The 55,854-nt window shown below is 39.7% G+C and carries 44 protein-coding genes (1 of these 44 only partly in view); 14 read left to right on the forward strand and 30 right to left on the reverse strand.

The window, feature by feature from the left end:
- A protein-coding gene (locus tag H5183_RS06285) for a pectinesterase family protein (protein ID WP_182731226.1) crosses the window boundary here: on the forward strand, positions 1–3,677 show its 3' portion. It extends 2,494 nt beyond the left edge of the window; the window shows 3,677 of its 6,171 coding nt (coding positions 2,495–6,171); its start codon lies off the left edge, out of view; it ends in the stop codon at positions 3,675–3,677.
- A gap of 610 nt (positions 3,678–4,287) precedes the next feature.
- Here the strand turns inward: H5183_RS06285 and H5183_RS06290 are convergent.
- The 6 genes from H5183_RS06290 to H5183_RS06315 form a co-directional block, all read right to left on the reverse strand.
- Positions 4,288–5,307 carry a LacI family DNA-binding transcriptional regulator gene (locus tag H5183_RS06290; RefSeq protein ID WP_145239108.1) on the reverse strand — a complete coding sequence of 340 codons (1,020 nt, stop codon included), beginning with the start codon at positions 5,305–5,307 and terminating at the stop codon, positions 4,288–4,290.
- A 190-nt stretch (positions 5,308–5,497) separates the two neighbouring features.
- Positions 5,498–6,799, reverse strand: a complete 1,302-nt coding sequence (locus tag H5183_RS06295) for a TRAP transporter large permease (protein ID WP_145239111.1) — start codon at positions 6,797–6,799, stop codon at positions 5,498–5,500.
- Positions 6,799–7,287 carry a TRAP transporter small permease gene (locus H5183_RS06300; protein ID WP_145239113.1) on the reverse strand — a complete coding sequence of 163 codons (489 nt, stop codon included), beginning with the start codon at positions 7,285–7,287 and terminating at the stop codon, positions 6,799–6,801. Before H5183_RS06300 ends, H5183_RS06295 begins: the two co-directional genes overlap by 1 nt.
- A gap of 9 nt (positions 7,288–7,296) precedes the next feature.
- Positions 7,297–8,274, reverse strand: coding sequence for a TRAP transporter substrate-binding protein (locus H5183_RS06305; protein ID WP_259397119.1), 978 nt, complete (start codon positions 8,272–8,274; stop codon positions 7,297–7,299).
- 41 nt (positions 8,275–8,315) lie between these two features.
- Complete coding sequence (gene kduI / locus H5183_RS06310; RefSeq protein WP_182731227.1) at positions 8,316–9,158, reverse strand: 5-dehydro-4-deoxy-D-glucuronate isomerase; 843 nt, start codon at positions 9,156–9,158, stop codon at positions 8,316–8,318.
- 23 nt (positions 9,159–9,181) lie between these two features.
- Positions 9,182–9,946 carry an SDR family oxidoreductase gene (locus H5183_RS06315; protein ID WP_145239119.1) on the reverse strand — a complete coding sequence of 255 codons (765 nt, stop codon included), beginning with the start codon at positions 9,944–9,946 and terminating at the stop codon, positions 9,182–9,184.
- A gap of 185 nt (positions 9,947–10,131) precedes the next feature.
- Here H5183_RS06315 and H5183_RS06320 point away from each other — a divergent pair, with 185 nt between their 5' ends.
- From H5183_RS06320 to H5183_RS06330, 3 genes are read left to right on the forward strand one after another with little or no spacing between them, the layout of a single operon-like run.
- Positions 10,132–11,589 (forward strand): tagaturonate reductase, encoded by a 1,458-nt coding sequence (locus tag H5183_RS06320; RefSeq protein WP_145239122.1) that lies wholly within the window; start codon positions 10,132–10,134, stop codon positions 11,587–11,589.
- A gap of 1 nt (position 11,590) precedes the next feature.
- Entirely contained in the window at positions 11,591–13,078 is a 1,488-nt protein-coding gene (locus tag H5183_RS06325; RefSeq protein ID WP_145239125.1) for a UxaA family hydrolase, read from the forward strand.
- On the forward strand, positions 13,079–14,035 hold the full coding sequence (locus H5183_RS06330; protein ID WP_182731228.1) for a sugar kinase: 957 nt from the start codon (positions 13,079–13,081) through the stop codon (positions 14,033–14,035).
- A gap of 240 nt (positions 14,036–14,275) precedes the next feature.
- Here H5183_RS06330 and H5183_RS06335 read toward each other — a convergent pair whose 3' ends face one another.
- Positions 14,276–15,028, reverse strand: coding sequence for a siderophore-interacting protein (locus tag H5183_RS06335; protein WP_182731229.1), 753 nt, complete (start codon positions 15,026–15,028; stop codon positions 14,276–14,278).
- Between the two features lie 110 nt (positions 15,029–15,138).
- Here H5183_RS06335 and H5183_RS06340 point away from each other — a divergent pair, with 110 nt between their 5' ends.
- The 3 genes from H5183_RS06340 (at position 15,139) to H5183_RS06350 (ending at position 17,304) form a co-directional block, all read left to right on the forward strand.
- Complete coding sequence (locus tag H5183_RS06340) at positions 15,139–15,558, forward strand: MarR family winged helix-turn-helix transcriptional regulator (RefSeq protein WP_145239134.1); 420 nt, start codon at positions 15,139–15,141, stop codon at positions 15,556–15,558.
- Between the two features lie 82 nt (positions 15,559–15,640).
- A complete protein-coding gene (locus H5183_RS06345) occupies positions 15,641–16,054 on the forward strand; it encodes a LexA family transcriptional regulator (protein ID WP_145239137.1) in 414 nt (137 codons plus the stop codon).
- Positions 16,042–17,304 carry a Y-family DNA polymerase gene (locus H5183_RS06350; RefSeq protein ID WP_182731230.1) on the forward strand — a complete coding sequence of 421 codons (1,263 nt, stop codon included), beginning with the start codon at positions 16,042–16,044 and terminating at the stop codon, positions 17,302–17,304. The genes H5183_RS06345 and H5183_RS06350 overlap by 13 nt, the downstream gene beginning before the upstream one ends.
- Before the next feature lie 22 nt (positions 17,305–17,326).
- On the opposite strand, the gene H5183_RS06355 is transcribed toward H5183_RS06350, so the two are convergent.
- From H5183_RS06355 to H5183_RS06375, 5 genes are all read right to left on the reverse strand, one after another.
- Positions 17,327–17,791 carry a hypothetical protein gene (locus H5183_RS06355; protein ID WP_182731231.1) on the reverse strand — a complete coding sequence of 155 codons (465 nt, stop codon included), beginning with the start codon at positions 17,789–17,791 and terminating at the stop codon, positions 17,327–17,329.
- A gap of 106 nt (positions 17,792–17,897) precedes the next feature.
- Positions 17,898–18,416, reverse strand: coding sequence for a DUF4240 domain-containing protein (locus H5183_RS06360; RefSeq protein ID WP_145239146.1), 519 nt, complete (start codon positions 18,414–18,416; stop codon positions 17,898–17,900).
- A complete protein-coding gene (locus H5183_RS06365) occupies positions 18,413–18,607 on the reverse strand; it encodes a YwbE family protein (RefSeq protein WP_145239148.1) in 195 nt (64 codons plus the stop codon). Before H5183_RS06365 ends, H5183_RS06360 begins: the two co-directional genes overlap by 4 nt.
- Before the next feature lie 180 nt (positions 18,608–18,787).
- Positions 18,788–19,069, reverse strand: a complete 282-nt coding sequence (locus H5183_RS06370) for a hypothetical protein (RefSeq protein ID WP_145239153.1) — start codon at positions 19,067–19,069, stop codon at positions 18,788–18,790.
- Positions 19,062–19,307 (reverse strand): hypothetical protein, encoded by a 246-nt coding sequence (locus H5183_RS06375; protein WP_145239155.1) that lies wholly within the window; start codon positions 19,305–19,307, stop codon positions 19,062–19,064. The genes H5183_RS06370 and H5183_RS06375 overlap by 8 nt, the downstream gene beginning before the upstream one ends.
- A gap of 102 nt (positions 19,308–19,409) precedes the next feature.
- On the opposite strand from H5183_RS06375, the gene H5183_RS06380 reads away from it, so the two are divergent.
- Both H5183_RS06380 and H5183_RS06385 read left to right on the forward strand, forming a co-directional pair.
- A complete protein-coding gene (locus H5183_RS06380; RefSeq protein WP_182731243.1) occupies positions 19,410–20,216 on the forward strand; it encodes an ion transporter in 807 nt (268 codons plus the stop codon).
- 194 nt (positions 20,217–20,410) lie between these two features.
- On the forward strand, positions 20,411–22,675 hold the full coding sequence (locus H5183_RS06385; RefSeq protein ID WP_182731232.1) for a GGDEF domain-containing phosphodiesterase: 2,265 nt from the start codon (positions 20,411–20,413) through the stop codon (positions 22,673–22,675).
- Positions 22,676–22,800: 125 nt separating this feature from the next.
- On the opposite strand, the gene H5183_RS06390 is transcribed toward H5183_RS06385, so the two are convergent.
- Positions 22,801–24,759 (reverse strand): methyl-accepting chemotaxis protein, encoded by a 1,959-nt coding sequence (locus H5183_RS06390; RefSeq protein ID WP_182731233.1) that lies wholly within the window; start codon positions 24,757–24,759, stop codon positions 22,801–22,803.
- A 571-nt stretch (positions 24,760–25,330) separates the two neighbouring features.
- Between H5183_RS06390 and H5183_RS06395 the strand changes: the two genes are divergently transcribed.
- Positions 25,331–27,076 (forward strand): PAS domain S-box protein, encoded by a 1,746-nt coding sequence (locus H5183_RS06395; protein ID WP_182731234.1) that lies wholly within the window; start codon positions 25,331–25,333, stop codon positions 27,074–27,076.
- Positions 27,077–27,191: 115 nt separating this feature from the next.
- On the opposite strand, the gene asd is transcribed toward H5183_RS06395, so the two are convergent.
- From asd to H5183_RS06460, 13 genes are all read right to left on the reverse strand, one after another.
- Positions 27,192–28,334 (reverse strand): aspartate-semialdehyde dehydrogenase, encoded by a 1,143-nt coding sequence (gene asd / locus H5183_RS06400; protein ID WP_182731235.1) that lies wholly within the window; start codon positions 28,332–28,334, stop codon positions 27,192–27,194.
- 992 nt (positions 28,335–29,326) lie between these two features.
- Positions 29,327–32,050: a TonB-dependent receptor plug domain-containing protein gene (locus H5183_RS06405; RefSeq protein ID WP_145235564.1), complete on the reverse strand. Its 2,724-nt coding sequence runs from the start codon at positions 32,048–32,050 to the stop codon at positions 29,327–29,329.
- 72 nt (positions 32,051–32,122) lie between these two features.
- Positions 32,123–33,742: a hypothetical protein gene (locus H5183_RS06410; RefSeq protein WP_145235567.1), complete on the reverse strand. Its 1,620-nt coding sequence runs from the start codon at positions 33,740–33,742 to the stop codon at positions 32,123–32,125.
- Between the two features lie 311 nt (positions 33,743–34,053).
- Complete coding sequence (locus tag H5183_RS06415) at positions 34,054–35,361, reverse strand: tetratricopeptide repeat protein (RefSeq protein ID WP_145235570.1); 1,308 nt, start codon at positions 35,359–35,361, stop codon at positions 34,054–34,056.
- Positions 35,362–35,394: 33 nt separating this feature from the next.
- Positions 35,395–36,000, reverse strand: coding sequence for an energy transducer TonB (locus H5183_RS06420; protein ID WP_149980248.1), 606 nt, complete (start codon positions 35,998–36,000; stop codon positions 35,395–35,397).
- A gap of 10 nt (positions 36,001–36,010) precedes the next feature.
- On the reverse strand, positions 36,011–36,421 hold the full coding sequence (locus H5183_RS06425; protein ID WP_145235576.1) for a biopolymer transporter ExbD: 411 nt from the start codon (positions 36,419–36,421) through the stop codon (positions 36,011–36,013).
- A 50-nt stretch (positions 36,422–36,471) separates the two neighbouring features.
- A complete protein-coding gene (locus H5183_RS06430; RefSeq protein WP_145235579.1) occupies positions 36,472–36,999 on the reverse strand; it encodes a MotA/TolQ/ExbB proton channel family protein in 528 nt (175 codons plus the stop codon).
- A gap of 3 nt (positions 37,000–37,002) precedes the next feature.
- Positions 37,003–38,370, reverse strand: a complete 1,368-nt coding sequence (locus H5183_RS06435; protein ID WP_145235582.1) for a MotA/TolQ/ExbB proton channel family protein — start codon at positions 38,368–38,370, stop codon at positions 37,003–37,005.
- A 9-nt stretch (positions 38,371–38,379) separates the two neighbouring features.
- A complete protein-coding gene (locus tag H5183_RS06440; RefSeq protein WP_149980246.1) occupies positions 38,380–39,132 on the reverse strand; it encodes a DUF3450 domain-containing protein in 753 nt (250 codons plus the stop codon).
- Positions 39,133–39,347: 215 nt separating this feature from the next.
- On the reverse strand, positions 39,348–39,965 hold the full coding sequence (locus H5183_RS06445) for a DsbA family protein (protein WP_182731236.1): 618 nt from the start codon (positions 39,963–39,965) through the stop codon (positions 39,348–39,350).
- Positions 39,955–41,067: a diguanylate cyclase gene (locus H5183_RS06450; RefSeq protein ID WP_182731237.1), complete on the reverse strand. Its 1,113-nt coding sequence runs from the start codon at positions 41,065–41,067 to the stop codon at positions 39,955–39,957. The genes H5183_RS06445 and H5183_RS06450 overlap by 11 nt, the downstream gene beginning before the upstream one ends.
- A 33-nt stretch (positions 41,068–41,100) precedes the next feature.
- The gene (locus tag H5183_RS06455) at positions 41,101–42,990 is read right to left on the reverse strand and encodes a methyl-accepting chemotaxis protein (protein WP_182731238.1); all 1,890 of its coding nucleotides are present in this window, start codon (positions 42,988–42,990) and stop codon (positions 41,101–41,103) included.
- Between the two features lie 421 nt (positions 42,991–43,411).
- Positions 43,412–44,683, reverse strand: coding sequence for a sugar MFS transporter (locus H5183_RS06460; protein ID WP_145235602.1), 1,272 nt, complete (start codon positions 44,681–44,683; stop codon positions 43,412–43,414).
- A gap of 513 nt (positions 44,684–45,196) precedes the next feature.
- On the opposite strand from H5183_RS06460, the gene H5183_RS06465 reads away from it, so the two are divergent.
- Complete coding sequence (locus H5183_RS06465) at positions 45,197–46,927, forward strand: hypothetical protein (protein WP_182731239.1); 1,731 nt, start codon at positions 45,197–45,199, stop codon at positions 46,925–46,927.
- A gap of 71 nt (positions 46,928–46,998) precedes the next feature.
- Here H5183_RS06465 and H5183_RS06470 read toward each other — a convergent pair whose 3' ends face one another.
- The 3 genes from H5183_RS06470 to H5183_RS06480 form a co-directional block, all read right to left on the reverse strand.
- A complete protein-coding gene (locus H5183_RS06470) occupies positions 46,999–47,499 on the reverse strand; it encodes an RNA methyltransferase (RefSeq protein ID WP_145235608.1) in 501 nt (166 codons plus the stop codon).
- Positions 47,499–47,996, reverse strand: a complete 498-nt coding sequence (locus H5183_RS06475) for a YcgN family cysteine cluster protein (RefSeq protein ID WP_149980241.1) — start codon at positions 47,994–47,996, stop codon at positions 47,499–47,501. The genes H5183_RS06470 and H5183_RS06475 overlap by 1 nt, the downstream gene beginning before the upstream one ends.
- Positions 47,997–48,091: 95 nt before the next feature.
- Positions 48,092–49,912, reverse strand: coding sequence for a DUF885 family protein (locus H5183_RS06480; protein ID WP_145235614.1), 1,821 nt, complete (start codon positions 49,910–49,912; stop codon positions 48,092–48,094).
- Between the two features lie 146 nt (positions 49,913–50,058).
- Here H5183_RS06480 and H5183_RS06485 point away from each other — a divergent pair, with 146 nt between their 5' ends.
- Together H5183_RS06485 and H5183_RS06490 are read left to right on the forward strand one after the other, a co-directional pair.
- Positions 50,059–51,327 carry an amidohydrolase family protein gene (locus tag H5183_RS06485; RefSeq protein ID WP_182731240.1) on the forward strand — a complete coding sequence of 423 codons (1,269 nt, stop codon included), beginning with the start codon at positions 50,059–50,061 and terminating at the stop codon, positions 51,325–51,327.
- Between the two features lie 208 nt (positions 51,328–51,535).
- On the forward strand, positions 51,536–53,947 hold the full coding sequence (locus tag H5183_RS06490; protein WP_145235621.1) for a TonB-dependent siderophore receptor: 2,412 nt from the start codon (positions 51,536–51,538) through the stop codon (positions 53,945–53,947).
- Between the two features lie 47 nt (positions 53,948–53,994).
- Here H5183_RS06490 and adhP read toward each other — a convergent pair whose 3' ends face one another.
- Complete coding sequence (gene adhP / locus H5183_RS06495) at positions 53,995–55,005, reverse strand: alcohol dehydrogenase AdhP (RefSeq protein WP_145235625.1); 1,011 nt, start codon at positions 55,003–55,005, stop codon at positions 53,995–53,997.
- A gap of 261 nt (positions 55,006–55,266) precedes the next feature.
- On the opposite strand from adhP, the gene H5183_RS06500 reads away from it, so the two are divergent.
- Positions 55,267–55,809: a GbsR/MarR family transcriptional regulator gene (locus tag H5183_RS06500; protein WP_145235628.1), complete on the forward strand. Its 543-nt coding sequence runs from the start codon at positions 55,267–55,269 to the stop codon at positions 55,807–55,809.
- The last annotated feature ends 45 nt before the right edge of the window (positions 55,810–55,854 follow it).

Raw genomic sequence — 55,854 nt, forward strand, 5'->3', positions numbered from 1 at the left:
CACGCTATTTAAATGCCGGTAATTGGTACGCCGGTGGCTTAAATGTGCAAAACTCATCAAGCAGTACGCAAGTGGAAGTTGCCGTTAGTAGCGAAGGATCAATTTCGCGTCCAGTGCAAACAAAATCACCAATCTTACTCGGTGAAAAAGGCGCTACAGAAGATGGCGTTTGGTACACCACTCGCTTTGAGATGATTGATGATCAACTTACCGTATACTTAGATGGTGAGAAAATGGGCTCTGCGACTGATAGCAGCTATACAGCGCGTGGCTTAATTGGTGTGTTTACGAATAATCGTTCGTTTGAAATTGATGATGTAAAAGTGGGCGACCCTAGCATCAAGCCAATTCAGTTAACCCTTGATTACAAAGAGCCTAATTGGGACACAAGTACCAGTATGGATCCATTGTTGATCAACGTTACAGCGATTAAAAACGACGGTATCACAGCCGACACCTACACGGTCACTTCAAGCAATGAAGCAGTGGTGAGCGTTGCAATCGATGCAAATGCGATCACCCTTACACCGATTGCTGCAGGCGATGCAACGGTCACATTTGTATCGGATTCAGACCCAAGTATTACCCGTACTATTAAAGTCTCTGTTGCAGAAGGCTTTGTTATGCCAACTGCTGACTATGGTGATTTAACAGCTAAAGTAATGCCAGCGATTGCTAGCGATAACCAATTTGTTGATACCCAATTATCGCTTACTTTTGATAACGCCCCTACCTTTGGTAGTTTAGGTGAAGTTCGTATTTATAAGCAAAACGACAACACCCTAGTTGATACCCTCAAAGTGGGTAAAAATGTCGATGTGATAGGCTACACCGGCCAGGATAAAGTCCGCTCTGTGTACTACTACCCGCTCACAATTGAAGGCAATACCTTAACCATTAAACCGCATAATAATGTGCTTGAATATGGCCATACTTATCGTGTTGTCATTGGTGATGATGTGGTATTAGGCGCACAACTCAACGGTACTGATTTTATTGGCCTCGGTGATAATAGCCAATGGACGTTCACCACTAAAGTGACAACGCCGGCAAGCAATCAACTATTGGTTGATGATGACGGTGTAGCTGACTTTAGAACCGTGCAAGGTGCACTTAACTTTGCAATGGCAAATCTTGCTAAAGATGAGCAAACCACCATTTCAGTCAAAGATGGTGTATATAATGAACTGCTATTCTTACGTAATAAAAATAACGTAACTATACAAGGGCAAAGCCAAGACAATACTATTATTCAGTACGAAAACTTCGAAACACTCAATGGTGGCTCAGGTGGCAGTGCGCCTGTAGGTTCTGGCACACCGGGTGGCGGTCGTGGTGTATTCTTAGTTGAAGGTGCGGATATGTTAGTGATCAACAACCTAACATTGAAAAACACGCATTTGCGTAACAAGGTTGATTCAAACCAAGCTGAAACAATTTACTTTAATAGTAATGGTCGTTTAGTGGCTAATAATGCCAGCTTTATTAGCGAACAAGATACCCTATTACTGAAAGGTTATAGCTGGTTCTACAACAGCTTAGTTGCTGGTAATGTTGACTTTATTTGGGGCTACCCAGTTACCGCATTATTTGAAAGCAGTGAAATACGCACTATAGGTGACTCTAAAGACAATGACCCAACGAAAGACACCTCTGGAGGCTATGTATTACAAGCACGCGTACCTGTGCAAACAGATCCTGGCTTTATCTTTTTAAACAGTAGTTTTACTCATGGCCCAGGACCAATTGGCAATGATGTGTTAGATAATTCAACCTATATTGCACGCAGTGGTGGCAGTGACACATATTTCGATAACATAACGCTTATCAATAATAAGTTTGATACCCACATTGCAACCTCAGGTTGGGCTGTGCAAGGTGTTAACAGTCAACCTGCACCAAATCCAGAAATTGCAACGGCTACCAGTGGCTGGCGCGAGTATGGCAGCATGGATTTAGCAGGTAATGCCCTTGATTTAAGTGCCCGTGTTGGCGGTTACATTATGCAAGACAGCGACGTGGTTAACTTACTTGAGCGTAATGCTATTTTTGCAAGCTTTAATGATGGCCAAGGTTGGACACCTGAACCACTAGCAATCCCAATCTTGCCAGATGAGCCAATTGCAATTACACCGGTGAATAATAGTCTGGGTTTTGCTGGTTATAATTTTAACCTAACCGGTGGCGAAGGTGGAACAGTCGTGACCGTTGATAATGGCACAGCGCTTAAATCGGCTTTAGCACAAGCAAAATCATCAGGTGTTCCAGTGACTATTTATGTCGACGGTGTCATTACTGATGCAAACAGTGGCGGCGATAATTCTTCTATCGAAATTAAAGATATGGATAATATCTCAATCATTGGTGTGGCAGATCGTGGTGAGCTAAGTGGTATCGGCATTGCTATTCGTCGTGCTAATAACATCATTATCCAAAACTTAAAAATCCATGAAGTACTTACCGGCGGTAAAGATGGTATTTCGATTGAAGGTGATGAAAATAAACCTACCGCGAATATCTGGATTGATCATAACGAACTCTATTCATCGTTAAATGTTGATCAAGATTATTATGATGGTTTAATCGATTCTAAATCGGGTGCTGAAAACATTACCATTTCATATAACTATATTCACGATAGCTGGAAAACGTCACTCCATGGTCACAGTGATGATGACTCGAGCAGCAACAAGAATCGTCATATTACCTTTCACCATAACCGCTTTGAAAACATCATATCGCGTGTTCCGTTGTTTAGATTTGGTCTAGGCCATATATTCAACAACTATTATAACAATATCACCTCTAGCGCGATTAACTCACGAATGGGCGCAGAGCTACATATTGAGAATAACTACTTTGAGCATACTAAAAATCCTGTGGTCTCTTTTTACTCAAAAGTAATTGGTTATTGGAATACCTCTGGTAACTACCTAGGTGAAGGCGTTACTTGGGGTGATGTGGCTGACGGCGATGTGGCAGCAGAGGTTACTGCTACAGGTATGACACCCACCAGCTCATACCAAGCACCTTACGAGTATAAGTTAACTCCAGTAATGGACGTTAAAGCGCATGTTATTGCCCATGCCGGTATTGGTAAAATAGATCAAAGCGATTTAGACATCCCAGACATTGCAGCGCCAAGTGAGCCACCTGTGCAACAGCCGCTTGGTTTACCATTTACTGAAAATTTTGCCGCAGCAAATGCTGACGAATTTTTTAGTAATAGCTACCGCGACCTATCAGGTTTAGCGGGTACGGGGACCCCGCTGTTTCATCGTGTCACTGGCACAATCGATGTATCCGCTGGGCAACTAACCATGACAGGTGCACGTATTAGCATTGCCAATACCACCCCTGCGGTGAATACCACCTCAGCGGATGCAAGCACAACGGGTCTACTTGATTTAAGTAACAACTATCAAGTGAGCTTTAAAGTTGCGGCTGTAGCAGGTAACACCGCAAAAAGCTTCCAAATATATGTAGATAACAATACCTCAGGTAGCGCTAATTCGATCCATGGCGGCTCTTCAAAGTTTTATTCAGTAAAACTTGAAGAGCTCGTCCCTGGTCAAACGTACACCGTCGATGGGTTGGTAGCCACAGCAACCTCATTCATCACTCTCAGAACGGAAAGTGAAGCAACTATCACATTGGATGAGATAACCATTCAGTAGTTGTAATGAGAGCAGCCAAGCGCTGCTTTAAGACAATTTGATAGTTACCAATACCCTTGCCCCGCACAGCAAGGGTATTTTTTTATCCATATCATTCCTTTCTCTTTGCGCAACAAAATCTTCAAGTTAATAATTCACAAAGAGATTAACAGGCGCTGCGGTTAAAGAGCTAGGGCATGAAGTTAACGTTATTAAATTGAGTTAGTAATTTTTCAAGTACGACTGCATAGATGCAGGAGGTAGAGCAATGCAGGAGTAATTGCCAAGAACACCCTATCAAAATTTCTGCCTTGTTATCACTGTATTTATCTGTCGCTATAAATGGTCAGTAACTTAATACAATTGATATCAGCCGGGGCTTACAGCGCTCAAAATGTTCCAGATATTAAAAACGAGCGCTATGCATTTTACCCTTTAAGCAGCATATCGGCCGTTTGGTTTAACAGCGATATTTCATGCTATTTTATCAAAGGTGCTCCTCAAATTTAATTAACTCATTAATTAAATCAAAAAAGTATATTGGATTACGGATAGAAGTAAGCGCCCTACTGTCAGTTAGGCGCTTTATATGTCTGTAACAAAAAGGTTATTATGAGGGGGGTAATCGGTACTATTTAGCGCATCTGTTAGTAGATTCACGCTTCACTAAATAAGGAGTGACTACGTCATCTAATTTAATTTTTTCACTTTGTGTCGATTGGCTTTTATTGATGAGTTTTTGCACCGCTAAACATGCCATATTTTGTACAGGTCTTCGAATAGTCGTTAGCGATGGAATGATCCGTGAAGCCAAAATATTATCATCAAAACCTGCTACTGATAGCTGTTCTGGTACTTTGATGTTTAAATTACTGGCAACCCGTAACACCCCAGCCGCCATTTCGTCGTTGTTAGCAACAATGGCCGTTGGTCTTGGTTCAGTGCTTAACAATGTCATAGCGCACTCAATACCACTTTCGTAACTATTTTTGCCTTCAATAATACGATTTCCAGGCAGTTGCACATTACATTGTTGCAGTTCAGCTAAAAATCCAGCTAAGCGTTCAATTGAAGAACGATAAACCTGCGGTCCAGAAATAAAACCAATGTCTTTATGGCCAAGTTCAACCAAGTAGCTGGCCATTTCTTTCATTGCTGCGCGTTCGTCTGAGACCACAATGTTATCAGCATCATCTAAATCTACCGATGCTAAGCGCACATAAGGACAACCTGCTTCACGAATTGCTGCAGCTAACTCTTTGTTTTCAGATACTGGCGGTAAAATAATCACGCCATCAAGTTTAGAGCGAGAGATAAATGACAGGCAATCGTCAATAAATTCAGCACTTTTAGAGTAACTAGGATGAACAACCAATTCATAGCCAAGTTCAGAGCAGACGCTTAATGCACCTCGTTGCACCTGATCAATATACAATGCATCGGGGTTATCATAAATTAAACCTAATAAGTAAGAACGACTTGATGCCAGCCCCCGAGCTTGTTTGTCAGGAGAAAAACCAACTTCGCTGATAATTTTAAGCACTCGCTCTCGCGTCGCTTCACCCACAGCGGGAGAGCGGTTGATCACACGTGAAACTGTGCGCTTTGAAACACCACACAGCTTAGCTACATCATTAATCGTTACTGACATAAAAGTTCCTATTTAGGATGATTGCAAAGTTTAACACTAACCGTAGATCCATAGAAGTAGTTAGTCAGCTCTTGTTATACATTGACTACTTTGATTTAAAAGAAAAATGGAGCTGTTGAGCTCCATCACAGATTTGTTTGATTAAGTTGGCCTAAACGCTGGCAAATAAATTATCCCAAGTTCAGGTTAGTTACTCGATTAAACCAAATAAACGCGGTAACGTTTCACTGATCGCCGGTACATATGTAACCAACATCAATACCAGAAACATCACAGCATACAGCGGCATCATTGGCTTAATTATTTTATGTAACGATGTTTTCGCCACCGCACAACTGACAAACAGCACACTCCCAACTGGCGGAGACACCAAGCCAATTGATAAGTTTAATACAATCATAATCCCAAATTGAATCGGCGACATACCAAATTGCTCAGCTACCGGTAAAAAGATCGGTGTAAAAATCAATACCGCAGGCGTCATATCAATAAACGCGCCAACCAAAATTAAAATCAGATTGATTAACAACAAGATTAAAATCGGATTATCACTGAGTGTTAAAAAGAACTCACTGACCAGCTGTGGAATATGTGTGTATGACAATAACCACGACATGCCCGAAGACGCGGCAATGATCAGCATTACAATAGCCGTTGTTTCACAAGCTTTTAGTAATATAGCAGGCATTTCAGCTATATTGATTTCTTTGTAGATAAATACCGACAGTATTAAAGCATAAATAACGGCAATAGCGCCGGCTTCAGTTGCGGTAAATACACCGCCAATAATGCCGCCAATAACAATAAAAATAAGCAACAAGCTTGGCAAAGCTGCGAGTATTTTTTTCATCACAATGTTAAATGGCAGTCTTGCTGTTACTGGGTAGTTGTTTTTAATCGAGTAAATAGCGCAAACAATCATCAATGCCAGCCCTACTAAAATACCCGGTAAGTAGCCGGCAATAAATAATGCCGCAATCGACACCCCACCACTGGCGATGGCATAGATAATTAAAATATTACTCGGTGGTATTAACATGCCCGTAGTGGCTGCACTTGCGGTAACCGCCGCAGCAAAACTGGCACTGTAACCATGTTTTTTCATTTCTGGCACCATAAAACTACCAATCGCCGATGTGGCTGCAACGGCAGAGCCTGATATTGCACCAAATAACATGCACGACATTACATTTACGAGTGCCAGGCCGCCGGGTAAAAAGCCTATCATCGCCATAGCACATTCAATCAGCCGTTTAGCAATGCCGCCTTGACCCATTATCAATCCAGACAAGATAAAAAATGGGATTGCCAATAATGCGAAACTATCAATGCCACCGGCCATTTGTTGGGCTATGGTCGTAGTGGCAGGCGTAAAATCAATGTGCATTAATAGCGCTGCTAATGTTGATAGCGCAATACACAAAGAAATAGGTACATTAATAAATAACAATACAAAAAAACAAACGATTAAAACAATTGCTGTTAAGTCCATTACGCTTCCTCCGTGAATTTTTGCTGTGCATAATTGATCAGGTTTTCAATGCAATTAATCACAATCAACACCCCGCTCAGCGGTAAAACGATATACACATAACCCATGTTGATCTCAAGCGCCGCTGACGTTTGCTTTAATTCAAAGCTCAGCATCATCAATTGGCTGCCGCCATACACTAAAATACTTAATGCTGTGATCAGCACGCAGATTTCGATTACAAATGAACACTTATACCTAAGTGACGGGATCATTTTTTGATAAAACAGATCAAGTCCTAAATGTGCTTTAGTACGATACGCATACGAAGCGCCCAAGACACCAATCCAAATCAGGATAAAACGCGCTAACTCTTCGGTGTATGAGCTCGGTGCACGTAAAATAAATCGTGAAAATACTTGCCAACAAACAACGGTTACAATTGCTATCATGGCCAAAATCAGTAATCGCTCTATGATGCGATTTAAGTGTGTGTTGAGTTGTCGCATTGTTTGCTCCTACATGCTTTTTATTTTTTTAATGTGAGCTGCAACCGCTGTATCAGCGAACGAAGCATGAAAATCAGCCACTTTATCTTGAAACGCTTGTTTGTCAGGGTAGGTCACTTGTACGCCTTCTGCGATAACTGCTTTAAGCGCCTCATCAGATGCGTTTTGCCACAATGAACGTTGGTACTCAACAGAGTCGGCCATCGCTTGGGTTAACCACTGTTGTTGTTCGTTGTTAAGTGAGTTCCAAACTTCTAAGCTTGCTAAAATTACATCTGGAACAAAGGTATGTTCGTCCAGCGAATAATATTTAGCGATTTCGTAATGACGAGATAAGTAATAGCTTGGCGGATTGTTCTCTGCGCCATCAACTACACCTTGTTGCAGTGCGGCATATAATTCGCCCCATGCAATCGGTGCTGCAGCGCCGCCTAAAGCCTGCACTGTTGCTACTGCTGTAGGGCTATTTAACACGCGAATTTTTTTACCTATTAAATCATCTGGGGTATTAATCGCGCCATTGGTGGTGTAAAAGCTGCGGCTGCCTGCATCGTAATAGCCCAAACCTTTAAGCCTTGCAGTGCTCACTTTATTAAGTAGATCGGTGCCTAAGTCACTTTTAAGTACACGCCAAAAATGTTCACTATCGCGAAACAAATACGGAATGCCAAACACTTTCATCTCAGGTACAAAGCCTTCCAGCGGGCTTGCCGATACTTTAGTGATTGATAAACTTCCAATTTGTAACAACTCAATGAGTTCACGTTCAGACCCCAACTGACCACCTGGATAGATAACAATTTCCATTGTGCCATTTGAATAAAATGCCAAACGTTCAGCCATATATTCCATTGCTTGATGCACCACATGGCGGGTGTCTAATGTATGTGCCAAAGTTAATCGCACTGTTTTTTTGTCATCAGTGCAACTAGTTAGCAAAAATAACGACAAAACTAGCATTATCTTTATGAGAAGATTTCTATTCATTATTATTTCTTCTTATCGCTATATGATCATAAAAGAGCTGATTATCTCAGCTCGCTCGGTTGATATTTATCCATATCATCATAATCGAGGTTTTCACCAGCCATGCCCCAAATAAAACTGTAGTTTTGTGTGCCAGCACCTGAGTGAATTGACCACGGTGGCGATACCACTGCTTGCTCGTTATGTACCCAAATATGGCGTGTTTCAGTCGGCTCGCCCATAAAGTGACACACCGCTTGCTGCTCTGGCACTTCAAAATAAAAATACACTTCGTTGCGACGATCATGCTGATGAGCTGGCATGGTATTCCAGACGCTGCCTGGTTTTAATTCCGTTAGCCCCATTTGTAGTTGGCATGTTTGTACTACGGTATTGATCAGCATCTGATTAATATTGCGCTCATTGGAGGTTTCAAGCGCACCTAAATGCAATACATTGGCATCATTACGCGTCACTAACTTATTTGGATATTTGTGGTGAGCTGGTGCAGAATTAAGATAAAATTTTGCAGGATTGCCACTGTCATGACTACTAAACAGCACCTCATTGGTATCTTTACCTAAATACAAGGCATCTTTATAGCCAAGCTGAAAATCTTCTCCATCAGCAGTCACCGTGCCGCTGCCGCCAACATTGATCACACCAAGCTCTCTACCTGTTAAAAAGTTTGCTGCTTTTAAGTTGTCTACCGTTTCTAACCTAAGCGGTGCGCTGGTTGGCACCGCACTGCCCACCATAAAACGCTCGTAGTGGGTGTATAACCAATAAATGGTGTTCTCTTGCATGAGTTTGTCGACCAAAAACTCATCTCTTAACTGTTGGGTGTCATAGCCTTTAACTTCATTTGGACCAACGGCATAACGTGACTCTATTTGTGTGCTCATAACATGCTACCTAAAATTAAAAATTATCGTGCTAACCAGCCACCATCAACCGCGAGAATATGGCCATTGACATAGTCACTGGCTGTTGATGATAAAAATATGGCTGAACCAATTAAGTCTTCTGCTTCACCCCAACGCCCCGCAGGGATACGCTTTTCAATTTCACTATTACGAGCGGCATCATCTTGTAATGCTTGGGTGTTATCGGTTCTAAAATAACCTGGCGCAATAGCATTAACCTGAATATTGTGTTGCGCCCATTCGTTTGCCAGCGCTTTAGTAAGACCCGCTACCGCATGTTTGCTCGCGGTATATGCTGGGACTGTCATACCGCCGCTGTATGACAGCATTGAGGCAATATTAATTATTTTGCCAAACCCTTGTTTGATCATGTTTGGCGCAACCGCTTGGGCCAATAAAAAACTGGCATCAAGGTTTACTTTCATCACGTTCTGCCATTGCTCATACGGGTAATCCACCGCAGGGCTGCGAAATATTGTGCCGCCAACATTAACCAAAATATCAATACCGCCATGATTAGCTAAGGCTGTAGCTGCTAAGGCATTCACTGAATCCGTATTACTCAAATCAGCTGCATAATCATACGCCTCACCACCGCGCTCTTTGATCATCTGACACGTTGCTTGGCAGCCGTGCTCTTTACTACTACTGCAAATAACCTTGGCGCCAGCAGCTGCTAAACCCAGTGCAATTTGTTGACCCAGTCCGCGGCTTGCACCGGTGACGAGTGCCGTTTTTGAAGTTAGATCAAACAAAGTGGCTGTCATTTTAAATTCCTGTATAAAGTGTTTATTACGTAATTACTAATTCAATGTAAACTGAATTGACTAAACTTGTTAATACCCATTCTTCGCTACCGGTGGCAATTTGTCAAATATTATTTGCCACCGGTGGCAAATATGGCTAAGATGTAAATATCAATCAGCCCATATAACGTTTATAGGTTCATATTATGCAAGCACTGAATAGAAAAAACTTTAATAAAAACAAATACCCAACAAAAATAATGCAATACGGTGAGGGGAATTTCTTGCGTGCATTTATCGATTGGCAAATTGATAAACTCAATGAAACAAGTGATCTAAACGCCGGCGTTGCGGTGATCCGCCCTATTGATTATGACGCAATTCCTTTACTTAATGTTCAAGATGGTTTGTATACCACTATTATTCGTGGCTTAAACGAGCAAGGTGAAACCGTCGCCGATCACCGTATTATTAGTTCAATCAATGAAGAAATTCCTGTCTATAAAGATTTTCCGCGTTATATGGCATTAGCTGAGAATCCGGATCTGAAAATTATTTTTTCAAATACCACTGAAGCTGGTATTGAATATATTGATACTGATAAACTCGATGACGCTCCCGCTAAAGCATTCCCAGCTAAATTAACGCAGTGGTTGTTCCATCGCTTTAATCACTTTAACGGCTCAGCTGACAGCGGCATGGTGATCATCCCTTGTGAGTTAATTGACTACAACGGCGAGAAACTCAAAGAAATCGTGTTTCAATACTGCCAACTTTGGCAACTACCTGAGGCGTTTTCAAGCTGGTTGAATGAAGCTAACCACTTTTGCTCAAGCTTAGTTGACCGTATTGTCACTGGCTTCCCCCGTGATGAGCATCAACAACTACAAGAATCGTTAGGTTATTTAGATAACTTTATGGTGACCGCTGAGTACTTTCACTTGTTTGTTATTCAAGGACCGCAGCATCTAGCTGAATTATTATGCTTGCAAGACAGTGATCTAAATATAAAAATTGTTGATGATATTTCACCTTACAAACAACAAAAAGTCGGTATTTTAAATGGTGCTCATACGGCTTTAGTGCCACTAGCTTACATGGCGAACATTGATTCTGTGGGCGATGCGCTGGCCGATCCTTTGTTTGAAAAATACCTAACACAATTAATCTTTGCTGAAATTATTCCCACTCTTGATTTACCTGAAGATGAATTAAAGCGCTTTGCCAATGATGTACTGAACCGCTTTAGAAATCCGTATATTTGCCATTTATTACTGGCTATTTCACTCAACAGTATGACTAAATTTAAGACCCGTATTTTGCCGCAGTTGCACACCTATGTGAAAACAAATAACGCCGTACCGAATATGATGGCATTGGCTATTGCAGGGCAAATTTTGATGTATAAAGGCCTACGTAATGAGCAGCAAATTGAATTGAGCGATGCACCACAATGGCTAGAACTATTTAATACCCTGTGGCATGACTTTGATAACAACACCCTATCCTTAAACACGCTTGTTGAACAAGTACTAGGGGCACAATGGCATTGGGAAAGTGATTTAAATGAACTTCCTGAATTAACTGCCACCGTTACAGCTCACCTACGTAATATGCTCACTGAAGGTGTAGCTACTACGCTTACTAACCAGTTAGGCCAATAATATGAAACCATTAATTAAACTACACCCAACTGATGATGTTGCCATTGCAATGCGTAATATCACCGCTGGTGAAATATTGCCCGTTGATGGCGAAGAGATCTTAGTCAATGAGAACATTGATAAAGGCCATAAAGTGGCGCTGCGTGATATTAATAAACAAGAGAATGTTATTAAATACGGTGCCCCCATTGGCTTTGCCCTAGAGAATATTCAAAAAGGCGGTTGGGTGCATACCCATTGCGTTAAAACCACCCTCAATGATGAACTGGATTATCAGTATATTCCTGAGTTTATTGAGCAAAGTGAAGCGACCCCTTCGCCTGAAGTAAATATTTATCGTAGACAAAACGGTGAAATTGGCATTCGTAATGAAATCTGGCTGATCCCTACGGTAGGCTGTGTTAATGGCATGATCAACCAAATGATCAAAGAGTTTAAACTGCGTCATCCACAATTAGAAATTGATGGCATTTATGCGTTTCCTCACCAGTTTGGCTGCTCTCAGCTGGGCGATGATTTAGACACAACACGGATACTGCTACAAAACATGGCACTGCATCCAAATGCTGGTGGCGCTTTAGTCGTTGGCTTAGGCTGTGAAAATAATCAATTACCGGCATTTCGTGATGGCTTAGGGGATTACGATGAAGGCCGAATTAAGTTTTTGATCACCCAACAAGCGGATGACGAAATTGAAGAAGGCGTTGCGCTACTTGAACAAATTTATGCCCAAGTAAAACAAGATAAACGTCAACCGGGTACTTTATCTGAAGTAAAGTTTGGCCTTGAATGTGGTGGCAGCGATGGTTTGTCTGGTATCACGGCGAATCCGATGCTGGGTTATTTTTCAGATTATTTAATTGCTCAAGGTGGCACAACGGTATTAACCGAGGTACCTGAAATGTTTGGTGCTGAAACTTTATTAATGTCGCGCTGTAAAGACGAAGAAACCTTTAACAAGCTCGTTAACATGGTTAATAACTTTAAAGGTTATTACAAAGCTCATAATCAACCGATTTATGAAAATCCGTCGCCAGGTAATAAAAAAGGCGGGATCACTACCTTAGAAGATAAATCGTTAGGGTGTACGCAAAAAGCCGGCACCAGCAAAGTACAAGCGGTTTTGCACTATGGTGAGCGCCTGCAAATACCTGGATTAAATCTATTGGATGCACCAGGTAACGACCCTATTGCCACCAGCGCACTTGGTGCTGCAGGTTGTCATATGGTGTTATTTACCACTGGTCGCGGTACGCCTTATGGTGGATTTGTGCCAACGTTAAAAATTGCTACTAATTCAGAACTTGCCAATAAGAAAAAACGCTGGATAGATTTTGACGCTGGCGTTTTAATTAACGATGTCTCAATGGAGCAAGTCCACGGGGAGTTTGTTGAACTGCTAGTCAACATCGTAAACGGCCAGCCAACTTGCAATGAAATAAACGACATTCGTGAAGTCGCTATTTGGAAAAAAGGAGTGACGTTATAAATGACACCTAAGTCCATCGCAATTATTGGCGAATGTATGGTTGAGCTTAGCGGCCAACCATTTACTGCCATGCAACAAAATTATGGCGGCGATAGCATGAATACCGCCATTTACTTAAAAAAACTCGCAGGCAATGAAGTAAACGTCAATTACGTCAGTGCCATGGGCACTGATCCACTAAGTCGTGCACTGATTGAAAAATGGCAAGCTCACCATATTAATACTGACAATGTGCTGCTCAGTCATAACAAACAACCGGGTTTGTATATGATTCAAAACGATGTGTCAGGGGAGCGTACTTTTCAGTATTGGCGTAGCGACTCAGCCGCTAAATATTTATTGCAACATACTGATTTTAAAAAAGTACTAACCAGCCTTGCCGAAGTTGATGCTATTTATTTATCGGGGATCTCGCTGGCAATTTTAGCAGAGCAAGATTGCCATACTTTACTCAGCCATTTAGCGTTACTAAAACAGCAAGGGATAAAAATTATTTATGATAGCAACTATCGCCCTGCATTATGGTCAAGCAAAATGCACTGCCACCTTGCCAATAATAAAGCATACGCACTAGCCGATTTAGCATTAGTGACCTTTGACGATGAAGCACAATTATGGGGAGATAGTAATGTTGCGCAATGTACCGAGCGTTTGCACCAACAAGGCGCTCACGAGGTCGTTGTAAAACTCGGCGCAGATGGCTGCCAATACAGTAAAAAACACCTTGATAATTCAATTTCAGTCGAGCTGTTTAATACTGTCGCTGTAGAAAAAGTGATCGACACTACCGCCGCAGGTGACTCATTTAACGCCGGCTTTTTAGCCCAGTGGTTAACAGAGCAACCTATAAAACAATGTGCACAAGCGGGTAATTTACTGGCCGCCCAAGTGATCCAAAAGCGTGGAGCAATTGTCGAGATAGACATTGCTACAATCAAACACACAATAAAGGCTTAGCTATTTTTTCTTGCTCTACATCAAAAACTACTAATACAGTGAGCGCTTTATTTAGCCCGCTAGAATGGTTAAATACTTAAATCGATTAGTTAAGACTCTTTAACGTCTCGACACCGAACCTGAGTGCATACCTAAGTTTACTTATTCTAAAGTAAGTGCTGTGAGACGCTTATTTTGTTTAAGTAAACTTCCTCTCATGGGTATGCACTCTAATTCCCTTACTTGCTGCTAATAATGTGATTAAACCGTTAGCTTGCCATCTGCATCAACACCTTGCTTCCAATACGCTGAGCAGACAATCTTCTCACGCGGTATTGCATATTTATCAATCGCTAAATCTTTAATGGTGCGCACAATAGCAGCTTCTAGCGCCATGAAAATCAATGGTTTTTGCGTATATTGATTCAATAGCACTGAAGCCTGATCAACCACATCTATTTGCGGCTGCATTGTAATTAACCAATTTATAGTGTGTTTGCTGTGTGCTTTGATTGTATCGAGCTCGATAACATCCTGCGAGTCAGCAACATGAATGATCACATCAACATCAGCTGTTGCAGGTAGTTGCTGTAAATACCCGTTAATAGCATTAACTGAGGTTAAATCAGCAATCATCAAATACTGCGACTGACTAAAATCATCAAGCTTTTTAGGGCCAGGGCCTGCAATTGCGAGTTTATCACCAGGCTTTGCTTGTTTAGCCCAATCAGTTGCGATACCACGATGCTGATTGACGACAAAATCAAGCGTAATTGTATGGTTAATAGTATCTATAGCTCTGATTGTATATGAGCGCTTAGGTGCAGGTTCAGCTGCTTTGAGGTCAATTTCAACCTCATCTTGTCCAGCATGTGGTAATAGTACTTTTACGTACGCACCTTGTTGATCCGCAGGAAAATCATGAAACTCATCTGAGCCAACAACCAGACGCTTTAAATGCGGGGCTATCGCTGTTGTGCTTATTACGGTTGCACGACGTACTTTTCTACTCATTTTGATCTCCTCAGAAGGTTTATTTACGTGTTTAATTGCACAACGCCCCATTGGTTGATAAAATCAACTATAGCAATTTAATTGACTTTGTCAACCATTATGGATTTATTATGAACTCTTCATTGGCCAATACATTATTTGCTTTAATGCAAAATTATCGCGTTACCATACGAGAAGCTATTAATGCAGGTGAGCTTGGGTTAAACGCAATGCATGTGCGTTGCCTACATATTATTGCAGCGACAACTCACTGCACTGCTAACGATATTGTGAATCAAACCCAGCGCGATAAAGCGCAAATTGCACGCTTAGTTAAAGAACTAATTACATTAAAGCTGATTGACAAAGATGCCAGTGAGCACGATAAGCGTTGCTTTATCTTATCATTTACCTCTGAAGGTCATGCTCTTTATGACAAACTATTAAACGCCGAACAGCATGTTAATGAGCAAATGTGCAAAAACTTAAACTCTCAACAAATCAATGACTTTTTAGATACTGCTCAAAAAATGATTAAAAATATGCAGTGATCGCAACTTCATTACTTGGCATAAGTTAACTAAAACACATATACTGTACACTTATACAGTATATGTGTTTGGTTAATTATTTATGTTTGTTATTCCTATTTATATCGAAGCGGGCGTATGCGGGTTTGAATCACCTGCTGCTCAGTATAAAGAACTTGGTTTATCACTGGATCAGCTATTGATCAAACACCCCGATGCGACGTTTATTGGTGTGGCATCCGGCTGCTCAATGCAAGAGGTCGGTATTTTTGACGGCGATTTATTATTGGTTGATCGCGCCGAAGAAGCTAAAAATGGTGATGTCATTGTAGCTAACTTAAATGGTTTATTTGTTTGTAAATTATTAGATAAAACTAATGCACGGCTACTCTCTGCATCGGACTTATATCCCCCAGTGCAACTGACTGATAGTGATGAATTTCAATTAGAAGGTGTGGTTACTCGTTCGATTCGATTACATCGCTCTAGTGCTGAGCTGCGCCAATGTATTGCTTAGTGGATGCAGTGGCGTTTTACGCCAGCGCTGAAAAAGTATTTGATCCAGCGATCCGCTCAAAACCTGTTGTGGTATTAACCAATAACGATGGCTGCATTTGTGCGATATGTCCTATCGCACGGCGCTTAAATATCCCTAAGTTTCAGCCCTACTTTAAAGTTAAACATTTACTGGCCAAACATAAGGTGGTTATTCGCTCATCTAATTATGAGTTGTACGCGGATCTAAGCGATAAAATGATGAATGTGATCAGCCGTTTTTGCGACACCCAACACGTATATTCGATTGATGAAGCATTTTTGCAGTTTAACGGCTTTACCCCACTCATTAATGACTGGCATCAGTATGGCCAGTTAATTCGTCGCACAGTTTGGCGCGAAACAAAACTCCCTGTTGGAGTTGGCTTTGGCCCTACACCAACATTGGCAAAAGCCGCAAATCATGCTGCTAAAAAGCTCAAAGGTTTTAATGGAATTGCAGTGATTGATAGCGAACAAGCACGACAACATATTTTAGCCGCGATGGATGTAGCTGATGTATGGGGCGTTGGCAGACGTTTAGCTAAAAAACTCAAACTACTTAACATTCACAGCGCGCTTGATTTAGCCAAACAAACACCACAACGTATGAAACGTTTATTTAGCGTCGTGCTTGAGCGTACAGTTAATGAGCTAAATGGCATTGTGTGTTTAAATTGGGATGATGTACGCCAAGATAAGCGTGAAATTTTTTCGACCCGTAGTTTTGGTGAACGTTTAACTGATCCGGTTGCATTAAAAACAGCGTTGATCAATCACAGTATTATTGTCGCTCGCAAACTACGTCAGCAACGCTCCTTAACTAAACGCCTGTTACTATTTGTGGCAAGCTCGCCCCATGAGTCACATTACTATAAAAAATCATTAGTGTATGAGTTACCCGTATCTAGCGCAGATAGCCGTGTATTTGCTAAAGCAATTAGCGAAATATTTACGCAGCTATATCAACACAACGTCCGTTTTTATAAATGTGGTGTGGGTGCACTCGAGCTTAGTTCACAACAGTTTCAACAACCCGACCTATTTGCTCCTAGCCAAGACAACATAAAACTAATGGAGTGTTTAGATTCAATTAATAAGCGATACGGCTACGACACGCTAACTCTCGCAAGTCAACAACAAAGCCAAGCATGGCATATGAAGCGTGCATTTTTATCGCCTCAGTACACAACGCGTTGGCAGCATTTACCGAAAATAAGTTGTGATTTATAAAAAACTCACATTATCGTTAAATTTAAAGTTGTAGTTCAAACTGACAACGAACATTACTTCTCTCTACACTGTACGCAAGCGTTGTAGGCGAAATAAAACGCAGCGTTTGGCTCGTGTCTAAATTATCTGTCTCGTTTTCACAGCGAGTATGGCGTAGTGACATGGTAATGCTTTGCGTGGTGTATTTATACTTAGTAGTGACCAAACAAAAGTTAGCGACTTTATTCGTTTGTGTGCCATGGTGTAAGTTATTAAAAATAATTTCATCACCGAGCTTAAAGCCAAGATCAGGCTCATTTGCATCAAGCCATGCTAACTGTCCACCAGCACACATTTTAGCCTCACCTGATACCAATTGATAACTACCAACCTTAGTATTGAATAAATTAATAAACTGACTTTTATTACTTGGCAGCTCAGTTTTAGCACTGACAACTGTAGTTAAACAAACCGACACTAAACACAGTAATACTTTACGATAGCGCATTAAATACCTGACATTTATTGATTTATATACTCAGCATAGCATAGCTACGGTGATTAAAATAAAAACCAGCCAGTATACTGAGTCATGGTTGGTTTTTAATATTATGTTACTGCCAATATTTAGCAAATAGTTGCGGATATGCCAGCTTTAAAAATTTAGGCTTATCTTTAAAGCGCTTACCTTTAGGTTGATCAAGGCCTGAAGGAGCAAAGGGTAATTCGTCTTCATTACGCTGTTCATATAATAAACCAGCGATCAAATCATACTCATCTAAGTAAGGATAAGGCTGCTCGTTTAAATGATAAACAGGAGTGCAATCAGCCAAAGAATCAGCATTTTCAAGCGCAGCATTAAAAGCTGCTTCACCACGAGAAATTAACCAACAACGAAATTCTGAGAAACCGTATTCATCATTGCAACCGGCCATTACAAACGCAGCACCAAATAACTCCCAAGTATAACTTTGGCGCATACAAATGCTAAATTGTTTATCAAATTCAATGAGCTGTGCATCGCTTAAATCTGTAAGTAAACCTTTTAAACGTTCACTGACTGATTCTGGCTCTGCGGTTCTATCTGCAACGGTAACTAATTGCCAGAATTCGCTTAAAGTAAGTGCACTCATGACAAAATCTCTTTCACTCGCCCTACTTGACCATCCTCTAAGCGCACTTTAATACCATGCGGATGATTGGGTGATTTAGTCAAAAGGCGCTCAACAACACCTTGCGTTAATGTGCCGCTACGCTGATCTTGTTTTAAAACGATATTAACTTCGGTGCCTGGGGTGATTTGTGAACGAGTAGGAACTGCCATAATGGATCTCTTTTACTATTTTGTTGGATTATAGCTGTATGTCATCTTGATACCAAACTAAAGCACCGTAATCGTTGTGTTTTCACGCTCTGATAGTTAACCTGAGCTTTGCTTGTGCAATAAACAATCAGTCTGGATTTTGATTATTGATTACATTAGACACATCGATTTTCCTTAAATTTAATCAGCTAAAAACAGAACCTCTTGAGGGGTTAAGTTAATAACAGCCAGCTCTGTTACTATAATACTTTCGACTAACGCTAGCTGTTGCTTTTGTTTTGCCTGCTCAAGTGCAAGCGCATCAATAAAATAACATCTGACTTTAAGTGATGTAGCTGGTTTTTTTAAATCTATATGATGAGTTAACCAACTAAAGTCTGTTAGATGATCTTTGATCTGCTCGCATGCGCCAGTTAAAGTAGCGCGCAATAATTTATCGAGCTGCTTTTGCGTTTTAGTCATTTTTAGTGGTGTGCTCTTGGCTTAAGTCGTTCTCTGGGACTATATCTTGCTGCTGTTTAAATTCTTTGTAACCGTCTTCTTGGCGCTTTATACATTGATGGTATTCTTTATCTGCCATATGACTACATTCGCCTAAGCGAGCAGCTTGAACTTCGTGATAGCGGGCATCAGTACTACAAGCGGTTAAAAACAGAACCGCGAAGGCACTTACAACCCATTTTAGCCTATTGAAAAGCATTAAAAATTCCTTACATTTTAAACTGGAAAAGTAATTCATCCGTGACGATTTTGCTGTATATTGCAAACGTTTTATATCTATAACCGTTAAGGGCTAATTATGATGTTGTCGCAGTTACAAGAGCTGTTCCAGCGTATCGATAAAAGTAAACTATTTCAATCATTTGTTATCGCCGTTATTGTCGTATCAGCGCTCACTGTTGGTGCACACACTTATTCGTTACACCCCACTGTTGAATTTGCTTTACATTGGATGGACGTTGGCATCACGGTGTTTTTCTTAATAGAACTAATTATCCGCTATGTTGCAAGTAAAGGCTTAAAAGCCTTTTTTAGCAAAGGCTGGAATATTTTTGACTTTATAATCGTCATTGGCAGTTTATACCCAGCTGCAGGTTCGACCATTTTTATAGCCCGTTTATTACGAATATTCCGTGTACTACGTTTAGTCTCTATGGTGCCAGAACTGCGTTTGTTGGTTAATTCATTATTAAAAGCCATACCGCAAATGGGCTACATTGCACTATTAATGTTTGTTATTTTCTATATTTATGCCGCAACTGGTAGCATGTTATTTTCTGATATAAACCCAGTCCTATGGGGAGACGTATCAATTTCAATGTTAACTCTGTTCAGAATAGCAACCTTTGAAGATTGGACCGACGTCATGTACGAAACCATGGCTGTCTATAAGCTAAGTTGGATTTACTACCTTACCTTTATATTCTTAACCGCTTTCGTATTTTTAAACATGATGGTAGGCGCTATTTTAGAAGTTATGTCAGAGGAGCATCGCAATGCCCGCGAAGAGCAAGCCGATGTAGATTCATTGCCCGCAACCCAAGGGCAAATAAATGAGTTAAAAGCGCAAATAGCAGAACTAAAAACACTATTAAAACCCAAAAGCTAAGTATTGATAAACTAGCACCTAAGGATATAAAGGCTTAGGTGCTAACGCCATTATAATTAAGCTGCTCTGTAGTTTCCTCCCCCCCCCTAAACCAAGCATTTATTCTTAGTAAAGGATTTAAAAACTAATAAATTATTGCTTTTAGCTATTTATCAATGGTCTAATAAAAAAATGATAAATCTACACCAACTATAATGCATTACTTAAGTCGCTACTTTTTACTATCAGATCACGTTAATTCAAACGTTCTAGTACCTAACTGGCGTATCAGTGCACTACGCATTATTTTAACCGCTGGTGTAATTTTATGTTTCTCAGTATTTTGCCATACTTTAAACGCCGCAATTGAGTTCAACTTAATATATATTATTGTGCTTGCTGCAAGCTTTTCTGTGACAATGGCCACCTTACTAATTGCTAGCCGTAAATACTTTACTTTATGTGCACATGCCCTGCTATTAAGTATTGTTGCCGCAACAATCTCAATGAATGTATTTTTAACAGACATCAACCTTGCAAAGGTAGGCTCTATGTATATGTATGCATGCCCTATTATTGCATTGATGCTGTTAGGTGTGAGGACCGCGCTAGGTTATGCAATTTTAAATATCGTGCCTTTTTACTTTATAATAAACAACGTTGATATTTCATCTCTGACTTCTATAAATACACAACTACCAAATTCAGACTGGTATATATCAGGGCTATTATTTTTATTCTTTAATATCTGTATTCCGCTCGCAGTTGCGCGAACCATTGTTGCTGCAAAACGCTTAAATCAAACCATGGCAGAATCAAATAGTCATCTAGCAGCAAAAAAAGAGCTTTATAGAACGTTTTTTACTGAATCAAGTATTGCAAAAATAATTATCGATAGTGATAACACCGTTATAGATTTTAACAGCCAAGCGAAAACGTTATTTGGTTTCAAAGCAACAGTTAAAAACAGCACCGTTAAACTCGATAAATTATTACCTAATCTAGTAATTGTAGCTAACCAACATAAGGACCAAGTATTTAAATATAAAAATACCTATAAAACTGTACATTGCCAGCAAGTTACTAACTCTAATTACTGTGTGCTGCGCTTTGATGACTGCACTGAACAACATCAAATAAAACAAAACTTATTAGCAATGGAGCAAGAAAACAAACGTTTACGTTACAGCGATGGTCAAACACACCTCCCCAATAGAGAATGGTTTGAGCTTCAGTGTGAAAGATTTGTAGCAAAGTACCAAGGCGATTTCTATATTGTGGTCACCCAGAGTGCGAATAATGAATATTTAAATCTCAAATACAGTAAAGCAGATGCAAAAGCACACTTAGTATCTGCTTATAAGCGCTTAAAAGACTCTAATGAAGCCCTCGTTCTGTGCGCTCATGTAGGTAATAATAAATTAGCATTTATAATAACTACAAGCACTACTAACGAAATAGAACATAAGCTCTTAAACGAGATTAAACATGTAGTTGATGAACCTTATATAATCCGGGGCGAAAAATACCAACAGTCATTTTTATTTGGTTTTTCCAACTTTCCAAGACAAGGAAAAAGCAGTGCTAATATATTAAACAATGCAATTGAGGCATTAAAACTTGCTGATAATCATCGCCCTATTAATGGTTATGATGAAAAACGCTCACAAGAATTTTTAGAAAAACACGAAATATCAATGTTATTGGACGAAGCACTTCATAACGGCGAGTTAGAGTTACACTATCAACCTAAAGTAACACATGACGGCAAGTGCATTGGACTTGAAGCATTGGCACGCTGGAACAGTCAAACTCTTGGTGTTGTATCACCCGCGGTGTTTATTCCGATCGCAGAGGAATACCGTATGATCAGTCGGCTAACAGATTTAATAATTCAAAAGGTATGTGCTCAAATTGCAACTTGGAGCAAAGATGAAATCCCACTAGTGCCTGTTGCAATAAATATATCATTGCTTGATTTTGGCCAAAGCGATTTCATGTCAAAATTAGTAAAATACTTAGCGGACTTTAATGTCAAACCAAGTCAAATTGAATTAGAACTGACCGAAACATCATTAGAAGCGAACCAAGAATATTCATTGGCGTTGATGCAAAACCTACAATCATGGGGATTCACAATTTCCGTAGATGACTTTGGCGTAGGCTATTCAAATATTGCGCGCTTAGCCGAATATCCTATAAATAAGCTAAAACTTGATCGCTCGCTAATAAGCCAAGTTACAAGCTCAACAAGGCAGAAGAGCTTAGTAAAAGCAATTCACGTCATGTGTGATGAACTTGGAATAAAATGCGTATCTGAGGGAGTTGAAACACAACAACAAGTCGAAATTATGGCAAATATGGGGTGTAAAGAATTTCAAGGCTTTTATTTCTCAAAACCATTATCTGCCTCCCACTATAACGAGCACATAAAACAACAAGGTTTGAATTTCAACCCCAAAAAAATACCAGAAAATTAATGCAGCACATAGAATAAAATCACTATTATAAAGCAGACAACACTCATTAGCATTGCAAAATAATGAGTTCAATTGTCAAAGAATGGCTATATGTTGATTATTCTTTATTTTAGACGCTGTTATTATTACACTTTAAATTTACCAACTAAATCAGTAAGAACGTGCGATAAGGCTTTTAATTTATCTCCATTATTACTGGTATTAGCGGCAATATCGCTAACATCATCAGCCGCATTTTTAATTTCTATAACATTGCGATTTATATCTTCAGCGACATGCTGCTGCTCTTCTGCAGCGGTTGCTATCTGCGTATTTAAGTCACTAATATTAACAATAGACGCTGTTATTTCCGTAAATTGTTGCTGTGCAGCATGGGATAGTTCAACCGTTTTATTAGTGCTGTCTAAACTGCGTTTCATTTCAGTAGTGACTTGACCAGACATGCTACGTAGTTTATCTAATTGCGTAGCAATCTCTTCTGTGGATTCAGACGTACGTTGCGACAGTGCACGCACTTCATCTGCAACGACAGCAAAACCACGACCATGATCACCCGCTCGAGCAGCTTCTATTGCAGCATTTAAAGCAAGCAAATTAGTTTGCTCAGCAATACCTCTTATAACGCCTAAAATCGACATGATATTTTCACTTTCAGTGTCAAGTTGCGATATATCATCCGTTGCTTTACTTATAACTTCGCTCAAAACAACCACGCTTTGAACGGTCTCTGTGATCACTGTTTGACCTATCTCTGATGCCTGTTGCGTTTGCATAGCCAGATCTGCCGCATTAGCACAACTTGAAGCTACTTCGTTGGCTGTCGCAGCCATTTGATTAATTGCGGTTGCCGCCATTTCCAGTGCTTGCTGTTGTTGTGAGGTAGAACAAGTTAATTGCGATGCTTGTGTAGACGTTTGCTCTGACGTACCGCTCACATTTAGTGCACATTCGTTGATCTGTCTTACTAAATCAGCAATCAAGTTTAAGAATAGGTTAAAACTATTGGCCAGCTTAGCCGTTTCATCTTTTGTCTTAATTGTGAGTCGTCGAGTTAGATCACCACCACCTTGTGCAATTTCAGTCAGACCATCACTGACTTCAACTATAGGCGAAGAAATTACTTTTGAAATGTAACTTGCGATTAAAATGAATACAATAATTAGCACCGTACTAATAATTATAATTGTCAATGTCATGGTGTTTGCAGCGCTCATCACCTCTGACTTTTCAACTAAACCAATAAATTTCCAGCCCAACTTAGCTGAAGTATATATATTGGCAATAAAATCTTTGTTATTGATGACAATTTCAAACTGACCTTGTGTATTTGCAGCTAACTGTTTGTATTTACCATCCGCAATATCTGCCAGACGTTTAAAACGAAAGTTTTCATTTTTAACATCAACAAGTACATTTCCCGTATCTTCAATCAACATTAAGTAACCGGTTTCACCCAGCTTAATATTAGCAATAATTTCTGTCAGTCCTTGCAAAGAAACATCCATTCCCTGTACACCGATAATTTGTCCATTATCTTTTATTGCTTTTACAGTAGAGACTATAACCATGTCGTCAGCTGCCCAATAATAAGCACTAGTGCGAACCGTTTTACCACTTGCAGATTTACCTGTTAAATACCAAGGTCGAGATCGTGGGTCATAATTAGCATTAACTTCTCCCGCTGGCCACTGAATATAACCACCTTGTTCATTACCCATATAAATATAAGCAAGCCCTGGGTGAGTTTGGCCGAAGTGATCAAACTGTTGAAATGCGGCACGTTCAACACTGCTGCCTTGGAGATGTTTTAGCATCACTGGATTATTTGTGTCAACATGAGTTTTGACATCTTGCTTGGCAGCTAAGACCATTTGATGGGAAGCTAGATAATCAACATTTTTTTCTATTTCGGCAAAAAATATAGCGATACCATTATCTATTTGCCGTGCTTCTCTTTCGCTCATTTGCGCAAAGTTATCAAGCGCTTGGTCTCTTGTTTGCGTGATCACTAGCGCTGCAATAATAAAAAGAGGTAAGGCGATGGCGGAGGCAAAAGATAGTTTTAATTTTTTTGATATATTCATATATAGGAGGCCAAATAGATACTCCCATAAAGATAGTAAGCTATTGAGTATTCAGCAAGAAACAATCTCACTAAATTAACTAAGCAGTGACAAAACTAAAGCGAGGTAAAGACAACAATAAAAACAATGCTAATGGCGCGTTTAATTACTGCGTTTTCGAGAAAGTTAGCTATATATCAATCAAGGGTCTATAATTCAATGAGTGTTTGAGAATTTCATCCTCTTGTCCTCTTGATGTCACCCTATTGCTGAAAATAATTATAGCTGCGACTGATCCAATAGTTCATTCAGAACGTTCGACGTTTAGGAGTTACGCTAAATAACTCAGACTAATGTTTGTAAGGCTTGTTTAGGATGTATCTACTATCTGAGTAATGTATTTTATAACTAATTTTATTTTCAAATGAATTAAGCTCGTTATATGGCTAACCCTGCTACTTAACTTCTCTTTCTCTTATCTAATATTTCATCGCTCTTAGAAAGCGAATACACACTGCTAATAAACAGCCTGAATACGCCTAATAGCATCTGCAAACTGGTGTGTTAATACACTAAAATGAAAAGGTTTTTCATGTTTTTCAAAAATAATGATTTGTCTAAACGTTCAATGGACCAAACTGTAATCGCAGTTATAACCATTAATGATAATAATGACGTTGTATACATCAACCATGCCGCCGAGACACTCTGGGGATATAAAGCTGAAGAAGTACTTGGTAAAAATGTTCGTATGCTAGTACCAAAAGTTCATCAAAAAAACCATGATAGTTATGTAAATCGCCACCGTGCAACTAACGAAGATCGGATTGTTGGCTCTGCCGTTGAACTGCAAATAGAGCGTAAAGATGGTTCAACAACCTGGATCAATATAACTTTATCTCAAGTAAAAATGGGCAAAAAGCTTTACTACACAGCGTTTGCCCGCGATTGCAGTAAAGAGCGTGATGAGCGCTCAATGACTGAACAAGTTCTAGAGCAAGCTCACGATGGTGTAATAACTATCGACAGTCAAAACTTGATCATTTTTGCTAATCCCGCGGCTGAGAAAATATGGGGCTATAGCCGTGAGGAAATGATCGGTCAAAATATTAAAATGTTGGTAGCACCAGAGCACCGCAGCAAACACGACAGTTACGTCAATCGTAACCGTGATACCGGGGTTAATCGGCTAATTGGTAAGCCAATAGAATTACCAATTCATACTCGCGAAAAGACTATTCGCTGGGGCTTAATTACTTTAGCTAAAGTCGTTGTCGGCGATGAGATTTTATATACTGCGTTTGTAAAAGATGTCACCGATGAAGTATCGAAACGCGAAGAAGTTGAAATGTTATCGCTAGTGGCTAATGAGACCAGTAACGCCGTTGTTATCACCAATGAACAAGGTGAAATTCTTTATGTAAATAATGGTTTTCAAACAATGACAGGTTACCAACTCGATGAAGTGAAAGGGAAAATACCTGGTAAATTCTTGCAGGGCAATGACACCGATCCCCAAACCATTGCAAATATTCGCAATAAGCTTAGCCAAAAGCAGCCCTTTTATGAAGAGATATTAAATTATAATAAACAAGGCAAACCATATTGGATTGCTATGTCAATTAATCCTGTATTTAACGAACAAGGAAAAGTACATCGTTATGTCTCTGTGCAAGCTGACATTACTGTAACTAAACAATCAGCCAAAGACTCTCTTGATCGATTAGCCCTCATTAATGGGTCGTTAATGGTTGTTGAATTTCAGCCTACAGGTGAGCTCGTGAATATGAATAAACTGTTCCTTGAAAAAGTGGGCAGTAACGAGGCAGCAAAAGTAGCAGCGAATACCATATGGCAACAACTTCAAAAGCAGCAGAGCACAACTATCAATCAAGACGAGCAACTAAGTTTGGTCGTTGAATTTACAGATAAACAACAAGTTCAACGTTCGTTCGATGCACAGGTTTGTGAATTGAAGGATTTTTCTGATCAAGTAACACGTTACGTAGTGTTTGGTGTAGATATTACTGATCGTCAAATTGCACTAAAAGAAACACATCAGGCAATGCAAGAACTCTTAAAAGTGGGTAATCAAATCGGTGACATTGTTGGCAGTATTTCTGGTATTGCAGGACAAACAAACCTACTAGCTTTGAATGCCGCTATTGAAGCTGCTCGTGCTGGTGATGCTGGCCGAGGTTTTGCCGTAGTCGCATCAGAAGTTAGAGAGCTGGCAAGTCGTTCGTCAGGATCAGCTGATCAGATCAGTGATTTAGTAGATGCAACACGGACCCGAATTGACCAATTAGCAGACTCACTTGAACGCATTAATCGTTAATTAACATCGTACTATATTTGCTGACTATTCACGCGCAACTAAGTGTGTTTAAAAGTAAAAGGGCTGGCACATTGCCAGCCCTCCATATTAACTGTAATAAATGGCAGCTAATAAACTAATGTTTATTATCAACAATAATGCGTAGCATACGACGCAGTGGCTCTGCAGCACCCCATAATAACTGATCGCCAACGGTAAAAGCACTAATATATTTAGGTCCCATTGCTAACTTACGAATACGCCCTACAGGAATACTTAATGTACCAGTTACTTTAACTGGGGTTAAATCCGTAGCAGTGATATCACGCTCATTAGGGATAACTTTAACCCACTCATTGTGTGAGGCTAAAATCTGTTCTATTTTCTCGACGCTAATATCTTCACGTAGTTTAATGGTCATAGCTTGGCTATGACAGCGCATTGCACCAATGCGCACACATAAACCGTCAATAGGCACAGGCTGTTTAGATGAACCTAAAATTTTGTTCGCTTCAACTTGCGCTTTCCATTCTTCTTTAGATTGACCCGATGGCATTGGCACATCAATCCATGGGATAAGACTGCCTGCTAACGGCACACCAAATTGCTCTTGCGGTAAATCGCTTGAGGCTATTTGCTGTGTGACTAGTTTATCAATTTCTAAAATAGCGGCTTGTGGATCAGCTAGCTTGTCAGCCACACTTGCATGAATAGAGCCCATTTGCGCAATGAGCTCTTTCATATTGCGAGCACCGGCACCCGATGCAGCTTGATAAGTCATTGGGCTTACCCACTCAATCAAGTCTTGCTCAAATAAACCACCCAATGCTAATAACATGAGTGACACTGTGCAGTTACCACCCACATAGGTTTTTACGCCTTGCTCAAGACCTTGTTCAATCACATCTTTATTGACCGGATCAAGTACAATAATACTGTCATCGCTCATACGCAGTGCTGATGCCGCATCAATCCAATAGCCGTCCCAGCCTGCTTCACGTAATTGTGGATACACAGCTTTAGTGTAGTCACCACCTTGACAGGTGATAATAATATCCATTTTTGCCAGCGATTCAAAATCCATTGCATTAAGTAATGGTTTTGCAGGACCCGCTAAATCAGGGCCAAGCTGACCGGTTTGTGAGGTGGTAAAAAAAGTGGTGTCGATATGAGCAAAATCATTTTCTTGTTGCATACGCTCTAATAACACTGAGCCAACCATGCCCCGCCATCCGACCAATCCTACTTTTTTCATTGTTTGTTCCACTGTTTGAGTCATAAGAAATACCTAATACGTTAAAAATTAAAATTCATTGCGTGAGATTTAATTTTTAGAACGAACAATCTAGCACTGTGATCGAGGCAACACCAGTGTTACTCATAGAACATAAAATTTTTTCATCTTGAGTCAATAATCATATTTCTAATAGTTATGATTATTGTGCGTCATTGTAAAAGACCGGTGTTTTTGACATCCAACTGATTCATCTGTTGCTATTTTTTTGCAATATGAAACTGACTATCTGTACATAAGTAAGTTAATAAGAATGCAATAAACAAGATTTATAATCATTTCGCATTTTATAGTCAGATGTATTGTGTATTATTTTATTTATTAAAAGGAATCAAAAAAAATGAAAACATTATACTTTTCTATCTTTAGGTGTATCTGCAAATATTAACGAAATCAATGTAGAATCGAATACTTCTTTTGCCAGTGTTGAACACACATCGGGCTCAACAAAAAGCTTATCTACATCAACCCAACCCTACCGTAATAGTTGATAGTAGTTATAGCAACTTCTTTGTCAGTTTTATATCGGGAAATCAATTCTGTAAAGAGCGAGATCATAAGCGAGAAATCACTGGCAGCACAGTGAAGTGTGGTGAGGATGAATATGAGTATGCGGAATATGACTGGTATGGTAGCGCATGGGTTTCAAAAAATACTGGTAGTAAAAATCAGTGTTATCCATTGTACGCTAGTATAAAGTGCGGTAACTAACGTAAACAAACAGCTCAGTAACAACTGAGCTCTTATTCCATGGCGCAAAAGTTCCTCCAATTAATATCAACATAGTTCAACTCATCATTAATCACATATCATCATTAAAATAATAGCCTTATATCAATTTGCATTAAATGATCACTTCTTTAATAACACAGATATTACACAACCATTAGTTTTACAAATAGCAGATATTAAAAAGCCCTGCATTTGGCAGGGCTGAGATAATAAAGACTTATGTAATTTGCCTTTATTAGATGACTTTAAAACTCGTAGCTAAAGCTCACGCTTAATTCTCTAGGCGTTTCTTGAGAACGAATTAGCACATCATTTTGTTCTACTTCAAAGTTTTGTCCCAACATATTTTTCACTTTAAGTGTTAATGTGGTATTAAACGTTGGGTAATAACTATAAACCATGTCTAACGAGTTTAAAGGTTGTTCGTAAGCGTCATCAAAGTTATTAACACCCGCAGCTAAAATACGATCACCAAATACATTGTAGATAACAGATGCTTGATGCATGCCATCATGTGAATCGTAATTCAGTTGCAAGTTGGCAACATACTTTGAATGGCCCGTCATACGTCGCTTTAGGTTCGTGAGATCGCCGCGCTGTTCTTCTGCAATTTCAACTTCTGAATCACTGAGCGTTATATTTCCAGAAGTAAAAAAAGCGCCCCCTAATAAATCACTGTGCAACTCAGTTAACCATTCAGCTTCAATACCGTAAACATAGGCTGTTTCTGCATTGTCAAACTGCAGAGTAAAACGGCCGTCGCTTTCTGTTAATAGTGCTTCGATTGGTTTATCGATATCTTTATAGAATGCGCCAACTGAGTAATTATCGCCATTGTCCATATAAAACTCGATACGTGCATCAAAGTTATCTAGGTAACTAGATTCTAAGAATGGATTACCAAGCGTTCGATAACCAGTCAGCGGATCTTGGAATTGAACAGGGCTTAGCTCTCGCAAATCAGGGCGTACAACCGTGTTGCCATAACCAAAACGAACTTGATACGATTGCTGACTATATGTCATAGATAACGAAGTAAAATACTCATCTTCCATCACACTTGCTTGTTCTATCGCATCTGCACTTAATTTATCAGCCAATAAAGCAGGATCGAATGCTGAGCGAGAAAAAGCAAGCGCAACTTGGCGGAAGTCCTCGTAACGCACACCACCGCTTAAACGCCAATCTTGAGCAAACGTAACGTCAAAAGAGCCGTAGTAAGCATCAATCATTTGCGCTGCTAAGTAATCATCAGCTGTTGGTTCTTGGAACAATAACTCGACATCCGTTGAATCAACAACAGCATCGTTAGCAAAAAAACTACCGATTGACAGTGCTTCTTCTTCACTTTGTGCTAGATCTAAAGACTGAGTTTGGTTAAAACGATAGTTAAAAAAGTCAGTGCGGTAATCACGTGTTTTTTCAACAAAATAACCACCACCCGCAATTTCTACTTCGGCGTTATCAAAGTAAAAAACTTTGTTTACATTAACGCCCCAGTTTTCTACATCGTCTTCTAGCTCTACAAATCGATACAAATAAGGATTACCACCTAAGCTACCATTGTAAAAAGTACGTTGATATTTGCCATCTAAGTACTCATCACGAACCGTTACTTTAAGCTCACCAGGTATACTTGTAGTCGCTGTTGAGTCAGTATACTGCCAATCTACACCAACACCTTCAAGAAAACCCCAATCTAAATTGTGCATTCCACGAAGCTGAAGTATTTCAAGTTCTCGTTCCTCAAAAGAGGTTAAGTGACTACGCTGCAACTGCCCAGCATCAATACTTAATGACTTTGAAGGTTCTTGGTAAAGCGCAACAGAGGCTTCATCTTCAGAATCTCGTAACATCATATAAGTTGCTGTTAAATCATGACCTCCAATTTTATAACCTAAATTTAGAGAGCTATTTAACTTTATATTATGCTTGGTTGACACTTCTTTCTCTGTTGCAGAGTAACAAGTAAAGTCATCTTGTGAACATGAGGACTCAGATGCGTCAACAGAAGAAAGTACAGCGCTAAACTTCTCAGCATTGGACCATTCATTTTCATAGGCAACTGACGCTAAGAAACCAAACGAGCCGTCTAAGCCAAATAAGTTATCAAAACGGTCGCCATACACAGCTTTAATACCGGCATCAGGATTTAAACTTTCTTTTTCCAAGCCAAAATCTCTTGGCAATGCTTTTGCTAAACTTTTATTTAAGTCTATCGCGGCAGCTTGGCCAATATCAGCCCCCTGACGTTTTGACTCTACATCTCTGATATTTCTATACGAAATATCAGACAGGCCATTGATATAGGTATTTAACGCAGTCTTAACTGAACCGGGTAATGCGCGTGTACCATCATCTTTACCTAACCAATCATCACTGCCGCCATTATATGTATAGCCTTCGTCGTTTGTATCTTTATAACTGGCACCAATTTCGACTTTAAATAAAGTATCATTTGGAATGCTCTTGGTTCTGATATTAACGTCACCACCACCAAAAGCCGCAGGCATATTTGGTGAATAGGCTTTTTGTACAGCCAAGGATTCAATAATACTTGATGGGAAGATATCAAGTGGAATTACATTTCGTGTTAGATCCGGGCTTGGAACTACCGCGCCATTTAAACGTACGCTAGAGTAACGCTCACCTAATCCACGGACATAGATAAACTTATCGTTAACTAATGATAAGCCTGTAACACGGCGAAGTGCCGAAGCTGCATCACTATCACCCGTTCTAGATATTTGCTCTGAACCCATTATATCAGCGACAAACGCCTGATTTTTACGCTCATCAATTACGGCACTAGCACTGCCTTTAAGGCGCGTACCTGTTGCAACAACTTCTTCTATCGCGTCTTCATTTATTATTTCTTGTGCCTGATCAGCGAAAGAATGAAATGAAGAAAAAAGGGAGAGCAGAGATAAAGTTATTAGATTGGTTTTAAACTGCTTTTGATGTTTCATATTTATATCCTCTAAACCTAAAATTCCCTTAAAAAAGGCGCCGTAGCGCCTTATAATTAGAGCCGGTCTAGATTAATTACTAGCGCGTTGTAAAGATGCGGCAACAAAATCAGCCCACTCACTTGATTCACCTTCTTTAAGTGCACCAATATAGCCTGCGTTAGTAAAGAAAGAGTTAACTTCACTCATGTCTTTAGCTGTTGTAGCTACTGCAGTGCCTTGTGAATCAGTAATAGTGGCAGCTGTTGAAACACCATCAGCACCAAGTACATTTGCAAAATCAGCAAAACCAATTAACTGGTTATTCTCGCCACCAGTAAACCAAGAAGCAATATCAAAACTTGCTAATGCGCCAGTTAAAGGTGTATTTACGTCTTCAAAATTCTTACCACAAGCAAATATTGAGCTCATAAATGCGATATCGCCATTATTTGCATTCGCATGCACACCAGCATCCCCTGATTGGTCTTTTTCATTATATAAATCAAGACAACCAGCACCATCTACAGATGAAGAGTTTACAAATAGCATATTAGCTAATTGCGCTTTACCCCATTCTTTCATTTCCATACCAGCACCAGTACGACGCCCTTCAGCACCTTGGTCGCCAGTAGTTACAACCGTTGCATTAGCAATTGTTGGATTAGAAACAGTTGTTACTAAATCTTGTGCATCTGCTGATAATGGATCTACCTTAGCGCCATCTGTTTCAAAGCCATGGTTTCCATATTCATTTGAACGTACAAGAATAAATTGTCCATAGCCTTTCCAGCCTTCATCCCAATCAATACCATCATCACCTGTATCAGTAATAACAATATGTTTAAGGTTAACGCTACCACCAAAAAGCTCTATACCATCATCGAAACCATTATGAACATGCACGTAATCAATCGTTGTGCCTGAACCTACAGCATTAAGGGTTAAACCATTGAGCTCATCGCCTTCAACACCAAAACCCGCATATTTTATAACTATATGCTTAAGGATACCGCTGCTATCTTGCGGATCATTACCACCATAATACGATACAATACCTTCGGCAGCGTGGTTACACATATCTTGTGCCGCAGCCGCAGCCGTACAACGGATAGAATGGCCTCGGCCATTTACCTGAACGCCACCCCAATCACCAATTTGTGCGGTTGTTGCATCATCGCCATCAACTTCTTTGATGCTTGTGAAAATAATTGGCTTATCTACTTCACCAATTGCTTCAATATTTGCACCACGTGCAATACGAATAAAACTCTCAGGCTTAGTAAAAGCTATCGTCGCGCCAGCTTCAATAGACAATGTAGGACCATTGCCATCAATTGTAGCGCCTGTTGATGTGTCTACATCATCACCAATAAATAATGCACCTTCAAATACATGTGCGCCGCCACTGCTTAATGCAGGGATAACAAAAGAGCTGGTAATTTCTTTCGCATTACTTGCAAATGCTTGACTGTAAACACAGTTAACACCCTTTGCTTCACCTGTAAATGTAGCTCCATCTAATGTATATGTAGCGCAACTTAATGTATCACCACCATTATCACCACCTGGGTTAGTCACTGAGTTGTCTACACTATTATCTACACTGTTATCAACTGTTGTAGGTGTAACATTAATATCACCACCGCCACAGCCAGCGAGTGTAATTGCAGTAGCCACAAGGCTGACTTTAAATAAACCAGATAATTTCATTGTTCACTCCGTTAAAGTATTTAATTATTTTGTTAGCGCATTAAGTAAAACTCAAGTCACTTTAAAACACGAAAAACATGCTTTAAGGTCACTTGAGCTTTAGAACGAGGACTACAATACTGGAGGTGTATGACAATACAGTTACACTTTAATAAACATAAAGTGACAATCTAATTTATTTAAATAACAATTTGTTAGGAATATTTAGAACGAAAAAAACCGCCCTGAGGCGGTTTTGGTGTTGCGATTATAAAACGAGTTTTTTAATAAAACCGTTGAAGTTAAAATAGCGTTTCTTAACGCATATTTACTTATAACAAAGCAGTGCGTAATGTTTCAGCATGCAATTTTTCACGTTTCACGTATTTGATCCATTGTTCAGCTAATCGCTGCGATTTTTTATGCTTCTCGGCTTGTTCGAATGCTAAAATAGACGCGTCAAAGTTTTGTAAACTATATTGCGCCATACCTAAAGCAACATAAGCATTTGATTCAAAATCTAGTGAACCTTTATCAAGCGCTTTACGCGCTGCATCAGCTGCATCTTCATACTTTTCAAGATTCACATACACTTCGGCTAAACGTTGCTCGTACTTTCCATGGCTTGAAAGATCAGCTGCTTTTGCAAAATAACTAACAGATTTTTCATCTTCTTTTGCTTGTATCATGGCTTCTGCAATAAATGCGTAATTTTTAGCTGACTTTTCCGCAATACCAGATGCAACAGCTTTACTCATCACATCGGCAGCTTTAAAAGCTAAACCATTGTATAAATAAACTTGTGCTAGTTGACGCAAGTCTGATTTAGAAGTCAAAAAACCTTGCTGGTAAGCGGCTTCGAGTATTGCTAACTGCTGTTTTTCTTTACCTGTTTCGCCATACATACCACCGAGCTGAACCCAATACTCAGGCTTATTGTAAAGTTTGACCATACGTTCAAGTACAGCAACTACATTCTCAGTTTGATTAAGTGAATAATACATAGCACGCAGTAACACTAACCAGTTCTCTTTTGGCTGTTTGCCTTCACTATCACTTTGCGCGATAGCCAAGTTAATGTTATCAATACCATTTTGGTAATCTTTTAGCTGATAGTAAGCTTGCGACTTAAGCACATAGTAAGCATCCGTTTTAGGCTTAGTGTTGATTGCATCCCATTGCGCTAAAAAGTCTAACACTTTGTTGTAATCGCTATTCGCCATTGCAAGCTGCGCTAAACTAAAGCTGGTACTTAATCGTAAAGACTCAGGGATCTCTTCTTCAGCAACGACTTTTTCAAACGACGCGATCGCTTTCGGTAAATCATTCTCGTTGTAATAAATAAAACCATAAAAATTATACATCATGGCTTTTTCATACGAGTTCATACTGGATGAACGTTCATTAATATTATCAAGCGCAGCAAGGCCCGCTTTTGCATCACCATCATCAGCTAACTTTTGCGCACGAGCCAATTGGCTATATACTTTTTCACGCAGTGCCGGCACGCGCTTTGTTTTTACTTCCTCTGCATAGGCCGTTGCTAAATTAACACCTGGCAACAAACTTACTACGCTTGGTAAAGCAACACTAGCACTTAGTGCTAACGAGCAAAATAATGCTGTTTTTAATAATTTCATAATCGCCTCGTTTCTCTATCCATTTATTCAGTGCTAACCATTTATTTGGAAAGAAATTTTATTCTGTACACCCGCAACTTCAACAGCTTCACCGTCTACTACGCGAGGTTTGTATTTAAATTTAAGTGCGGCATCCATGGCTGCTTGATCAAACAATGATTCAGGCTCAGCTTTTACTACCTTTGCATCACGAACAGTACCTTGCTTAGTCACTGTAAACTCAACAATCACATAGCCTTCAATGCCCCGTGACAATGCTCGACGCGGGTAAACAGGTGCTACTTTTACAATCGGTAGATATTCACCATCACTAGAGTCAAGAGCTAGACCACCACTGAGACTCACGTCAGCATCCACACTGGCACCAAAGTCAAAGTTAGACGCTGCTGCATTTGGATCACTATTTTGCATTTGCGGTGAATCCATTGGCGGCGGAGGCTCTTTCGGCGTTGGCGGCTTTTGTGGTTTACGTTCTTTCTTTTGTACCGTTTCTTCTTTTTTAAGCCTTACAAAATCAAGTACATTGCCTTTAGCAGGCTCTGTCATCGCCCCTTCACCACCGGTGATAAGCGCTTGCATGCCCAAAAACAACATAAAGGTCACAACACCGGCAACTAATAATGCTACTAAATAACGCATTATGGCTTCCTTAGGCTTCTTGTGCCGCGATAGACACATCAAATACACCTGCGGCGCGTGCTGCATCCATCACTTTAATAAGGGTATCTGTAGTGGCTTTTTTGTCAGCCTGAATAACCACACTACCTTGTGGATTTTCTGCTTTTAAACGCTCAATGTTTGCTTGCACAGCACGCACATCGATTTGACGTTTATTGATCCAAATTTCACCTTGATCTGAAATCGCAACTAGAATATTTGCACGCTCTTTCTTAACGGCTGTTGCCGCTTCTGGGCGATTTACATCGATACCTGACTCTTTAACAAAAGAGGCGGTTACAATGAAGAAAATAAGCATGATGAACACAACATCAAGCATCGGGGTCATGTTTATTTCTTCAGCTTCATCTTCTTGAAAAAGGCTTCCTAATGGGGCTCTCATTTTATTCTCCTGATTGTATGTGGCTTTCGCCACATACTAAAAATTGTTGTTTAATGGTCTAAAACCATGCTGTCTTCAAGTAGGGCTACTTCGCGCTTTGCTTTGCGTTGTAAGTACGTAGAAGCAAATACACCAGATAACGCACCAACCATGCCTGCCATTGTCGGGATAGTCGCTTTCGATACACCTGATGCCATTGAACGCGCACTGCCCGTTCCGGTAATCGCCATCACATCAAACACTTCTATCATACCTGTTACCGTACCGAGTAACCCCAGCAGCGGACACAAGGCAACCATCACATTGATCAGCGCTAAGTTGTTGTTTAACTTCATCCCAGCGCGTGAAATAGTTGCTTGGCGTATTTGCTCAGCGTTCCAGCTATTACGCTCATCGCGCCCTGTCCAACTACTTTTAATGGCATGTTTGTAACTACGAAAACCATTAAAAAAATAAATAAATCGCTCGAGTATCAATAACCACATCGCGAAGATTAACACTCCGATGACCAACAGAACTTGGCCACCAGTGTCGAGAAAATCACGGATAGCATTGATTGAGTCAATCAATAGCACCATGGGTTATGCTCCCTTTTCGCTACGCTCAGCGATAATACCTGCGCTTTGTTCTTGCAAAATAAGCAGCAAGTTTTTAGAGCGGGTATTCAATAAGGTGTATAAAAATACTGTTGGGATTGCCACAACTAAGCCAAGTACCGTAGTAACAAGCGCTTGTGAAATACCACCAGCCATTAATTTAGGGTCACCTGTACCAAACAAGGTGATTGCTTGGAAGGTATTGATCATACCGGTTACCGTACCAAGAAGACCTAACAATGGAGCAACGACCGAGATAATCTTAATGAGCGTTAAGTTGCGGGTGATTTTTGGCATTTCACGTAAAATCGCTTCACTTAATTTAAGCTCTAAGGTGTCGTATGCTACATCTGGGTATTGATCTTTGACTTTCATTACACGACCAAGTGGATTGTCATCACGTGGCACTGAGTCTTTAAGTTGACGACGAATTTTGCTGCCCATTAGCATCAATGAAACAAATCGTTCAATAGCGATAATTAAAGCAAGTAAGCCAACGCCTAAAATAACGTAACCTACTGCACCACCTTGATGTACTTGCTCTGAAGTATCAGGTGCTTGTACCAATAAACCAAGGATAGAGCCACCGGTTGGGTCAAGCGCAAATTGTACAGTGCCTGATTTAGCTTGTTGTAAATCATTCGCCGTTGAGGTGTAACGGCCAACAGGCTGACGGGTAAGCTCGCTTAACGTATTAGTGCTGGTGTTATAATCAAGGTACTTACCTTCTGAAATTAAGTTAAAAGCCCCCACTCGCATAACTTCTTGTTTAGCTTTGTTGCCGCCTTCTACAATTACATCTGTTGTAAAACGTGACACTTTACCTTGCTCAGTCATTTCGCGTTGCAGTTCAAACCATACTTTTTCAATGTCTTCGATTGATGCAAGTTTAGAAGTCGAGCCCATTTTTTGAGCCAATTCATCCATAAAAGCACCACGACCAGGTAGCTGTGCAGACACTACTGACGTTGCAAATTTATTACTTGAATCGCCAGCCACTTGTTGCAGCACACCAAAAAGTTCTTTCAATGAACCCATACGCTTAGATAATGTATCGGTTAGGTTAGCAAGTTTTACTTCATTTTCTTCGAACTGTGTTTCAAGACGCTCAGACTCAACCAGCATTTGATTACGTTTTGCTTGAGTGTTTTTAAGCATTTGCACTTGTTCATTTTGACGTGCAGCAAATTCTTGCTCGCGTTGTTTATTTTGTGCTGATTGCTGTGTTTTACCTTGCTCAAGTGTTTTTAATAACGAGTCTAAATCCATAGCTTCAGCAGCAACGCTGTTGCCCGCAAAACCAAGGGTGGCACCAAATAAAGCAATTTTGGTCATTTTTGTAAAAAGTTTCATTTTAACCTCTTAATCCGCAGCGTGTACTGGCAGTGTTAACATATCTGGGGCAAGTTGCTTACGTGCAATACGTAAACCTTTACTAATTTGGCTGATTGTTGAGTCATCCAGGGCAACAAACTGTTTGCTTGTTGTATCCCATGAGCCTGCTTTTTTACCATCACGAGTAAGGTAAATAAGTTCTAAACGACCAATGCGTAAGAAATCGACTTCACGCTCTTGACCATCAACATCTAATAACGCGGTATAAGCTTCGATGGTACGGCCGTAATCAACTTCAACTTGGTACGCTTCTAAAACACGGCGGAATTTTTCACTTGAATTAATGTCAGCACGGTTCATCATGTCTTTTAATGACGCTAAACGCTTTTCACGTTCATCGGTTAAAAATGGCACATCAAGAGCAACAAATTGCTCAAGGCCTGTGATCATGCGTAGCATTAATGGGGTAATTTGACGTTCAATAATAGACACTTGATCCATAGATAAGTTAATGGCTTCCATTTCACTCATTTGGTTACTAAGCTGTTTGCTTAGTTGTGCGTTATAAACTGTCAAACCATCAATTTCTTTATTAAGGGTTTTAAACTGTTGTAAACGACCCTGCATAGAGTCTGCAATCTTGTCTATTTTTGTTTGTGATTGCGCAGCTGATTGGTTAATTTCACTGCTTTTATCGATAACCTTATTTAAATCATTTGCTTGCACTGTTGCACTCATGGCTACAATACTAGCTAATATCAATGGTTTAACGCCTTTCATCGCATACACCTTTACTCGTTAAATTAGCGGATTTGCTAGTTGCTTAATATCAATGAACGAGATTCTATAGGTGAAAAATGACAGAGGTGTTGCGCTAAAAAGTCCTTTTTATGACAACTGCCATAAATACAGCTTTTTACCTTAGATAAAACAATAGTTTTTAATATTTAACAAGCGTGTACGCTTTAATGATGAGTGAAATGAGATTAAATAAATTAATCAGCAAGTATGCAATGAATGGTGCTGATCACAGCATTTGCGTTGGTATAGTTTACGGCGATAGCAAAGTACTGCTGTTTATGACAAAGAACTAAAGATGGAAAACCCTGCACGGGTAACTGCTGAACATACGCTAACTCTTGTTGAAACGCCTGTTCAAGTTGTTCACTTTGCAATATAGCTAAGAACTCATCAGCAGCAATACCTATTTGCTGTGCACAGCTAACGAGTGTATTAAGATCCGAAGGATTTTGTGCCGATAAATAATACCCCTGCTGGATAGCGCCAAGCATAACCCGCTCTTTATTGAAATAACGTGCTGCAATAACCGCCCGACACGCAGGATAAGTGCTGCGGCGTGGTTGACAGTTTTGCCAAAAATCAAAGTTAAATTTAGCACCGGTTTGCTGGCCAATACGCTGCCAAGTTTGTTGTAAAAACTGTTGCATACTTACTGGCATTGGCTGATCGGAATCAACAGCAAGGCCACCTACTTTATAAATAATATCAACTTCATTCGCTAAGGCGTCTTGGATTTTTTGCCAGCACTTTTGAAAACCCCAACACCAACTGCACATTGGGTCGTACACATATATAAGCTGACTATTGTTCATTATTGGCCTGTTGCTGTTCACTGGAAACAACGTTATTTCGCCCTAGGCGTTTTGCTTGGTACAAGTATTCATCAGCTAGTTTAACTGTTTGGTTAAACGTTTCGATATGACTAACTTGTGCAGCCCCTATGCTACAAGTGACAGAGGTAGATTGATGCTCATTAAACACTATTACTTGTGCAGCTACGTATTCTCTAAATTTATCGGCTACGGCATAGGCGTCAGTAATTACTGTTTTTGGTAATATCACCATAAACTCTTCACCACCGTAGCGAACTTTAATATCTGATGAGCGTAACTGTGCTTCAAGCATCCTACTAAATTCGATTAATGCTTGATCGCCAAAATCATGCCCAAAATTATCATTAATATTTTTAAACAAATCCAGATCGATTAACAACACTGTAAAAGGTAAATACTGCTCAGAGTTCAATTTTGCAAACGGCAAAAAATGGCTGCTAATAAAGCGCCGATTGGCAAGGCCTGTTAACTGATCAGTATAGGCGTCTTGCTTTTGTAACAAAGTAATGCGTGCAATTTCTAAGTGGCTTTTATTACGGAAATACTCGCCTATAAAAGCGAATAAAAACACCAAAATAAATGAGGCGGTAAAACGAACTTTTTCAGCATTACCATACATCACTTGCCCTATGTCAGGACCATAAAGAAACAAACAGGTAAGTGCTAATAGCGATGACACGGCTAAAAATCCAACTCTTAGGCCGAGTGTAGAAAACGAGACAACTGGATAAAACATCAGCCAATAAAGCGCTGTATTTTCCTTGCCCCCGGTGTACACCAATGCTAAACATAATACACAAATAACACTCAGTACGAGTATTGCGACCCCAGTTAAACGCCCAGTACGCAAAAAATACACTGCGCATATAAAAAAGGTTAAGTCGGATAGCACTAACATAATAGTCAGAAGTTTTGCATAAACCGAGTAGTTAACTGTGACTAAAGTTGTGATCAATACAACCGCAATGAATATCATAGTAAAAAATGTAAACGCACGACGCTGTTTTTCAGCGCTGTAAACACTGTCTATATTAACTAAGTTAAGCCAACTAGGTTGGCTTTCAGGTGATTCAGGCGTCATTTATTATATCTTTTTAGTTATCGCTGATTGCATTTAGACTTTAAAACGTAGCACCATTTTTTCAAGTTCATCAAATTGCAGTTTTAAACGAGTACACTCAGCTAAGGTATTATTTAAGTTTAGCTGGCCTTGTTGAGATAACTCACTAATTGTATGAATATCATTATCTAAAGAGTGTATTACCTGATTTTGTTCAGTGGTTGCATTTGCAACACTATGATTTACATCATCAATTGCTTTTATAGCTTTGGTTACTCCTGCCATTTGCTCACCGGCTGCTTGCGCTTGTTTTACAGTATTTTCGCTTTCAACTAAACTAGCCTTCATAACTGAAACAGCAGTGTCCGAGCCTTGCTGTAATTGGCTAACAGTATTTTCTATTTCTTGAGTTGATTGCTGAGTACGGTGAGCTAACTGGCGCACCTCATCTGCAACAACTGCAAATCCACGACCAGCCTCACCGGCACGAGCGGCTTCAATTGCAGCATTAAGCGCAAGTAGATTCGTTTGCTCGCTGACTCCTTTAATAACTTCGAGTACTTGACCAATACTTGCAGAGTGTTCAGCAACACTACTTATAATTTGTTGTGCTTGTTCCATATTTTGCGATAACACACCAATGGCATTGATATTATCATTTAACGTGCTTTGACTTTGCACTGACTGTGAATTCGCATCGGTAGCAAGGGTTGATGCATGGCTTGCACTGCCTGATATTTCAATCGCACTTGATGACAGCTGATTAATCGCTGTTGCAACACTGTCTGTGCGTTTAGTTTGGTCACTGTACATCGTTAGCGTCGACTCTGTTTGCTCAACTAAGCTTTCCACTGAACGTTCCAGTTCAACCGTGGTCGTTTTTACTTGCTCAATTGAGGTATGAATTTTATCTATAAAGGCATTAAAGTAACCTGAAAGTTCACCAAATTCGTCATCGTTTTCAATCTCTAAACGACGAGTTAAATCCCCCTCACCTTGGGCAATATCTTTAATTGCATCGTTTAAACGCTGCATAGGCCGCATCAAATAACGCAGTGAAAATTGCATCATTAATATCGTCGCGATAACACCCAAACACATATATATTGCAGCCATATTTCTAAATGAAGCAACAGATGAATAAGCAATATCTTTGTTGATCACCACACCTAAATACCAATCTACATTTTCAATACCTTTGATATGTGTAAATGATACAAGATGATCAATACCAGCAATTTCCTGCTCGACAAATTCAGCTTTTAAAGCAAGCTTTTTACCAAACAGCTTCGCCATACTCTGATCGTTTAGTTTGATATCTGGATGGCTCAGAATGCGACCGTCACTGTCTAATAGAAAACCATAACCAAAACCTAAAAAATCAATTTCGTTGACTATTTGAGTAATGGTTTGCATATCAATATCGGCACCTGCGACACCACTAAAACGGCCATTATTTAAAATGGGCGCAACCGCTGAAATAGTTAGCTCATTGGTGGTTACGTCGATATAAGGAGTCGTAAACGCTGTGGTGGTTTTATTTTCTACCAGCTTATACCAAGGACGGATTGTGGCATCATAATTAGCAGGTAATACAACAGTTTGATCATTGAGTACAAAAGTACCATCAGGTTTGCCTATATAGGTGTTTTTAAACTTACCTGCCATTTCTGCGCTATTGAGTTGACTAAGAGTTAATTCCTTAGTGTCATTTTGCTGATGCGTTTTCGCAACAGACTGAACAATAGCTAATTTATTATTGAGCCAATTAGCAATATTTTGTGAAACCGATTGAGAGCTTTCTTGTAATATTAGAGACAGTTGCTGCTGCGTTTGTGAGCGCATTGAAATAAAGTTATTGATGGTAAATAACCCCAGCACCAACACTAATACTACAGACGCTGCGATAGTTACCTTGGTGGTAAATTTTAGCGAGCTTTGCATGACACACCTATTTATCTTTTATCGTTGTTAGCTAACTACTTTTTAACAAAAATAACGCTATTTGTCTTATCTTATCGGCAAAACTTGCTATATCCCAGTCAAAAACAATAATAAAGCATGGTAAAAAATTAAGTGTAGCACTTATTAATACAACAAATTAATAACGTAATTCATTGTCAGTTAAAGTTAGCCAATTTCGTAATTACACAGAAAAATAACAAACTCAAAATTGGAAGCTTCCAATTAATATTATAAGCAATAGCGATTGAATACGTATTCAGTGCATATAAGTCGTTATTTTGTAATGAACATAACTGAGAGGTTTTCACTTTAGAGTGCGGCTAATTAATTGAGAATAATAAGTAGATAAATGCATTAACAGTGCTGCAAATGCATTTATCTGAAGAGGTTTACGATTAGCTTAGTTTATTTTTTGTTGCCACTTGCTCGCAAGTTTTACAACATTTAATCCGTACCAAGCGATAAAACAATAGCAAAGTGCTGGGATGATAAAACTAACTTGAATATTCATTGCATCAGCAACAATACCTTGAATTAAGGGTATTAATGCACCACCAACAATCGCTAAACAAAGCCAACCTGATCCTTTACTAGTTAATGAACCTAGCCCTTGAATGGCGACTGAGAAAATTGTTGGAAACAAAATTGAATTAAATAAACCAATCGACAGTACAGCATACAAAGCAACGTCACCTTCGGTGAAGATTGTAATTAGAAGTAACGCAATTACCGCAAATGCATTAAAAGCAATTGCTTTTGATGGTGCAATTTTTTGTAATGCAGCAGAGCCAATAAAGCGTCCTACCATCGCCCCGCCCCAATAATAGGCAATTAATGACGCGGCGGCATGCTCTTCAAGTCCTGCAATGTGAGCTTCACCAAAAAAGTTAACTAAAAAGCTGCCTATTGCCACTTCTCCACCAACATAACAAAAGATACCTAACACCCCCATAACTAAATGCGGGGCTTGCGTTAAAGAATGATCTTTTGCTTTGCAATCAAGTTCTTCTTTATGTGATTTGATTTCAGGCAGTTTTAAAAATGCAAATACGACCGCAATAGTAAGCAGTGCTGCAGCAAGCATTAAATAAGGGACTTTTACCGATTCAGCAGTCGCCGCAGATGCCGTCAATGTGCCTGCGGCACCAAAGAACAATATACCACCAACATAGGGCCCAATAGTAGTTCCCAATGAATTAAGCGCTTGCGCTAAATTTAACCGAGACGAAGCTGTTTTTTCAGGCCCAAGCGCCACAACGTAAGGGTTAGCTGATACTTGCAATACGGTAATACCACCAGCTAGAACAAATAATGCGGTTAAAAATAGCCAATACTCATGTACGACTACAGCAGGGTAAAATAACATACAGCCGATAGAAGCCACGATAAGACCGCTAAGCACACCATTTTTATAACCAAATTTCTTAACCAATATTCCCGCAGGTAAAGAAACAATAAAGTAAGCGCCAAAGAAGCAGAACTGCACTAACATCGCTTCAGTATAACTAAGATCAAACACCCCTTTTAAACGCGGGATCAGTACATCATTTAGTACTGTGATAAAACCCCATAAAAAAAATAGAGTTGTCATTGCAGTCAAAGGTAACAGGTAATTATTATTTTGCTGCGACTGCTCAGTGACAAACGTTTTATTTGTATTTATTTCACTCACGTGATTTTCACTCCATTAACAAGTTGTGTTTGATTCTACACACTCCAATAAAAAGATCACAAACTAATATTTGGACCGTTCCATACTTTTTATTCAATGGTATCGCTATTTAACGAATTTAATTAACTAGAAATGGACATAGATGCTGGCTAATTTCCAAAGCAGTGATTTTTTTTCAAGAACATATCAAAACCAGTTTAAATTTTTATCACCTAAATTGTGTTGATAAACAAGATCAGGAAGGCTTTTAGCACTTCCATAAAGGCGATGCCAACATATATTTATGCGAAGTGTTGCTATTTCGCTGCCATTGCTAGTGCATCTGCATCTTAACCAACTATTGCCGATTTATCGCAGTAAAAATTAATAATTTTATATAATACCGTGCCCTCATTACAACCAACACTAATAGTGCTTTTCCTCGCTAGACTACGCACTTTTATGATATCGTTTTACAAAACATAAATACTACAGAACGTACCGCTTGGTACTGATACAAAAAGGAATTTCCAAATGAACACCAAACTACTTGCTGGTTGCGCAGTTGCTGTAGCGGCCGGTGCAATAATCTATACACAAACTGACAGTTCAACAGCCTCATTAGAACTTGCTCAACTTGATTACGTCCCTGCTGATACTGCTTTATTTTATGGTCAGCTAAAACCATTTCCCTATAGTAAATATTTCAATTTGATTCCAGATCAAATGAAAGGTGCAGACGATTTTACGCCATTGATCGAAAATTTAGCGGCAAGTAACGATAACAATGCACAGTTTTTAGCGTCTCTATTAGATCAATATCAAACATCATTGGCATCTTATGAAACACTAAAAGCAGCCTGGGGATTCGCCGATGATTATAAAGCTCTAGCCTATACGATTGGTCTAATGCCAGTATTACGCTATCAACTTGAAGATGAAACGGCTTTATTTAATACAATTAATAGCTCAGCTGATAAAGCGGGAATTAACTTCACAACACAAACCATCGAAGGTGTTGACTACAACACGTACCCTTTAGTACTTGAAAATGACATTACATTAAACTTAATTGTGTCTGTTAAAGATAACTGGGCTACCATCACGTTTGATACAAAACTTAATACAATTAAAGATTTACGTCTTGCTTTAGCAATTGATAAACCAACAAAATCATTAACGCAAACCGCTAAACTTGAAAACTATATTGCTAATTATTCATTTGATGGCCACTCTATTGCGTATATAGACCATGTTGAGATTGCTAATGCTATTACCGCTAGAACACCATCACGCCTAGGTGAAATGCTTGATGAACTATTAAAAGAATTGGGTGATCCAAATGCTTTAGAGGTAGCTAGAACACCACAGTGCCAAAATGACATTACCAATCTTGTTAGTTATTGGCCTGCATCAGTAACCGGTAGCACGTACATACAAGTAACAAACTCTGATGCTCATTTTAAAGCTGATGCTATTTTCCAAAGCACTGCTACAGATATTATTAAAACATTAAAATCTGTGCGAGGTTTTGTTCCTGAGCATACAACTAAACTTGACGGGCAAATGCTAAGCTTTGCTTATGGTGCGGATATTTCAAAAATTCCACCGCTTTTAAATATACTCTCAAGTACATTTAAAAAAGCTGAATTTGAGTGTGCACCTCTTGTTGCTTTACAGCAACAAACTCAAGACTCAAATTTAGCTGCACTATCAATGATGACCGCTATGGCTAATGGTATTCAAGGTGTCAGTGTAAGTATTCAAGATCTTGCTTTAGAAGCCGATGCAAATCAACTGCCACAACTAAAAGCTTTAGACGCGCTAATCACACTTTCTGCGACAGATCCTGATAATTTACTTTTTACTGCTAAAGGATTTTTACCTGCATTAGCGGAGCTTGAAATACCAGAAAACGGCGATGCAATTATTGTCAATGCTGCAATTCCTTATCCTTTACCTGCTGGCCTTGATATTAGATTAGCTAAAAAAGGAAAGCATATTGTTTTATTCACTGGTGAAAAATCAGCGGCTATTGCAAATACATTATCAGAACAAGAGCTTGAAAAAAATGGATTTTTAACTTCCGCAGTTGACCTCAGCTCATTAATGACTCCTGTCATCGAAGTATTTAAAATGACAGGACAAGTGATCCCGGAAGAACTTGAACAATTAAAAAATCAAACAATGTCTGTGTATTTTGCAACAGATATAAAAGATGAAGGGATTGTTATTAATTCAGAGATCAAAATTACTAAAAAGTAATAACTTTTTTGGAATTAAACGAAAAAAGGGGCATTAATTGCCCCTTTTTCAATTGTTCAATTCAGTTTCTACTATTTCTGCCATATCATTTTATTATTGGTGTCGCGGCTTTGAATAATCGTTTGATCAGAACTTTCTACTCCACCGAGTTTCGCTTGTCGATCGTAAAGAACCACATTACAGGTAGCTGCTAAATTCATACAACCGATTGTGGGGATATACACCACTTCATCGCACCAGTTCAGTACATCTTTGCTAATAGAGCCATCTTCAGGGCCAAAAATATAAAATGCGTTTTCAGGATGAACAAACTCAGGCAAAGGTGTTGCACCTTCTATTAGTTCAATCACCACAACAGTCGCACCTGCGGGCTTTGCTGTTGCTAAATCGTCAACGCAAGTCAGTGGGATGCGTTCAACAACATTTTTTGTGTCGGTATGAAACTTTTTAGCATTTAAATAACGCGTGCCTGTAAAAAATACTTGTTCAGCCCCATAGCAACCCGCAGCTCTTAACACTGCGCCAACGTTAGAGGGGCTTTTAGGATTGATCAAACCAATCTTCGCAGTCATTAATCGCAATCCCTCGTTGGCCAATCAGCTTCATACAGATCAAAGTCATCTAGAGCTACATCACAATCTTTTACTGTTTTGTCTTTTACAGAAATACCCAATGTATGCATTAGTTCTTTGCTGCCACCGTTATTTAGTGGATGCCAAGACGCTAAACCACGGCCTTCGTGTAAACGGCGGTAACTACAACTTTGCGGCATGAAGAAAATGCTGTCGAGGTTTTCTTTAGTTAATTTTACACATGACGGGACTAATGTTTGTCGATTTTCATACTCACTACAACCACACGTATTATTATCTAAGTATTGACAAACAATATTAGTAAAAATGAGTTCTTCACCATCGCGAAGTTGATCTGTGGCGGTAAACTCATCTTCATCTTCGCTGTCTATAAAGGTATTTAAACAGCATTTTCCACAGCCATCGCAAATGGCTTCCCACTCATTTTGTGACATTTGCTCAAGTGATTTCTCAAGCCAAAATTGGTTTTCAAACATGGTATAACTCGGTGCCCCTAATAGCGCGCATTTTAGCTTAATTGAGCACCGCGCGCAAAGCTACATTCAGCTTTGCGCTATTTCAAGTTTAAAAGTTAGCGCTGCGTATCAACCCAACGTTTAATTTTCGCTTCTAGTATTGGCATCGGCAAAGCACCATCAATTAAAATTTGCGTATGAAACTCTTTAATATCAAATTTATCACCTAATGCTTGTTTACAATAATCTCGCAGTTCTTGAATTTTAAATTGCCCTAATTTATACGACAATGCTTGTCCTGGCCAAGCTATATAGCGCTCAACTTCTGCGGTTACATCACTTAAAGCCATTGAGGAATTAGCCAGCATGTAATCAATACCTTGTTGACGAGTCCAGCCTTTAGCATGAAAACCTGTATCGAGCACTAATCGCATAGCGCGTAATTGCTCATCAGATAAACGGCCATACCACATATATGGGTCGGTAAATAAACCCAATTCTTTACCTAGACTTTCAGCATATAATGCCCAACCTTCGGCGAACACTGTGTAACCACCAAATTTTCGAAACTCAGGTAATGACTGAACTTCTTGCTGTAAGGCGATTTGAAAATGGTGTCCTGGGGCTGCTTCATGGATTGACAATGTTTCGAGTAGAAACTTAGGCTGCGCTTTTAAATTAAAGGTATTAATATAAAAAATTCCCGGACGAGAGCCATCCGGTGCTGGTGATTGATAAGATGCTCCTGCCGCAGACTCAGCACGAAAATCTTCAACCGCTTTTACAACGTAATCAGCTTTGGGGACAATGTTAAATAATTTAGGTACACGCGCATCAATTTTTAACTTTACGGCTTCATAGGCCGCAATTAATTGCTCAGGTGTATCAAAATAAAACTCATCAGAATCTCGTAAATGAGTAAAAAACTCACTTAAACTGCCTTTAAAACCAACGGTTTCCTTTACTTTTTTCATTTCATTAAGGATACGCGATACTTCTTTTAAACCAATTTCATGAATTTCATCTGCAGATAAACTCAAGGTGGTGTTTTTCTTTATTTGGTATTCATACCATGCTTTACCATTTGGTAAATCGCTATAACCTACTGTTGCACGGCTATTTGGTATATAAGTGGTTGCTAAAAACTCGCTCATTTTTGTATAAGCTGGGACCAACTTATCCATAATAAGTGCACTATATTGGTCAGTGAGTTGTTGCTTTTGCGCTGCTGTGAATTGCTCTGGAAGCTGCTTTATCGGACTATAAAATAAAGATTGTTCTGCACTGGTAACTATATGAGCTTGAAATTGCGGTAATAACTTTTCAGCTAATGGCTTTGGTAAAACAATGCCTTCATTTACCCCTTGCTGCATAGCATCTTGCACACTGCTTAACCAAGTTACAAAACCTTCAGCACGCGCGACGAAATTTTCATAATCTTGGTAATTTGCAAATGGCTGCGCACTTTGCGCCGATCCAAAGCCTGCAAACGTATTGTGAGCGCCAGACATTTGGTTAATTGGTAATAAGTAACTCGGGAATTGAAAACCTTCGATTGTTAATGCTAAATCCCGTGCCAGTATTTCATAACTTAACAAGGCTTGACCGGTTAACTGCTGCTGGTCAATCGCCGCTAAACGTTGCTGATAATCTTTATAAAAAGCAAGCTGCTGAGCTCGGTTTTGCGCAGTACTCGGTGCTGTAAATTGGTTATTGTATTGATTATAACCAATATAAGTGGCGCCAAGAGGGCTAAATTGCAACGAATCCACAAAGTACTGCTCAACCAAGCTATTTAATTGTTGTGTTGTTGCGCTGGCAGTTTCACTTGTTAATGCTGCTTGTGGCTTATTTAAATTATTATTAGCCGTATTTGAACACGCAGACAAAGCGCTGAGTACACCAGCGACAAGCAAGGTTAACTTAAATTTTTTCATAATGATCCCTGAGTATAAGTAGTTAGCGCAAGTATGCAGCTTTCAAATCGCTAAATAAAGAAAATACGATACTTATCGCGTTTTGTTTACAGCCTAAAAACTGCTTGCTACATTGCTATATTAAATAATCAAAAATTAGAAAATAAATGAATAAATTATCACTTCCTGTCCCTTTGGGCTTACTGTGTGTCAGCGCTTTTAGCGCGCAAGCAACAACATACGTTAGTGCTAAAGCAATGCTAGACGTAAATAATGGCAAGCTTATTAATGCGCCGCTTATTCAAATCGATGACGGTATTATTACTAAAATCAGTAGTGGCACCATGCCAACCCTACAACAAAGTGATGACCATATTAAGTTGCCCGAGTTAACCATTCTGCCTGGCCTGATGGATATGCACGTACACTTAACCAGCGATCCAACAGTCCCTCGTAGTGAACGTATCGGTCAGTCAGTGCCACGTAAAGCGATTAAAGCGGCCTATTTTGCAGAAAAAACCTTAAAAGCGGGTTTTACAACCTTACGTAACGTGGGCGCCGAAGGTTACAGTGTCATTGCAGTACGTGACGGCATTAATGCAGGCGATATTATTGGCCCACGCATCTGGGCTGCTGGTCCCTCTTTGGGTGTAACGGGTGGTCACTGTGACAACAACCGTCTACCTCCTGAAATGAAATACACTGCCGAAGGTGTGGCTGATGGCCCATGGGCTGTTCGTGCAAAAGTACGCGAAAACATCAAGTACGGTGCCAATGTTATTAAGTTTTGCGCCACTGGCGGAGTATTTTCCAAGGGCACAAAAGTAGGTATTCAACAGTATTCATTAGAAGAAATGACTGCCATTGTTGATGAAGCACATATGCGCGGTTTAACGGTTGCTGCACATGCACATGGTACCAGTGGTATTACCTCAGCCATTAAAGCCGGTGTAGACAGTGTTGAACATGTCAGTTTTGTTGACGATGAAGCAATTAAACTGGCTAAAAAACACGGCACTTGGTTTTCAATGGATATTTATAACACTGAATATACCCTCACGTTTGGTGAGCAAAATGGTGTAGCAGAAGAAAACTTAGCAAAAGAACGTCAAGTATCTAAAAAGCAACGCGACAGCTTTAGCCGTGCCGTAAAAGCGGGTGTCAACATGGTATTTGGTACCGATGCCGCAATTTACCCACATGGTGATAATGCAAAACAATTCTCGCGAATGGTTGAGTTTGGTATGACCCCTCTGCAAGCAATACAAGCTGCAACAATCAACAGTGCTAAATTGTTGAAAGTTGACACTCAGTTAGGGCAACTCAAAACGGGCTTTGCCGCAGATATCATCGCAGTCAAAGGCAATCCACTGCAAGACATAACCTTGCTAGAAAATGTAGCATTTGTGATGAAAGCAGGTGTTGCTTATAAATAAATGTGTGGAGTTAGCGTTAAGCTAACTCCATCATTAAGCAAGGGTTAAACTAACAGCTAACTAAATACGTTGTTAATATATTAATATTTTGAAAGCAAAAGGTAAGCAGCTTGGGGTAGGTTTAAATAATTGCCTTTTTTATGTAATTAAAACTTGAAATACAAATGCCACACATTATCATTACGAAAATTTTTTAATGGTAATGACTATGACAACGCATAAATTCTCTCTAATTACCCTAGCCTGTTTAACAGCATATAATGCAACTGCGGCCGAACAATCCGATCTTGAGCACATCACAGTTTATCAAAAACAAAATCATGTTGTATTAAACTCGGGTTTAGCAACAAAATCTGATATGTCGTTAATGGAAACACCTGCGCCTATCGTTATCGTCGATCAGGAACTTATAAACTCGCAAGGCGTTGATAACTTACAAGACTTAGCGCGTAATATCAGTGGTGTAACCCAAGCAGGTAATAACTACGGAATTGGCGACAATTTAGTGATCCGTGGCCTTGGTGCAAATTATACTTATGATGGTATGTATGGCGGTGCGGGCCTAGGAAACACATTCAATCCAACTCGATCACTAACCAATGTGGAGGCCGTAGAAGTATTAAAAGGTCCCGCCACTGGTTTATATGGCATGGGCAGCGCAGGTGGTGTTATTAACTTGATTGAAAAAAAGCCACAGTTTACAGAGCAGCACAACATACAAGCGGAAATTGGTCAATGGAATACCTATTCATTATCAATTGATAGCACCAACGCAATTACCGAAAATCTAGCATACAGAGTTAATGCAAAAACAGCACGCAGTGATGGCTACCGTGATTTAAAAGATGACCGCGATGAAATCTACGGCGCATTAAAATATGTGTTCAATGACCGCCAAAATATTATGATCTCAGCCGCTTATATTAAAGATGCCATTGCAGTTGATTCAATTGGCCACCCTATACGTATTTATAATGCGCAGTCGGTAAATGGCAAAACCGCCGGCCAAGTAACTGCGGATGATTTAGTCAATGATCCAACCACTGCTGGGCTGCAATTATCTGATGCACAGCGCCAACAATTAGCGAATTCACTTGCAGCGTCTGATGGTTTAACACCGTATAAATTTGGTCATCGCGGTATTATCTCACCCATGGCAAAAGATAATAAAGGTGAAGAACTGCGTTTTAAACTCACTCATAATTACTACATAACTGACAATTTATTTTTAAATCAACAGTTACAATACCGTAATTATGAGTCAAGTTTTGCACGTCAAACAGGCGCCTATAATTATGTCTATTGGCAAAGAAATGGCGTGATCAATGCTGATCCTCGTGCGCCATTGGTAGTTGATGATGTACTTTATCCATTTGCTGCACGCCGTCAAGAATATCGCCAAGTAGAGGCCGATGAAAAGTCATGGCAATACTTTGCAGATTTACGCTATGACTTTAGTTTAGGTGATATAGAAAACGAATTTTTGGTCAATGCTAATTATGAAGACCGCGATATACGCTTCACGCAGTATTCTATTTGGGATAAAGACTATATTCTCAAAGATAAAAATGGCGATATAACCTATCAAGGCTCTTTACCCTATATTCTAGATATTCGTACACCGGTTTGGTCAGACGGGCAATTTAGCGACTATGATCCGCTTAAAACCAGTAACTATAGTAAAAAAGTGCAAGCATGGGGCTTAGGACTGCAACATGTTGCTTATATCAATGACAGCTTCACAACCCGTATTGGTGTTGCATACAACGAAATTACTCAAAAATATGAACATTTAGGTGTTGATGCACGTTACCGGGCCAGTGCCGCTGCTGCGACGCCAGAAGCAAGTACCTCGGATAATGGTTTAACCTATAATTTAGGCGCGACATACAAACCGACTGATGACCTGTCTATATTTATAAACCATTCGAAGGGTCGCACTGCGTATAGCGTTTTAGGCTCTGTTTCAGGCAATGAAGCTGACCGTGATGATGCACAGTCTCTTAGTACTGATTTAGGTATAAGAGTAAAAGCCTTTGATGATCAGGTACTCGCCTCATTCGTGGTATTTGACACTGCACGTACTAACTTAGAATATGCAAACCCTGCCTATGATGATACAAAGCCAGATCCATCGGTCCCAAAAAATTACTTTAATGGTGAAGAAAAAACCCGTGGTGTCGAGCTTGATCTAAATGCCTATTTAAATGATCAATGGAAGGTCAATATCAATGGTGTTTATCAAGATGCGCGTGAACAGAAAAACCCTAATGTGAGCACATTTGCTGCGCGTCAAAAAGGTGTGCCTTATGTAACAGCAAGCACATGGTTAACATACAGTGCTCAGTGGTTTGAACTAGCCCAGCCACTAAAATTAAGTGCGGGCGTAAAGTATGTTGATGATCGCAGTACTAATTCGTCATCATTCGGCATTCCTGATGGTTATGTACCAAGCTATACTATTTATGATGCTGCGTTAAGTTATAACACTGATAAATGGGGCTTACAGCTAAATTTAAATAATTTGTTTAATAAAGTTTATTACTCAAAAGCAATGTTTTTAGGTGGTATGCCAGGCGAAGAACGCAATGCGAAGCTAACTTTGAGCTATAAGCTTTAAGTTATAAGCTGTAAAAGCGCACAAAATGCTTGTGCGCTTTTTTACCTTTACATAGTGACTACTATACGGCCATTAATTTCACCTTTGAGCATATCGTCAAATATGTCATTGATATCTTCAAGACGTTTTTCTTCAATAATTGCTTTAACTTTGCCCTGTGCAGCAAACTCTAAACATTCTTGTAAATCTCTACGTGTGCCAACAATTGAGCCAACAACAGAAACGCCATTGAGTACAGTATCAAAAATAGGCAACGGCATATCCTCTGGAGGCAGACCAACTAACACGCATTTTCCACCACGGCGAACACTCTTATAAGCTTGCTCAAACCCCGGCTTGGATACAGCGGTACATACCACAGCATGTGCGCCCCCTACCTGCTCAAATATAGCCTCACTAGGCACACATTCTTTAAAGTCCAGTGTGATATCTGCACCTAACTCTTTTGCTAAAGCCAGTTTATCAACACCAGTATCCACTGCAATTACATTAAAGCCCATTGCCTTTGCATATTGTACCGCAAGATGCCCAAGCCCACCTACACCAACAATAGCGACCCATTGTCCTGGCTTAGCACCTGACACTTTTAGCGCTTTATAGGTTGTAACACCGGCACAAAATAATGGCGCAGCTTCTGAAAAACCTAAGCCTTCAGGGATCTTTACAACATAGTTCCCATCGGCTAAGCAATATTCTGCGTAACTACCATCAACTGAGTAACCCGTATTATGCTGTGAAAGACATAAGGTCTCTTTACCTTCTAAACAAAATTCACAATGACCACATGCACTGTATAGCCAAGGAATGCCAACACGATCACCAATTTCTAAATGAGTAATATTGCTACCCAGCTGTTCGATCACTCCAACACCTTCATGCCCTGGAACTAACGGCATTTTAGGCTTTACTGGCCAATCACCATGACAGGCATGTAAATCAGTATGACACACACCACATGCGGCTATTTTAACTAACACATCATTGACTCCAACGGTTGGAATGGGTAAGTCTGAAATTTCTAATTTGCCTTTGTAAGTACTATTAACGGCTGCTTTCATTGCTCGTTCCTTGTTGTTGCGAAGTTGTTATTAAATAGTTGTTAAGAAATTAGTTGTCGTAAATTAGTGTACACCTTACGCGACTCTAGATGAGTAAAAATTAATCTAAATCAAACTTTAGTGATATAACTTGTTCAGAACGACTGTCATCCCATAGGCTTGATTCAGCCAAGGAAAATTCAGCGTATTGCTCAGTAAATCTTGCTAAACATATTCAGCGTGCTAGCATTAATTTCATTATTTATTGAAACTTGAGAAGCAATGACGTTATCAGATAAGAACTTTGCCTTTGTAATGCACTGTGGCGAAATGGGCAGTCGTTGGGGTTTTAATCGCACAATCGGCCAAATGTGTGGTTTATTGATCATAACCAAAGAGCCAATGACAGCGAACGAAATCGCCGACGCCCTGAGTATATCTCGCGGTAATGTCAGTATGGGTATCAAAGAATTACAATCTTGGCGCTTAATTAAAGTGCAGCATATTCCAGGTGACAGAAAAGAATACTACGCACCCGCTGGCAGTATTTGGGATATGGCAAACCGCGTATTTGAAGAGCGTAAAAAGCGTGAGATTGACCCTACTCTCAGTTTACTCAGAGATAATTTGTTAGAGCCTGCAACCAACGACGATGAAAAGTTTGCCCAGCAACAAATGCATGAAATTCATGACCTACTCGAAACCGTCACCAAATGGTCTTCAGAACTACAGCGCTTAAGCCCTGAACAGCTACAAAGCTTAATGAAGCTAGGCTCAGGTATTGGTAAAGTACTCGACTTTAAAGATAAGATATTGAAGAAATGAAGAGTTAGCGAGGGACGAGAGTAAAGTTAGCGAGCTTTATGGAGC

It is taken from the genome of Pseudoalteromonas sp. SR44-8 (assembly GCF_014163635.1).
GTDB lineage: Bacteria > Pseudomonadota > Gammaproteobacteria > Enterobacterales > Alteromonadaceae > Pseudoalteromonas > Pseudoalteromonas rhizosphaerae.

Bases quoted from the DNA above. Each gene is read 5' to 3' on its own strand.
- kduI (WP_182731227.1), bottom strand. From the start codon at position 9,158: ATGAGCACACAAATAGAGTCACGTTATGCCGTTGGTCCAAATGAAGTT.
- H5183_RS06445 (WP_182731236.1), bottom strand. From the start codon at position 39,965: ATGAACAATAGTCAGCTTATATATGTGTACGACCCAATGTGCAGTTGG.
- H5183_RS06490 (WP_145235621.1), top strand. From the start codon at position 51,536: ATGACAACGCATAAATTCTCTCTAATTACCCTAGCCTGTTTAACAGCA.
- H5183_RS06470 (WP_145235608.1), bottom strand. From the start codon at position 47,499: ATGACTGCGAAGATTGGTTTGATCAATCCTAAAAGCCCCTCTAACGTT.
- H5183_RS06330 (WP_182731228.1), top strand. From the start codon at position 13,079: ATGACACCTAAGTCCATCGCAATTATTGGCGAATGTATGGTTGAGCTT.
- H5183_RS06390 (WP_182731233.1), bottom strand. From the start codon at position 24,759: ATGAATATATCAAAAAAATTAAAACTATCTTTTGCCTCCGCCATCGCC.
- H5183_RS06405 (WP_145235564.1), bottom strand. From the start codon at position 32,050: ATGAAACATCAAAAGCAGTTTAAAACCAATCTAATAACTTTATCTCTG.
- H5183_RS06410 (WP_145235567.1), bottom strand. From the start codon at position 33,742: ATGAAATTATCTGGTTTATTTAAAGTCAGCCTTGTGGCTACTGCAATT.
- H5183_RS06360 (WP_145239146.1), bottom strand. From the start codon at position 18,416: ATGAGTGCACTTACTTTAAGCGAATTCTGGCAATTAGTTACCGTTGCA.
- H5183_RS06290 (WP_145239108.1), bottom strand. From the start codon at position 5,307: ATGTCAGTAACGATTAATGATGTAGCTAAGCTGTGTGGTGTTTCAAAG.
- H5183_RS06375 (WP_145239155.1), bottom strand. From the start codon at position 19,307: ATGCTTTTCAATAGGCTAAAATGGGTTGTAAGTGCCTTCGCGGTTCTG.
- H5183_RS06320 (WP_145239122.1), top strand. From the start codon at position 10,132: ATGCAAGCACTGAATAGAAAAAACTTTAATAAAAACAAATACCCAACA.
- asd (WP_182731235.1), bottom strand. From the start codon at position 28,334: ATGACTCAAACAGTGGAACAAACAATGAAAAAAGTAGGATTGGTCGGA.
- H5183_RS06480 (WP_145235614.1), bottom strand. From the start codon at position 49,912: ATGAAAAAATTTAAGTTAACCTTGCTTGTCGCTGGTGTACTCAGCGCT.
- H5183_RS06455 (WP_182731238.1), bottom strand. From the start codon at position 42,990: ATGCAAAGCTCGCTAAAATTTACCACCAAGGTAACTATCGCAGCGTCT.
- H5183_RS06335 (WP_182731229.1), bottom strand. From the start codon at position 15,028: ATGAGTAGAAAAGTACGTCGTGCAACCGTAATAAGCACAACAGCGATA.
- H5183_RS06485 (WP_182731240.1), top strand. From the start codon at position 50,059: ATGAATAAATTATCACTTCCTGTCCCTTTGGGCTTACTGTGTGTCAGC.
- H5183_RS06450 (WP_182731237.1), bottom strand. From the start codon at position 41,067: ATGACGCCTGAATCACCTGAAAGCCAACCTAGTTGGCTTAACTTAGTT.
- H5183_RS06340 (WP_145239134.1), top strand. From the start codon at position 15,139: ATGAACTCTTCATTGGCCAATACATTATTTGCTTTAATGCAAAATTAT.
- H5183_RS06440 (WP_149980246.1), bottom strand. From the start codon at position 39,132: ATGAAAGGCGTTAAACCATTGATATTAGCTAGTATTGTAGCCATGAGT.
- H5183_RS06365 (WP_145239148.1), bottom strand. From the start codon at position 18,607: ATGGCAGTTCCTACTCGTTCACAAATCACCCCAGGCACCGAAGTTAAT.
- H5183_RS06475 (WP_149980241.1), bottom strand. From the start codon at position 47,996: ATGTTTGAAAACCAATTTTGGCTTGAGAAATCACTTGAGCAAATGTCA.
- H5183_RS06380 (WP_182731243.1), top strand. From the start codon at position 19,410: ATGTTGTCGCAGTTACAAGAGCTGTTCCAGCGTATCGATAAAAGTAAA.
- adhP (WP_145235625.1), bottom strand. From the start codon at position 55,005: ATGAAAGCAGCCGTTAATAGTACTTACAAAGGCAAATTAGAAATTTCA.
- H5183_RS06465 (WP_182731239.1), top strand. From the start codon at position 45,197: ATGAACACCAAACTACTTGCTGGTTGCGCAGTTGCTGTAGCGGCCGGT.
- H5183_RS06435 (WP_145235582.1), bottom strand. From the start codon at position 38,370: ATGAAACTTTTTACAAAAATGACCAAAATTGCTTTATTTGGTGCCACC.
- H5183_RS06420 (WP_149980248.1), bottom strand. From the start codon at position 36,000: ATGCGTTATTTAGTAGCATTATTAGTTGCCGGTGTTGTGACCTTTATG.
- H5183_RS06430 (WP_145235579.1), bottom strand. From the start codon at position 36,999: ATGGTGCTATTGATTGACTCAATCAATGCTATCCGTGATTTTCTCGAC.
- H5183_RS06305 (WP_259397119.1), bottom strand. From the start codon at position 8,274: ATGAATAGAAATCTTCTCATAAAGATAATGCTAGTTTTGTCGTTATTT.
- H5183_RS06315 (WP_145239119.1), bottom strand. From the start codon at position 9,946: ATGACAGCCACTTTGTTTGATCTAACTTCAAAAACGGCACTCGTCACC.
- H5183_RS06345 (WP_145239137.1), top strand. From the start codon at position 15,641: ATGTTTGTTATTCCTATTTATATCGAAGCGGGCGTATGCGGGTTTGAA.
- H5183_RS06355 (WP_182731231.1), bottom strand. From the start codon at position 17,791: ATGCGCTATCGTAAAGTATTACTGTGTTTAGTGTCGGTTTGTTTAACT.
- H5183_RS06295 (WP_145239111.1), bottom strand. From the start codon at position 6,799: ATGGACTTAACAGCAATTGTTTTAATCGTTTGTTTTTTTGTATTGTTA.
- H5183_RS06395 (WP_182731234.1), top strand. From the start codon at position 25,331: ATGTTTTTCAAAAATAATGATTTGTCTAAACGTTCAATGGACCAAACT.
- H5183_RS06350 (WP_182731230.1), top strand. From the start codon at position 16,042: ATGTATTGCTTAGTGGATGCAGTGGCGTTTTACGCCAGCGCTGAAAAA.
- H5183_RS06500 (WP_145235628.1), top strand. From the start codon at position 55,267: ATGACGTTATCAGATAAGAACTTTGCCTTTGTAATGCACTGTGGCGAA.
- H5183_RS06325 (WP_145239125.1), top strand. From the start codon at position 11,591: ATGAAACCATTAATTAAACTACACCCAACTGATGATGTTGCCATTGCA.
- H5183_RS06370 (WP_145239153.1), bottom strand. From the start codon at position 19,069: ATGACTAAAACGCAAAAGCAGCTCGATAAATTATTGCGCGCTACTTTA.
- H5183_RS06415 (WP_145235570.1), bottom strand. From the start codon at position 35,361: ATGAAATTATTAAAAACAGCATTATTTTGCTCGTTAGCACTAAGTGCT.
- H5183_RS06300 (WP_145239113.1), bottom strand. From the start codon at position 7,287: ATGCGACAACTCAACACACACTTAAATCGCATCATAGAGCGATTACTG.
- H5183_RS06425 (WP_145235576.1), bottom strand. From the start codon at position 36,421: ATGAGAGCCCCATTAGGAAGCCTTTTTCAAGAAGATGAAGCTGAAGAA.
- H5183_RS06385 (WP_182731232.1), top strand. From the start codon at position 20,411: ATGCATTACTTAAGTCGCTACTTTTTACTATCAGATCACGTTAATTCA.